This window comes from Streptomyces sp. NPDC006435, assembly GCF_040612315.1.
GTDB lineage: Bacteria > Actinomycetota > Actinomycetes > Streptomycetales > Streptomycetaceae > Streptomyces.
Genome location: NZ_JBEXPY010000021.1, coordinates 56812 through 111583 on the forward strand (window position 1 = coordinate 56812; position 54772 = coordinate 111583).

Genomic DNA, 54772 nt, shown 5'->3' on the forward strand with positions numbered 1-54772 from the left:
ACCCCGGTCGCGCGGCGCAGCGCGGGGACGAGCGGCTCGTCCGGCGCGCGCTCGGTGACCGCCCGCACGAGGCCCTGCTCGAACTCCTCGTCCCGCTCGAACACCAGGGCCTCTTTCGAGGCGAAGTGGGAGAAGAGCGTGGTGACGGCCACGTCGGCCTCGGCCGCCACGTCACGGATGCCCACCGCGTCGTACCCGCGTTCCAGGAAGAGCCGCAGGGCGGCGTCCGCGATCTTCTGGCGGGTCGCGGCCTTCTTGCGCTCACGGCGCCCGGTCGGGACGGTCATGCCATAACGCTATCAAATGCAAATCCGTAACAGCTCCAAAACACTAACCGTTAGTGTTACGGTCGTCGGCATGGAGACCACGAAGAGCACGAAGACCATGAAGAAAGTGAGCTTCGCCGAGTTCGGCGGTCCGGACGTCCTGCGGCTCGTGGATGCCGAGAAGCCCCACGCGGGCCCCGGCCGCATACGCATCGCCGTGCGGGCGGCGGGAGTGAACCCCGTCGACTGGAGACTCCGCGAGGGCCAGGTCCTGGGCGCCCATCCGGTCGAACTGCCCTCCGGGGTCGGGCTGGACGCGTCCGGGGTGGTGGACGAGGTCGGCGAGGGCGTCGAAGGGGTCGAGGTCGGCGACCGCGTGTTCGGTGAAGGGGCGAGCACCTACGCCGAGTTCGCCGTGCTGTCGGCCTGGGCCCGGATGCCCGAGGGGCTGTCGTTCGAGGAGGCGGCGGGGTACCCCTCCGTGGTGGAGACCGCGCTGCGCGTCATCCGCGAGGTCGGCGTGCGGCCCGGGCAGACGTTGCTGGTCAGCGGCGCGTCCGGAGGAGTCGGATCGGCGGTGCTGCAGATCGCCCGGGACCGCGGCATCACGGTGATCGGCACCGCCGGGGCCCCGAACCAGGACTACCTGCGCGGTCTGGGGGCCCTCGCCACGACGTACGGCGAGGGCTGGGCCGGACGGGTGCGGCGGCTCGGCCGGGTCGACGCGGCTCTCGACCTGGCGGGGTCGGGCGTGATCCGCGAACTCGTCGAACTGACCGGGGACCCGCGGAAGGTGGTCTCCATCGCCGATCCGAACGCGCCACAGCTCGGCGTCCGCTTCTCCGGCTCGGCCGGGAGCATGACGGAAGCGCTGGCCGAGGCCGTCGACCTCATCACCCGGGGAAGGCTCCACATCCCGGTCGAGAAGTCGTACCCGCTCGCCGAGGCCGCGGCGGCGCACATGGACAGCCGGGCCGGTCACACCCGCGGGCGCCGGGTCCTGCTCGTCTGAGAAGCCGGTCGGCGCCACCCGCCGACCCCGCCGCCTTGCCGGCCCCGAGTCGTCGGCCCCGGGCATGTCTGCCGATCGGCAGATACCCGACGGGACCCGTGATTGACAGCCTTGGGTGCAAGGACGACGAAGATCCACGAGGAGGCGGTCCGCCATGGCCGGCGCAGTGACCGAGGAGCGGGCGGCCCGCGGTGGCGGCCCGGCCACCGGCAAGGGGCCCGGTCCGTTCCGGCGCCTCTGGTCCCGGTGGCCGCTGTGGGCCACGCCCGCCGCGATCGCCTGGTCGGTGCTGTACGGGGCCGCGCACGTGTACTGGGCGCTCGGCGGAGCGGGCTTCCCGTTCGCCCGGGTCTCCGAGGACCGGGCCTCCTCCTCGGTGCTCGACCCGAGCCCGGTCGAGGTGGTCGCCCCGGTGTTCGCGACGCTCTGCGCCGTCGCGGCGGCCGTCGGAGCCATGATGCTGCGTCAGCAGCGCACGGGGCGCGCGGTGTCCCCGGGCAGCCGCAGGGCACTGCTCGTCTTCGGCTGGCTGACGGCCGGGCTGCTGGCCTTCGGGGTGCCGGACTACACGCTGATCGCCGTGGTCGCGTTCGCACCGGTGCTGGTGGTCTTCGCGTTCACCGGGATCCCGGGGCCGCAGGGCGGGCTGGAGGACATCCTGTACTGGCACCGGGACAACCTGATCATCGTCTTCCTGGGCGGGCTGTTGTGGGCCCTGGCCACCCTCGCCCACCAGCGCCGCACCGCCGGCCGGTGCACGAGCTGCGGGCGCGGCGAGCGGACCGCCGCCTCGTGGACCTCGCCGGAGCGGGCGCTGCGATGGGGTCGCAAGGCCGTGTGGGTCGCGGTGCTGGCGACGATCCCCTACGACCTCACCCGGATCGCCTGGTACTTCGGCCGGCCGTTGGGGATCACGGACGAGTTCCTGAAGGAGATGCAGGACACCAAGGGCATGCTGGAGATCGGCCTGGGCCTGGGGGTCATGTCCACACTGGGCAGCCTGCTCACCCACGGACTGGTCAGCCGGTGGGGCGAGGTGTGGCCGCGCTGGGTGTGGTTCAAGGCGGGCAGGCCGGTGAATCCCCTGACCGCGATCATCCCGGCGTCGATCGTCTCGCTGGCCCTGCTCCCCGGTTCGATGATGAACTTCCGCAGCGGCTTCGACCCCGAGATGTGGGGGACGAACGCACCCATGTTCTTCTGGGGGCTGTGGGGAATCGCGTTGGGCGCCGCGACGTACTCGTACCACCTGCGGCGGCGCGGCGAGTGCGACACCTGCGGCCGGGGCTGATCCCCCTCGTACGGGGACCGGCGCCGGGCACGGCCGTGCCCGGCGCACCGCGGCAGGACCGTGGCAGGACTTCGGCTGTTCGTCATCCCCCCGTCCCCCACCCGCCGCCCCGACAACCGGGCAGGCCCGTACCGTTCCGCCGTCCGAATCGAACAGGGTCCCCGTTCGGACCCCGCCGGGCACACCCGCCCACGCGGGATCCGGGCGGGCGGCCCCTGCTCCCGGAGGGGAACATGCGCAACCGCATACGCATCGCCTGCCGCATGGCGGCGGCGGCCGTCGCACTGGTGGCGACGGTGGGAACAGCCGCCCCGGCGGTGGCGGCGCCGACCGGCGTCGCCACCGCCGCAGCCGCGCCGGCACCGACCGGTCTGACGTACAGCTACGACGCGGCCACCGGGCGGATGACGGTCGCCTGGGACCCGAAGGACCCGGCCGACACGGTGACGACCGGCTACCGCGAGGCGTTCTGCAGCGGCCCCGCGGTCACCGACGGGCCGTGCTTCGTACGGGCGTCGGGACCGCTGCTGACCGACACCTCGTTCACGTTCCAACTGGCTGCGGGCCGCACGGTCCACTTCCGGCTGTACGCCGAGAACGCGGCGTACCAACGCACCGGATCGGCGATCCTCACCCTCACCACCTGATCCGGCCGGGCGCACTGCCGACCCCGGGACCGGAGCCGGGACCGGATGGTTGCGCCGACCGGCCACGTGGGCCGGTCGGTGCCGGCCTTCCCCACCGTGCAGGAGGTTCCATGTCCGATCCGGCCGAACGGCCCGTCGACAGCGTCGAGTCCGTCGGGTGCATCAGTGGTGCAGGCAGGGCCGATGCCGCCGCTCCCCTTCCGCGGCGCGCGGTACCGGCCGACCTGGAGCAGATCATCGCCGACATCGGCGACGGACCGGCCCCGCGCACCTGACGCGGGGCCCCGGGGTGCCGCCCGTGACGGCGCGGGCGGCACCCCGCCATGCCCCGGTATCGGCCCTGCGGCAGCCGGGAATGCCGGACGCCCTCCGAGGTCTCCGGGGCCTTCGGTGCCTCCGGGATCTCCAGGGCCTTCGGTGCCTCCGGGGTCTCCGGGCGCCGGTGCCGGGCACGGGTTCGCCCGGTGGCAAGACGGATCAGGACCGCTGCGGAAGCCGCAGAGACGGCCGCGTGATCCGCACCGCTCAGCTCCTGCGCCACCTCTCGGAAGGGATGGGAGATCGCCCCGGAAGACCTGGCGCACTTCTCGCCGTACCTGACCGAGCACATCAACCGGTCCGGCGAGTACAGCACCCACGAACTCGGCATCCAGCCCGACGCGTACGGCCCGAAGCCCAACGTCGGCTTCACACCGCTGCGCGAACAGGACCTGACCGCCGCCGGACTCGGTCGGGCCGCTTGACGACCGCGGGTCTCCTCGTGCGAGCACGGGGCCTGAAGTCGAAGCGGCGCCCGAAGCCACCTGCCCTCATGAATGGGGGCAGCGGTGCGTCGAGGCCGACACGGTGCGCCCGGAGGCTGCGGACGCGCCTGCCCCGATCACGCCGAGACCCCCTGCCGGCCTCGCGCCCCGGCCGTCAGGCGAGTCGTGCGAACTGCCGGGAGGGGCGCCTCATGACCACGATGCCGACGGCCAGTGCCCAGTAGACGACCAGAGCCGCGGTCATGGCGGTATTGCCCCAGCCGACGGCGCTGTAGAAGTCGGCCGCGGCCGTCCCGAAGAACAGCGATGGCACGAAGGCGAGGTTGACCGCCGAGACGGCGTAGGCCAAGCGCCCGGTCCAGCGCGGCAGCACCCCGCTGCGCAGGATCGCGTATCCGGCGGCCATCAGCAGGACCGCCGTCAGGAGCCGGGCCACCGACCCGTGCAGGAGCATGTTCGCGTGGGCCAGCGTGCCGTCGACGGTTGGATCCATGGTCCCGTCGGGGTGCTCCAGGACGGTCCCCGCCTCAATCGACGCGGCAACCAGGGTGACGGTGACATAGGCCAGGCCGGAGCCGAACACCAGGCTCGCCAGCCACTCGAACCCGGTGCCCGCGCCCCGGATCAGATGGCGCAGGCCCGTCAGGAAGACCAGGAGCGCGCCGCAGGTCAGGATGTTCAGCAGGATCCTGGCGAGCACGTTCGAGGCCGGCGGCGCCCCGGAGTACACGAAGTAGAGCGGGACGCCGACCGCAGCCAGTACCCCGGCGGTGATGCCGCACAGGCCCATCAGCTGTCGTATGCGGATGTCATCCATGACGTTCTTCCTTGTCCGGTGCGGGAAAGGGGTTGGAGCGGGCTCGGGCCTCGATGCCGTCGAGCAGGCGCTGCATGCCGTGGTGGACGATCGGCGTGACATCGCCGTCCTCCGCTTCGTCGAGTCCGCTTCCGCCTGCAAGCGAGCACAGGGTGGGGAACTGCTCCGGGTCCAGCCGCTCGGCCAGGACCTGGCCGTATGCGGCGGCGCCCGCGGGATCGAGTTCGGCGGCCACTCTCGCCAGGTCGCGTACAGCACTGGAGATGAAGGTGGCGAGCGGAATGAGGTCTCCGCGGTCGAGGCCGGCGCGGTGGAGCGGGCTCAGCAGCGCCTCGAACCACGCCAGTTCGTTCGGCCCGACCGGTGCGTTGAGCGTGGGTGCCCGCAGGATCCAGGGGTGGCGGAGGTAGAGGCCCCACAGCGCGTCCACCCATCCTTCGACCTCGGAGCGCCATGCTTCGGCCGCGGGTGGCGTCGGTGGGCTGCCAGTAGCGGCGTCGGTCATTGCCGCGAGGAGCTGGTTCTTGCTCGGGATGTGCCGATAGAGCGCCATCGCGGTACAGCCCAGCTCGGAGGCGATGCGTTGCATCGACAGTGCGTCCAGTCCCTCGGCATCGGCGAGGGCAATGGCTGTCCTCACGATCAGCTTGACGCCGAGCCGGGGGCGAGGTTCCTCGGCGTGGTCGGGATCGGCGCGCCACAGGAGGTCTGCGACGGCACTCAGGTCAATCGTGCGGTTGGTACGGCCGGTGCGATCTGCGGGCAGCATGAACCTCTCCCACCAGGTCAGTGTACGAGATACACAAGGTATACGTCATAAACACAGATTCTCGTACCCGGCCCGGTACTTGACGTCCCGTCAGGGTGTTGCCGCAGCAGATGCCGGATCTACTGCGGCAGTACCGGAGGGGCGGGACGGACGAGGTGCTGTGCCTCGACCCGGCCGGAACGCCGACGTTCGACGCGCGCCCGGAGACCGGCCGGGCCCGGCTCCCCTGCCGCCGCGCCGAGGAGATCTTCGAGGAGAACACCCGGCCGCCCCCTCGCCTCACCCGACGACATCGAGGACCTGGGACGGCTGGACGCTTCACCGGCTACGGCCCAGTGCCCTGACGCACGACGCGGAGGACGGGCCTCAACCCCGATACGACGGGCCAGGGCGGCGTCAGGACCTCAGCAATCGCGGGGCAGCCCGGGGCAAGCCCGCCAGTGCCGCAAGGGCCGCCGCACTCGCTGCGAACGCCAATGCGCCCGGAAGGGACCAGATCACGAGCGGTCCGGCAACGGCTGCACCCAGGGCGAACCCGGTGATCTTGAGGCTGGCACCCGTGGTGAAGATCTGGCTCCGCAGGTGTTCGGGGGACTCCCGGTGGCGAACGGCGAACAGGGCGGTCAGCTGGGGCCCCTCCCCGATCCCTGCCATGAGCACGGCCACGATGAGCGCAACCGGCCGACCCCATGCGGCAAGGGCCAACCCTGCGGCCTGAACGAGAGCACCGGCCCAGATGATCGTGTCGGGGGCGACTGCACGCGGAAACCGGGCGAGTACGGCGTTGGCCGCCAGGGCGGAGACCGCCGCGCAGGAGAGCAGCGCCGCACCGTGACCGGCCCCGCCCAGGACGCGTTCGCCCAGGAGCGGGATGCACGCCATCAGCATTCCCTGGGCGACGCAGGAGACGACGGAGGCGATGGTCGCCCGGGCCAATGCCGGTCTTCCGGCGATGACCCGCATTCCGTCGACGAGGTCGCCGGTCACCGAAGTCGTCCCGGTCCGCGGCGTCCGATCCGGGCGAGCGGGCAGCCGCCACGCGGCGGGCAGTGCCGAGGTGATGAGCACCGCGGAGACCACCACGGCCGTCGGGGCTCCCAGCGCCTCCGTCACGCCACCGGCGAGAGCCGGACCGACGAGACCCGCCACGCCGAACGTCATGGCGTCGAGCGCGTTCGCCCGCGGCAAGCGGTCGTCCGGCAGCACACGCGGGAGTTGGGCCGTCCAACCGCCCGAGAGCGCCGGTCCCAGCAGCCCTGTGAGCACCGCGATCAAGATCGTGACGGCGAACGGCAACCGGCCCAGTCCTGCAACGATCGCTCCCAGCCCGACCGCGTAGAGGACGAGGGCGCCGGCCAGCAGGCGTCCCGGCCGTCCCGCCCTGTCGAGGAGCGCCCCCAGCACCGGGCCACCGACCGCGGCGGAGACGGTGATGCCCGCAAGCAGCGACGACGCTTCGAGGGTCGATCCGGTCAGGGCGAATCCTGCCAGCATCAGCGCCGGTCCTGACATCTCGTCCCCGGCACGGGCTGTCGCCGTTCCCGCGAGATACAGGCGAAGCGAGTAACGCTTTCTCATGACCGGCACGTTATGGAGGTAACTCAAAACTGCACAAGATGCGTTACATTGCATCCGTGTCCCCCAACAGCGACGACTGGTCCACCCGGCACTCCGTACTGACAACGGCCCGGCGGGCCGCCGCCCTGGTCAACGTCCTGGCCGACGAGTGCCCCGACCCGGCCGATGTCGCCGACGTGCTCCGCGCGTACGGAGAGGCCGACCCCATCGACCTCGGCACCCACGACATTGCCGGGATGCGTGCGGCAGCCGCATTGCTGCGGCAGGTCTTCGCCGCCGAACACGCCGACGACGCCGCGGCCGCGCTCAACCGCCTCCTGAAGGACCACACCGGACCGCTCCGCCTGACATCGCACGGCGGCAGCGCTCCCTGGCATCCCCACCTCGACCACGACGACGACGCCCCCTGGGACGAGTGGTTCCTCGCCTCGTCCTGCATGTCCCTGGCCGTACTCGTCTGGGACCGCCAACGCCCGCCCGGCAGGATCTGCGCATCACCCGGCTGCCGGAACGCCTTCATCACCCAGGGCAGCGGCCCGGAACGCCGCTACTGCTCCCGCCGGTGCGCGACCCGCGAACGAGTGGCGGCCCATCGCCGGTCGCGCTCCGCCGGGCAGCCGGGCGAAACCCGATGAGGCGCACCGATCCGGCAACCGGGCGCGTCGTCGGCCGTGATCGCCTTCGCGGCCGACGACGCGCCCCGCAGGACGGGTTCAGAAGGGGCTGGGCACCACGTTGTCGTTCTCGTCGTAGAACGTGGTCCGTTCGAGCACGCCCGGTCTGGTGTGGATCAGGTACATCTCCCAGTCCGTGACGCCGGGTGCCCGCTCCCAGTCGATGGCGTACGGCGGGATCCTTCCGTCGGCGTCGAAGGGGAACCTCCGCTCGCCCCGGTCGTAGGCCTCGCCGCGGGCCAGCACGTTGGGGTAGTCCGTCTTGCTCATGTCCTTCAGCCAGACGTGGATCCGGTAGTTCGGTGAATCCAGCCGGCCGATGAGTTCCCGGCGCAGCTCGGAGATGTTCAGGTCCATGAGGTGTTCGTAGTCGTACCGTTCGGCGAACCTCTGGACCCGGCCGCTGAGCCCGAGCGCGAGATGGCGCTGCTCCTGGGGCATCTGCGGCTCGGACGGCGCGTCGACCGGTTGCACATCGGTGATGAGGACCTTCGTGCCGTCGACGACGGCGACGGCCCTGCCACCGTCGTCGACGACTTCGTCGAACGCCTTCTGCTCCGCCGTCGGCGGCTGCTCCGGGTTGCGGAGGTACACCGCGCGGTAGGTACCGTCGTCCTTCTTGATCAGCCCGTCGAAGACCCGCGTCGGCCGAAGCGCACCCAGCTTGTCGACGGACGCCTTGGACACGGTGTCGGGGGACAGCACGGCTTCGACCGGCCGACTGTCGATCTCGACGTCGTGGAGATCGGCGTACCGGTCGAGCGGCTCGTTCCTCACGGTGCCGGAGGCGCTGTCACCGCCGTCGGTCCGGGTCTCCGGAGTCGCGGGCCGGACCTGGTCGCCGCCGTGAACCTGCCCGGTGCTCGCGGGCGGCGGCGGGACGAGCAGGCTCGCGGCAGCGGTCGCCATCTGGAGGACCAGGTGCCGGCGATTCTCCTGCAGTGTGTCGAGTTTGGTCTCCAGCGCCTTCTTCCGGGCGTCCAGCTTCTTCTGGGCCGCCTTGATCGCATCGCCCCGGTCCGCGATCTTGTTGGCCTTCTTCTTGAGCCTCCGTTGTTCGGCGTTGAGTGCGGCGGCCTCGGCGTTGAGCGCGTCGGCGACGGCCGGTGGCGCACCGTTGGGGTACCGGGCGACGCGGGCGTTGTGTTTGCCGATCTTCCCGTCGTTGACATCGAGCGCGGCGAGAACCGCGTGCGACTCCTTGTTGTACGCGGCGGTCCGCCCGTCCAGCGCGGCCTGTTCGTCGTCGAAACTCTTCTGGCTGGGCAGATTCGCCAGCTGCCGGTTGAACGACGCGATCTGCGCGTTGAGCCCGGCGGGGTAGGCACCGCTCCGGGCCACCGGTTCGATCGCGGCCCGGCCCGCCGCGGGAGCACCGTCCTCGGCGTCGGCCGGTGCCACGGCGACGAGTACGACCAGAACCGCTGCCAGGGCCATCGCCCGGACGCGGCGCATCGAATTCCTCACTTCACCCGCCCCGCCATCCGGTCGGCGAGCGCCCGGGAGGCCGTCCGGCCGTCACCGGCCTGGCAGACCGCGGTCTGGAGGACGGTCGATGCCTTCAGCCGCGCCTCCCGGTAGCAGGCCCAGCCCTCGCCCCGGTCCTGGGTGGCCGTCCACGCCAGCGTGTCGTCCGTGGCGCTGTCGACCCGGTAGGTCCACCGCGACGCGCCTCCCCCGGGGGCGCTCCGCACCGCGCTCGTGCAGGCGTCGATGCCCTCGGCGAGGGCGCCGAAGACCTCGCCGGCCCGGGTGCCGGTGGCGTACCGGCCCACGACCTGGGTCACGGTGTGCTCCGCGGTGGTGTCGGAGTCCTGGTGGACCACCGAGAGGAAGGCCGTCCAGCCGCGTTGGTAGACGACGGTGGTCGCGGGGCCGACCGCCACCGAGCATCCGGGCGGATCGGCCCGCGTCGAGGGTGCCGGCTCGCTCATGCGGGTCTCGGTGTCCAAGGTCGTGCCGATGGCCTCACTGACTTCTTTGGAAGTGAGCACGGTCGCCTGGACCGTCCCCTCGACCACGCGCGGCCCGTCGTCCGCGGGCCACTTCCACCACACCACGCCGCCGATGAGCAGGACCAGGACGACCACGGCGAGGACAACCGGACGAAGTGGACGGAGTGGGCGAAGACGCCCCACCGGGGTGCTGGTCCGGGTGTCGGCCTGCGGTGGGAGCGGCGGTGGAACCGGCGATGGAACCGGCGGTGAGGCGGGCTGGGCGCCCTGGTCCCGGGTCCGGTCGGGTTCAGCCTCATGGGTCATTCGAACCTCCTGAACACCTTGGGTTCCGAAGTGCCCGGCGCGGCACCCGGAGCCGGGGTAAAGCCGGGTGCAGTTGGTTGTCACCCCCGGAGCAGGCGTTCAATCCTCACTTGGAGTTTCATCACAACTCCCTTGATTCTGTTCAGATTTGACACACATTCAGGGATTCGACCGTCGAACGTTCGGTTCGTCCTGCCCCGTCCTGCCCCGTCCCGCCCCGTCCAGCTGGACGGTGCTGCAGGCCGGCATCTCGTGCGTGATGAAGAAGTCGCTGTTGGCCAACCGCTCGTCGGTCATGGGCGACAGCTGGGCACCCGGCTCGAACTCCAGGTTGCCGTAGTCGATGTCGTTGAACGCCGCCCAGCGGGCCATGGCGGCGCCGAACCCCTCCTTCTTGTACGTCTCGTACGCCGTCAGCACGGCCTGCCCGGCCTCCGCCCGCTCCTCCTCGGTCAGGAACAGGAACTCGGATTCAGCAGCAGGGCCAGGTCGTCGGCGTGGGTCCGCGGGGTCAGCCGCGGCATCGGGTCGCCCGCGGGGCTGCGCGACATGCCGCGACGGTCGTAGGTCACCACCGTGCAGGAGTCCGTCAGGCGGTCGACGAGGCCGGGGATGCGCCCTGAACGGGTCCTCGCCCACGACGGCCCAGGTCCTGGGCTCGTACACGGCACGCGGCATCCGCTTCGCCTCGGTCCACCGCACCCGGCACAGGCCGCCGCGCCGCAGCCGGGCTCAACCGCCAGGTGATGGTCGCGAGTTGGAGCATGATCTCGCTGCGGGTGTGTCCGTCCGTGTCGGTCGCGCAGGATGCGTGGGCGAGTTGCAGGCAGGTTGCGGCACGCTCGGGTTCGTCGACCGCCATGGCTTGTTGTGCCGCCTCGCGCAGTACGGGTACGACCCAGCCGCGGTCAAAACCGTCGAGGTCGTCAAAGCCCCCGGATCCACCAGATCCACCGAACCCTCCGGAACCCCTGGAGCCCTCGGAGTCCCCAGTTCCCTGGGAGTCGTCGATCTTGCCGCAGCCCACGGCGCCCTTCACCAGCACGATGCCGGTGCCGCCCCGCCCGCAGGCGGTCAGCGCGTCGTCGAGCTGCGTCCGTTCGGTGTCTCGGCTCAGCAGCGTCATGACCAGCAGGCTATGTACGTTCCGGGCGGGTGGGGGCCGGGGAGCGGTGGCCACAACCTGCGGGGCAGCAAGTTCGCCCCGCGCCCCTCATGGCCGGGAAGAGCACTCCCCCGGCCGGAAAAGGCGCTCCTCTCACCCGGGAAGAACACGGAGGAACGCACCCCTCAGCCGGGGAGCACGACGCGCGGGACGGCACGGGGATGGCCCGGCGTACGCCACTCCCGGGGGGGGAAGCCGACCGACACCTCCTCGAAGCGCACGCCGTCGTACCAGCTGGTGCGGGGTATGTGCAGATGGCCGTGGACGACGGTCCGGGAGCGGAAGCGCAGGTGCCAGTCGGCGGTGCGTGCGGTGCCGCACCACTGGGCGAATTCGGGGTGGCGCAGGATCCTGGTCGGCTCGCGCACCAGCGGGAAATGGTTGACCAGTACGGTCGACAGCTCGGGGTCGACGGCCAGGAGCCGTCGCTCGGTGGCGGCGACCCGTTCGCGGCACCACGCCTCGCGGCTCGGGTACGGGTCGGGGTGCAGGAGGAATTCGTCCGAGCACACGACGCCGCTCCGGTACGCCCGGGCCGGCGACTCCTCCTTGTTCCGGGCCGTTCCGGTGCGGAAGGTGTAGTCGTACGGCAGGAACAGCGGGGCCACGAGCACCGGTCCGCCGGGGCCGTGCCACACGGGGTAGGGATCCTCCGGGGTGACGACGCCCGCGGCCCGGCAGAGCGACACCAGGTGCCGGTACCGTTCCTCGCCCCGCAGCTGCACCGGGTCGTCGGGCGGGGTCCACGGCTCGTGGTTCCCCGGGATCCACACCACTTCGGCGAAGCGTTCGCTCAGCAGCCGCACTGCCCGTTCGATGTCCGCCACCAGCTCGCCGATGTCACCGGCGACGATCAGCCAGTCCTGATCGGTGGTGCTCCACAGCCCTTCGACGAGGAGGCGGTTCTCGGGGTAACCGACGTGCAGGTCACCGATGGCCAACAGCTTCCGTGCGCCACGGGTTCAGTCAGTGGGTGGCGGGCCGGGCGAGCGAGGCCAGGTCCTGGGCTATCGCCGCGGTGACGGCGTCCTGTTGCGGGGTCAGGAAGAAGTGGCCGCCCGGGAAGCTGCGGAAGGTGAAGGGGCCGCCGGTGAACTTTCGCCGGGCCCTGGCCTGTTCCAGGGTGACGCGCGGGTCGGAGGCCCCGGTGAGCACGCTCGGCGGGCAGTCGAGGGCGGGCCCCTCCCCGTCCGGCCGGTAGCGGTAGGTTCGATCGCCTTGAAGTCGGCACGCACGGCGGGCAGGACCATGCGCAGGATCTCCTCGTCGGCGAGGCCCCGGGGTCGGTGCCCGAGAGGGTGCCCATCTCCGCGATCAGCGCCTCGTCCCCGCGGGTGTGCACGTTGTCCGCGGCGTGGATGTCGGGGGCGCGCCGCCCGGAGACGATGAGGCCGCTGGGCGGCCGGCCCTCGCGTTCCATCCTGCGGGCCAGTTCGAAACCGAGGATGCCGCCCATGCTGTGGCCGAAGAGGACCAGCGGGCGGTCGTGGTAGGGCATGAGCACCCGGTGGATCCGGTCCGCCAGGGCGCTCACCGTCGTCAACGACGGTCCGTGCCGCCGGTCCTGGCGCCCCGGGTACTGGATCGTGAGCACGTCCGCGGTCGCCGCGAGGATCTGCGAGTAACGGAAGAAGTAGGAGGCGGTACCACCGGCGTGCGGCAGACAGACGAGCCTGATCGGCTTCTCGGGAGCCGGGTGGAAGCGCCGGACCCACAGCTCTGCTTCGGTTTCCTGGATGCTCATGTACCGGGAAGCCAGCCCTTCCCGGTCAAGCGGGGCTTGTGCGCGCGGCCGGGACGTCGATCGTCATCGTCGCGGGCACCCGGTCCGGCACGACGAAGCCGCACCTGACCCGCACGCCGCCGGTCTCCACCGATCCTCGCCGGTACTCGCAGATCTCCACCGGTCTTCGCCGGTCTCCGTCGGCTGTCGTCGACGGAGTCGACCGCCGAACCGCCGGACTGCCGGACCGCTGTCCCTTCGGTCACCCCTGCTTGCGGGACCGGGCCTGCGGGGACAGATGGCGGGCCAGCACGTCCAGGGCCTCGGTGACCTCCTTGAGCCCCTCGGCGTCGTCGCCGAGCGCGTCGGCCAGCGCACCCTCGATGGAAGTCGCCCTGACCTGGGCCATCCGGTCGGAGGGGCGGGAGGACTGCCGGACCAGGAGACGGCGGCGGTCGGCGGGGTCGGGGTTGGTGACCACGGCGCCGGCCTCCTTCAGCCGGGCCACCGCGGTGGAGACCTGGCTCTGCGGAAGGCCGGTACGGGCCGCGATCTCGCCGACCGCGCTGTCGGGATGGGTGGCCAGATCGCTCACCACGATGAGGACCGAACGCACACCGCCCCCGTAGCGGGCGGCACCGCCCTCGGGCTCGGGCATCGCGCCTTCCCCGATCTTCATGAGGGTGCGTCCCAGCAGGAACAGCTCGACTCCATCCATGCCGCCACGTTACATCGCGTTCGATGCATCTTCCAGAGATGCATCCACCGCAGATACATCCACTGCAGATGCATCTGCGAGAGATACAACAACTTCGATACATCTATCTTGATGCATCAAAGAAGATGGGTTAGCTTCGAAGCAGACGCCGGGACACCGGCCATCGACGGACGAAGGAGACGGTCGTGCTCAAGTGGCGCGGGAACCCCTGGGCAGTCCTGATGACGCTCTCGCTCGGGTTCTTCATGCCCCTGCTGGACCTGACGATCGTGAACATCGCGATCCCCGACATGATCAACGGCCTGGGAGCCTCGCTCGACCAGACCCTGTGGGTGGTGAGCGCCTACGCGCTGGCGCTCTCCGTACTGCTGATCACCGCGAGCCGGCTCGGCGACATGCGCGGCCCGCGCAATCTGTTCGCCGCGGGCCTGGTCGTCTTCACCCTGGCGAGCATCGCCTGCGGATTCGCCCCGAACGCGGCGGCCCTGATTGCCGCCCGCGGAGTGCAGGGGCTGGGCGCCGCCCTCCTCGTACCGCAGACGATGACCCTGATCGTGTCCGTCTTCCCGGCTTCACGACGCGGCTCCGCACTGGGCATCTGGGGCACGGTCGCGGGCCTGGCCACCCTGTCCGGGCCGACCCTCGGGGGCATGCTGGTCTCGGCCGTGGGCTGGCGCTGGATCTTCCTGGTGAACGTGCCGATCGGGATCGCCGCGCTCGTCCTCACGTTCCTGGTCGTCCCCGACATCCGCCCCGCCCGTACCCACCGCTTCGACCTGGTGGGCGTCCTCCTCGCCACCGCCACCCTGTTCTGCCTGGCGTTCGGTCTCCAGGAGGGCGAGCGCTACCACTGGGGTCCGGGCATCTGGGCGCTGCTCGCCGCGGCCGCGGCCCTGGCCGTCGGGTTCCTGCTGCACCAGCGCGGTCGGCAGGACCGCGAGCCGCTCGTCCCCTTCGCACTCTTCGAGGACCGCAACTTCACCGTGATGACCGTGCTGGTCGGACTCGTCTCGATCGCCATGCTGGGGCTGGTGCTGCCCTTCAACCTCTACCTCCAGTCCGTCCTGCACATGAGCGCGATGAAGGCGGGCCTGGTGCTGGCCCCGTCCTCCCTGGTGTCGATGGCCCTCGGCCCGTTCGCCGGGCGAATGTCCGACCGGATCGGCGGCAAGTACCTGCTGATCACCGGCCTGGCCCTGTACGCGTCCGGCATCCTCGCCATCGCCCTGATCGCGGGCCCCGCGACCTCCTGGTACGCCTTCGTCCCCGCCACCCTGCTCACCGGGCTCGGCGTCGGATGCATCGTCGCCCCGATGTCCACCGAGGCCATGCGCAACGTGCCGCCCCGACTCGCCGGTGCCGCCTCCGGCGTCAACAACACCGTCCGCCAGATCGGTTCGGTCATCGGTGCCGCCGCGGTCGGCGCCCTCGTACAGGGACAGCTCTCCGCCGGGCTCTCGGTCGGCCAGAGCTACTCCACCGCCTTCCTCGCCACACTGCACAGCACGGTGGCCCTGCCCATCGCGGTCCTGGTGGCCGGTCTGCTCGTCTGCCTCCTGATCCGCAACCACACCAAGCCCCGCACACCCGCCACCGCCACCACCCCGGCCCCGGTCACGCCCACCGCTCACACCCCGGCCGTCGGCGCCGCGGCGGCAGCTGGGCCGGCCGACCGGAACACCCCCTGAACACTTTGGACGCTTTGGGTGCTTTGAAGGCTTTAGAGCGACCGCCGATCCTGCGCGCAGCGAAGCACCCCCTACTGCCAGGCCGAAGCACCGAGGACTTCCGAACAATCCGCACCTGCGCCGAAGGAGACGGCAGTCGTGGCCCTGCCTTCCTCATCCACGAGAAGGACCGCGTGCGCTACGTCGCGGACAGGAACTCCAAGGTGAAAGTACTTTCGGGCAACCGGTACGAGCACTTCGAGCCGACCGACGAGACCGTCGTCGAGGACGACCGGGAACTCCAGGTGTTCGCCCGGAGCGGCTGCACCTACGTCGCCGAGTGGACCGACGGAGAACGACCCACGAGGCAGCGGCCCGGCATCACGCCGGGCCGCTGCCTTTTCCGTGCCTGCCCCGCCCGCGCCTCTGTCTCTGTCTCTGTCTCTGTCTCTGCCTCAACCTCGGCCTCCGCTTCAGCCCCCATCTCCACCTCCGCTTCAGCCTCAGCACTGCCGCGGAAACGGCCCCGCTCAAGCCCCGGAAAGGTCCGCTATCGCGTCTCGCGCAGCTTGAGGATGTACGTCGCGGTGAGCGCGACGGCACGGTCCTCGTCGTGCGACAGATCCACGAGCGCACCTGCCGTCAGGTCCCCCGGGATGTCCGCGAGCGCCTGGGTCAGCCGTCGGCGTGCGGACGATCCCATGGTGTCGTGGGCGAGGCGGTCGAGGAGCCCGGTGGCGATCCGGTCCGCCACCGCGGGGTCACCCGCCAGCGCGCTCAGCACGTCGGCCGCGTCGACGTCGTTCCGCTCCTCGACGATCATGTCGATGAGCGTCGGCACCACGTCGGCCGCACCGCGCGCCCCGAGCGCCAGAGCCGCGTACCCGCGGACCACGGCGTCGGAGTTCGTGAGGGCGTCGCGCAGCAGCGCGGTCGTCCCGTCGTCCGGGAGTTCGGCGATGGACTGGACGGCACGCTTCCGCACCTCGGCCGAGGGCGAGCCGAGGCCCTCCGCCAGCAGCGCCGCCCCGTCCTCGCCCGATTGCGCCAGAGCCCAGCGGAGGGCTCCGGCGACGTTCGGGTCCGACTCGTCGAGCACGGCCTCGACCAGTGCTTCCACCGGTACGGGCACCTCATCGGCCGCGGACAAGGCCGCGCGCTGCCGCGCCCCCGCGCTCTTCGACCCCAGCGCCTGGAGGAGGGCCACGGTCTGGAGGACGTCCTCCCAGTCGGCGGGTTCCGCGGCGTCGATCCGGCGCAGTCGCGTGAGCAGTTCCGTCTCCGCCGCGAGCCGTTCCCGCGTCTGCCGGATGAGGCCGTCGACCAGTTCCGCGGGCGCGAATCCGGGGTCGTCGAGCGCGCGCCCGACCTCACGCAGCGACAAACCCAACGACCGCAGGCTCTCGATGTGGAAGATCCGCCGGATGTCCTCGCCGGAGTACTCCCGGTAGCCGGAATCGGTACGGCCCGTCGGCCGCACCAGGCCGAGCGATTCGTAATGCCTGAGCATGCGGGCGCTGACCCCGGCCCGTCGTGCGACGTCACCGATCAACACTGCCTACCGCTCCTCCTCCCGATCGCCCCCACCGAGGGCCACGACGCGCTTCGCCTCCTCGATCGCGAACTCGAATCCGGCATCCGGGTCGCGCCACAGCCGCTCCGTGGCCATCGCGTGCGCGCGCACGCGGGGTTCGGGGTCCTCGGTCGCCGCACCCAGGACCGGCAGCATCACCTCCCCGAGCGCGATCAGCGCCCGGCTGAGACTCAGCTGCGTCTCGCGTTCGCCGCGCCCGAGCTGCGTCGCCAACACTACGGCCAGCTCGTGCTCCTCACCTTCGGGTACGAGCACGACCGCCGCCCGCCAGGCGCTCCGGGCCACCTCGTCGTCGGCGTCGGCCAGCAGCGCCGGCGTGATCACCGGCCACGCCTGCCGGTCCCCGATCTTGGACAGCGTGTGCAACGCCTGGCTCCGTGCCTGCGCGCCCCCCGCCCGGACTTCGTCGAGGAGCACCGGGACCGTCATCGACGCCGCGTGACGGGTGAGTGCCCACGTCAGCATCTCGCGTACGTAGAACTCGGGCTCGATCGCGCATCGCTCGACGAGCTTGCCGATGAACCCCGGGTCCGGGTGCGTGCCGACCGCCAGCGCCGCCTTCAACCGGGTCGACGAGCTGTCGTTCTCCAGTGCCCGGAGCGCTCGCATCGTGTTCGTGTCCTCTTTCGGCATGATCATCGGGACCACCTCCTCGGCCACAGTGAAGACCTTGTCAACGTGTCAAGGTCAAGCCGAACCGGTCCGGAAGGAGGCCCTGTACGGGACGAGGCGGACGAACAGCACGAGCCGGGGGGCGGGTTCACAGCTCCGGAAGGGTGCGGTGGACGCGGACGACCGTGCAGTCCCGCGCGGAGCCCGCCGCGACGGCGGCGTGACCGGGGCCTGCCGGGAGGTCGGTGACGCACCAGCCGGGGAGGTCGCCCCGGACGTCGTCCGCCGCGATGTCACGGCCGAAACCCGTGCCCGGCCCCTTGAGGTACGCCTCCTTGCGGACCCACAGCCTGGCGAAGACCGTCGGGCGCCCCTCCAGGGGCACGGCCAGGTCCTCCGCGGGCTCCGCCGGATTGCAGCATCCCCGCGAGCCGCTCCGCCGCCGCGGCAGTGAGCACGGGACGCCCGTGCGGCCCGTCGCAGCAAGGACAGGGGTCACGGGCGAACTGGAGGGCGTGGGGGCCGTACCGGTCCGCGCGGACAAAATCGTACGGAGCGCCGTACGGGCGAAGGCGTAGCGCACGCGGTCCTCGTCTTGGGCGAAAGCGGCCATGCGCCGCCGCTCCTCCTCGTCCAGCACCGACGCATCGGTCGCGGAGGACTGCCCGGCAGCCGTCGCCACCGGAACCCGCAGCACCCACACCCGTACCCGCACCTCATCCGGACCCCCGCGTCGGTGCCCGTTCCCGAAGCCGTCGTCGTTCCCGTCGAAAATGCGTGGTCCCCTCGGCGTCCCGGCCCGACAACTTCCATTCAATCCAGCGCGCGTTCACCGTGCCGAGCACCTGCACAGGAAATCGTCACCTGTTTGACAGGTGACGCACGGAGTGCGAGGGTCGTTACGCACACGATCCGCCGCGACGCCGCGAACGGGGCCGGGCACGGGGATCGGGCACATGACACGCGTGCCCACCGCGCGACACGCGTCCCCGCGCCCCGCACCCCTTCCGCACCTCTCACACCTCTCACACCTCTCTCGACACGTAGCTCCGCGCACCGAAACGTCGCACCGAAACGTATGGAGAGCTTCACATGTTCGACAGGCGCACCTTCAGCAAGGCCCTGGGACTGGGCACCGGAGCAGCCGCCGTCTCCCTGACGGGCCCGCGGGGGCTCACGACGGCCTCCGCCGCGACACCGCCGACGGAGCCTTCGCCCTCCCCCGGCATCCACCCGTCCTTCACCAGGACGAAGCAGGTCAGGGCCGGTCTGCTGAACGTCGGCTACGCCGAGGTCGGCCCCGCCCACGGCCCCGTGGTCATCTGTCTGCACGGCTGGCCCTACGACATCCACAGCTTCGCCGACGTAGCACCCCTGCTGGCGACAAAGGGCTACCGAGTGATCGTTCCCCACCTCCGCGGCCACGGCACGACGCGCTTCCTGTCCGCACGGACGTCCCGCAACGCCCAGCAGTCGGCGATCGCCCTCGACGTCCTCGCCCTGATGGACGCCCTCAGGATCGAGAAGGCCGTGCTGGCCGGTTTCGACTGGGGGTCCCGCACCGCCGACATCGTCGCCGCCCTGTGGCCCGAACGCGTCAAGGCGCTGGTGTCGGTGAGCGGTTACCTCATCACCGACCGGGAGGCCCAGAAGCGGCCGCTGCCCGCGAAGGCCGAGCACGCCTGGTGGTACCAGTACTACTTCGCCACCGAACGCGGTCGCACCGCCATGGAGACCCCCGCCGACCGCCACGCCCTCACCCGCCTCGTCTGGGACACCGTCTCCCCCACCTGGGACTTCGACGACGCCACCTTCGAGCGCACGGCGCGGGCCTTCGAGAACCCCGACTACGCCGCCGTCGTGATCCACAACTACCGCTGGCGGCTGGGCCTCGCCGACGGTGAACGCCGCTACGACCATTACGAGAAGCAGCTCGCCGCGCGCCCGCCCATCGAGGTGCCCACCATCACCCTCGACGCCGAGCACGACCCCTTCACCGCGCCGGACGGCGACACGTCGTACCGGGACAGGTTCACGGGCGCCTACGACCACCGCGTCCTGAAGGGCATCGGCCACAACCTTCCGCAGGAGGCGCCGGCCGACTTCGTGCGGGCCACGATCGACGCGGACCACCTCTGAGGCCACCTCGCCCGTCACCGGCTTGACAGGTGACGCACGGAGTGCGAGCCTCGTACTCACAAGCAGACGGCGCGATCCGCCACCCACGGAGCGGAGGTTGACTGTGAACACCGACAGCACGACGACGGACCAGGCCGCGGCAGCCCGGCACGAGAGGTTCGGCAAGCTGCCCGAGCGCATCTCCTACGAGGACATGGTCGAGGTGAGGCCCGCTTCCCCGGAGAGGTCCACGAAGGACACGTACGACCCGGAGAGCTCGTGGATGTCCTTCTCCTGCTGGGCCGCGGACCTCGGTCTGTAGCCCCGCCCCGAAGACGCCGGCTGTCCGCCCCGTGGCGGGCAGCCGATCGCCGCGTTCAGTCCGAGTCGGCCCAGAGCAGCACTCCGGGGCCGTCCGGTGTGATCACCGGTACCCACGCCTCGTCGGCGTCGCGGAACCGGCTCCCGTCCGGCCCCAGGGTGTGCAGGCCCTCCGCGCGGCCGTCGGACGCCCAGTAGGGAATGCGCTCGACCGACCCCGCACAGCCCCCTGACAGCCCTCGTCACAGACTTCCGTGACAGACCCCCGTCACAGACGCCGTGACGGACCCCTGAATCCATGAGCCCACGAATCAGCAGCCCATAAATCAGGAGCCTCTCCGAAGCCCTGCTGTTAGGCTCGACAGGCGTTGGTCGTGCAATGTTCGCAACGCGTGCAACGAAGGAGAGCCGGACATGGTGGGTGAAGACGACATCTCGGGGTGATACCCCGACCCGACAGGCCATCGGCAGGTGCCCAGGAGCGCCGCCGTCGTGGCCCGTTTCGTCGTCCCCTCAGTCCGTTTCGGGTACCGGCCCATGAGCCGACCCGTTTCTTCACCCGAGGTCTCTCCATGTCCGACGCCTCCGTCATCTGCTCGAACCTCTCCTTCGCCTGGCCCGACGACACCCCGGTGTTCGAAGAGCTGTCCTTCACCCTGGGCAGCGGCCGCACCGGCCTGGTCGCGCCCAACGGCTCCGGGAAGAGCACCCTGCTCAAACTGATCGCCGGTGAGCTGCGGCCCGGCACCGGGTCCGTGTCCGTGGGCGGCACGCTCGGCTACCTCCCGCAGAACCTCCCCCTGACCGGCGACCTCACGGTGGCCGAGGTCCTGGGCATCGCCGCGGTGATCCGGGCCCTGGACGCCGTGGAGTCCGGCGACGTCGCCGAGGAACACTTCACGACCATCGGTGACGACTGGGACATCGAGGAGCGCACCCGCGCCCAGCTCGACCGGCTCGGTCTCGCCGGCCTCGCTCTGGACCGGAGCCTGAGCACGCTCAGCGGCGGTCAGATCGTCTCGCTCGGCCTGGCGGCCCAGCTGCTGAAGCGGCCCGACGTGCTGCTGCTCGACGAGCCGACGAACAACCTCGACCTCGACGCCCGCCACAAGCTCTACGACGTGCTGGAGGACTTCGGCGGCTGTCTCCTGCTGGTCAGCCACGACCGGGCCCTGCTCGACCGCATGGAACGCATCGCGGAGCTCGAACGCGGCGAACTCCGCTTCTACGGCGGCAACTTCACCGAGTACGAAGAGGCGGTACGGGCCGAGCAGGAGGTCGCCGAGAAGAACGTCCGCAACGCCGAGCAGGAGCTGAAGCGGGAGAAGCGGGAGATGCAGCAGGCCCGCGAACGCGCCGAGCGCCGGGCGAGCAACGCCGCCCGCAACCTCAAGAGCGCGGGGCTGCCGCGCATCTTCGCCGGAAACATGAAGCGCGGCGCCCAGGAGTCCGCGGGCCGGGCGGGTCAGATGCACGCCTCCCGGGTCGGCGAGGCCAAGGCCCGGCTGGACGAGGCGGGGCGGGCCCTGCGCGACGAGCAGCGCATCACCCTGGACCTGCCGGACACCGGGGTGCCCGCCGGACGCACGCTCGTCCTCGGCGAACAGATGCAGGTCAGCCATGGCGGACGGCCCCTGTTCGCCGCGGCGGGGGTGGACCTCACGATCCGGGGCCCCGAACGCATCGCGCTGACCGGACCCAACGGGGCCGGGAAGACCACGCTGCTGCGGCTACTCAACGGCGACCTCGACCTGGACGGCGGACAGATCAAGCGGGCCGACGGCCGGATCGCCTACCTCTCGCAACGGCTCGACCTGCTGGACCCCGACCGCACCGTCGCCGAGAACTTCACCGCGTTCGCCCCGAACAGGCCGGAGGCGGAGCGGATGAACCTGCTCGCCCGCTTCCTCTTCCGCGGCCCCCGGGCCCACCTCCCGGTGAGCGTGCTGTCCGGCGGCGAGCGGCTGCGCGCCACCCTGGCCTGCGTCCTGTGCGCCGAACCGGCCCCGCAGCTGCTGCTCCTCGACGAGCCGACGAACAACCTCGACCTGGTCAGCGCCGGTCAGCTGGAGGGTGCGCTCGGCTCCTACCAGGGGGCGTTCGTGGTGGTCAGCCACGACGAACGGTTCCTCTCCCGGATCGGGGTGAACCGGTGGCTCCGGCTGGCCGGCGGCGAACTGAAGGAGACGGGGGCGCCCGAGGTGTGACCCGCCGATGTGTCGACCGGGCCCGCGCCGAGGTGTGTCACCCCGCGGGCCGAACACCACATCACGTCAGGTGGAACCACCATGCCCCGACCCGCCCTGCTCGCCCATGACGTCATCCGCACCCTCGGCACCCGGCGAGTGCTCGACGGCGTCTCCCTCACCGCCTCCCCCGGCCACCGCATCGGACTGATCGGGGAGAACGGTGTCGGCAAGTCGACCCTGCTGCGGCTGCTCGCCGGAGTGGACGAACCCGATGCCGGAAGCATCACGCGCCCGGCCGACCTGGGCTTCCTTCACCAGGAGATGCCGTTCGACGCCACGTCGACGATCGCCGACGTGCTGGACGACGCCCTGCGCGAGGCCCGCGACGACCTGGCCGAGCTCGACCGCCTCACCGAACAGCTGGCCCGTGTCCCGCAGGACTCCCCCGACTGTGCCGAACTGTTCGACCTGTACGGCCGTCGGCTCGAACAGGCCCAGGAGCGGGAGTCCTGGGACGCCGACCGGCGTGCCGCGATCGTGCTCGACGGACTGGGCCTCGGTGCGTTCCGGCACGACCGGGCCCTCGGCTCCCTGTCCGGCGGGCAGCGCGGGCGCCTCGCACTGGCCGCCCTGCTGGTCCGCCGCCCGTCGGCGCTCCTGCTGGACGAGCCGACCAACCACCTCGACGACGGGGCTGCCGCGTTCCTGGAGGAGCAGGTGCGCGGCCTGCCCGGCGTCGTGGTGGTGGCCGCCCACGACCGGGCTTTCCTCGACGCCGTCTGCACGGATCTGATCGACCTCGACCCGGCCGTGGACGGTCCTGTTCGCTACGGCGGCAACTACAGCGCCTACCAGTCCGAGAAACGGGCGGAACGGGAGCGCTGGGAACGGCGGTACGCCGAGGAGCAGGAGGAGTTGGCGGCGCTGCGCCGCTCGGTCGGTGTGACTGCGCGCCGGGTCGCACCGGACCGGGGACGCACTGACAACGAGAAGATGGGGTACGGCCACCGGGGCGGCCGGGTGCAGAGCCAGATCTCGCGGCGGGTGCGCAACGCCTCCCGCAGGCTGGACGGGCTGGAGCACACGCAGGTGGGCGAGCCGCCGCAGCCACTGCGCTTCCACGTCACCGCGCTCGCCGAGGAGCGGGCACCGGAACCGGAGGCGTCCGGGACGTCCGAGGTGTCCAAGACGTCCGAGGCGTCCGAGGCGTCCGAGGCATCTGATGTGCCCGAGGTGTCCGACCCGCCCGAGGCGTCTGACGTGCCCGAGGTGTCTCATGCGTCCGAGGCCTCGATGGGCGACGCCCTCGTCTCCCTGCGCGGGGTGAACGTGCCGGGCAGGCTGTCCGTCGGGCGCCTGGACGTGCTCACCGCCGAACGCCTCCTCGTCACGGGAGGCAACGGCACGGGCAAGTCGACGCTCCTGTCGGTGCTCGCCGGGCGGCTCGCGGCCGAGGGCGACGTACGGCGACGGCAGGGAACGACCGTGGGGCTGCTGACCCAGGACACCGTGTTCGAGCGACCCGACCGGACCGTGCGCGACACCTACGAGCTCTCGCTCGGTGCGGAACGGGCGGAGGCCGTTCCGCTGAAATCGCTGGGGCTGATGCACGAGACGGACCTCGGCAAGCCGGTCGGCCTGCTGTCGGTGGGCCAGCGCCGTCGGCTCGCGCTGGCGCTCCTGGTGGCGCGCCCGCCGGAACTGCTGCTGCTCGACGAGCCCACGAACCATCTGTCCCCGCGGCTGTGCGACGAACTGGAGGACGCTCTGGGCCCCGGGCCCGGGGCGATCGTCCTGGCCAGTCACGACCGCTGGCTGCGCAGGCGCTGGCAGGGCCGCGAACTCCGGCTCTCCGCGGCCCCGGGCCGGGCGGACGAAGCCTTGCAGGCCCATTCGTCACCTGCCAAAATGGTGATGTGAACCTGGACCATGTCTTCGTATGCGGAAATCCGGCCCTCGACTTCGCCGCGACGCTCAGGGCGCGGCGCTCGACGCGGTTCGAGATGTTCGTGACGCCGGACAGGCTGGACGCATGGTATCTGGAGTCCGGCATCGTCGACGCGGTCTCCCCCTGCGGGGAGGCCGACGTCGAGCGCGCGAAGGCCGTGCGGGAGGCCGTCTACCAGCTGATCACGGCCCGTCGCCTCGGTGAGGAGTACGCGGACGAGGCGCTGGAGGTGCTGAACGGCGCGGCACGCAAGCCGACGGCCGCCCCGCAGCTCACCCCGTCGGGGCGCTGGACGGAGGCGACGCCGGACGAGGCCCTGGCCACCGTGGCCCGCCTGGCGGTCGAGGTCCTGAGCGGGGCGGACGTCCCCCTGCTCAAGGAGTGCGGCAATCCCGAGTGCACCCGTGTCTACATCGACCGTTCCCGGGGCATGCGGCGGCAGTGGTGCGGGATGGAGTCCTGCGGGAACAAGATCAAGGCCGCCGCCTACCGCGCCCGCAAGAAGACCGCGGCCACCCGCTGACCTGCCCGGGGACCCCTCTCCCGCCTCGTCCCCTCCGTCGCATGGACGCAGGACGGATCTCAGGAATCCTGTGTCGCCGGACGGCCCCGGGCGGTGTCCGGGACGCGGACGCCGCCTCCGGCGTCCGGGCGGCGGGTCACGGCGCGGACGTCGCTATGGCCTCGGAACCGCACTGGGAGCGGGGGGTTTTCGCCCCGGGCTTCTTCGGCGCGATGGTCCGGGGGTCCACGGCCTCCCCCGGCGCGCCCTCGCGGTAGAGCCCGTCGGGCAGGCTGTCGCGGTCGTGCGGCAGCAGGAAGAAGACCCGGCGCTTGTACAGGCCGCTGTCCGGGTCCGGGGACGCCTGGTCGTCGAGGAGTGCGTACCCCACCATGCGGCCGTCCCTGGCGTAGGGCGGCTTGGTGTTGCGACGCCTGGTCTTGTCCAGTGCCTGACGCACGTAGTCCAGCTCGTCGGGGTTCTCCAGCCACACCACCTCTGCCTCGTGGATGAGGTCGCTCTCGGTCAACAGCGAGCTCATGGCTGCAGCCCCTCCTTCGTCCGGGTGCCCCCTGGGGAGGGGGATGCGGCCCGGCATTGTGTGCGTGGTGCTCCGGCCCGCGCTTCGGGCAGTGGCGGACCGTCCTGTGGGAGCCGCCGTGTACGGGGCCCGGCATTCATCGTAGAACGCTTACCGGGAACGGTGTAGGCCGCGTGGTGGGGACGGTGGCGGTCCCGGCGGGGCCTCACGCGTGCTCCAGCAGCGCGATGCCCGGGTAGTACTTCCGCCCGTTGGACTTGATCATGTCGGCCGGCGAGGCCACACCGACCTCCTGGCGAACCCGGTTGGCGAAGGCCCGGGGCGTCGCGGGCCTGATCCCCTCGCCCGCGTGGCACCAGGAGCTGTACTCGGTGTACAGCAGTCCCTGTTCCACCCGCAGGTCTCGCGCACGGTCGCCGTCGCGCGTGCAGCACTCCGCGAGGAAGCGCCCGATGTGGTCCTCGGTGGTGGCGTAGGCGGTCGTGGCGATGCGTACCCGATCGGGGCCTTCGAGGGGGTCCCGGGTGGCGAGGTACCGCTGCGCCCCCTCGATCAGCCACTGCAGGATGCCCGGTCCCTCGTCCCGGACCAGTTCGAAGGCGAGGTTGTCGATCCTGCGTTCGGCGGGCACCGTCCGGGTGAAGGGCAGCAGGCGGATGCGACGCCAGAAGGCGAAGCCGCCCGTGGAGACCTCGGGGCGGTGGTTGCCCAGCAGCCACAGGTGGTGGGTGGGCGTGAAGGAGAAGTAGTCCTGCCGCATGCGGCGCGCCTTGATCTTGTCGCCGCCGGTCAGGAGGCGGACGCGGGCCTCGTCGAACTTGTCGTTCGGCTTCAGCTCGCTGCACACGATCAGGCGGCGGCCGTGCAGTTCGGTCAGCTCCGTGGAGTGTTCGGAGAAGGCGCCGCGGTCCATGAGGAAGCCCGGAGGGGCGGCGTCCGCGTAGTCGCCGAGGATCTGGATCATGATGTCGAGCAGGACGGACTTGCCGTTCTTGCCCTCGCCGTGCAGGAAGGGCAGCACCTGCGCGCCCACGTCGCCGGTGATGGAGTGGCCGAGCAGCAGGTGCAGGAAGTCGATCATCTCCCGGCCTTCGGCGTCGTCGCCGAAGGTGTCGGTGAGGAAGCGGTGCCAGCGGGGGGTCTCCATGCGCTGCGGGGCGACGCTGGTGGCCCGGGAGTGGAGGTCCAGGGTCGGATCGGCCTTGCGCAGGTGGCCGTTGTTCAGGTCGACCACGCCCGCGGGGGTGCACAGGGCGTAGGGGTCCCCGTCCAGGCAGTCCGGGTCCACGGAGAGGTCCGGCGACGCCTTGGCCTGGGTGAGGAGGGCCTTCATGCCGGTGGTGGACAGGGTGCGGCGCTTGTGCTGGGCGATCTCGCGGTTGCTGAACACACCGCGCGCGTCGGTGTCGGGCATGTCCTCGGCCATCTCGCCCGCGGCCCACAGCGCGGCCTTCTCCCCTCCGCCGCGCTTCCAGCGGTAGCCGTCCCAGACGAACCAGCCCAGTCCCTCCACGTGGCGGAACTGGTCGCGGTGCAGCTGCACGAAGAGCCGTGCGTTGCCCCGGTCCGACAGCGACGGGGGCAACGGGGTCCCGGCCGGGCCGGCTCCCGGTCCAGGGGCGGAAACGGGAGCCGGGGTGGGCTCCGGACCGGGGACGGGAGACGCGATCATGGCCGCGTACTGGGCGGGCAGCAGGGAGGGAGCAGACTGTTCGGTGCCCAGAAGGTCGAGCATCTGCTGAGCTGCGGCCTGCGGGTCGAAGCGCGGCGAGCTCTCGGCGCTGCTCATGAACGTCCCCTGAGATGGAGCGGGCGGGCGGACCCTACGGCGAGCGCGTCGTCGACGATCGTCTCGTTCCTGGCCTGCTGCCAGGGCCTGGCGTAGTGGGCGACCCGGACGAGCCGGTCCCGGACGTCGGGCAGTTCCAGGTGGCCCGCCGCGGCCAGACCACCGGCCGTGTAGGCGGCCCGGTTGAGCTTCTCGGAGAACGCGGTGCCCTCCGACGCGGCCGCGCATCCGGCGACCTCCGCGATCAACGGATCCAGGACGTGCTCGGCCGAAGCCGCTCGGCGGCCGTGTGCGGGCCGTTCTGTGCTTTTCCGGACCTCGGGGGCGGGCGGCAGGTCCTGGGGCTTCTGAGGCGTCACGACGTGCCCTGTACGGGCGAGTTCGTCCCTGAGCCAGTCGGGGAGGTCCGCAGGGGTCCTGGCGGTCCCCTCGGCCCGGTAGGAGCCCTGGGGGACGCGGGTGCTCGGGGCGACGATGTAACCGCCGTCGGCCCGTACGTCGACCTGCCAGGCCAGCGCGGCGTTCCGGCCCGAGCCCGTCGAGCACCGGAACCGGGTCGAGGGGTCGGGGTTCCGGTACCAGATGTGCAGCCCCCCGGAAGGCGTACGGACCCGGAGAGTGGTGGTGTCCTCGGCCGGATCGGGCGCGCCTCGGAGAGCAGCCAGCAGCGCCAGCGTGTCGAAGCCGGAGGCCAGCCCGTCGAGGCTCACCTGCTCGGGGATCGGGATGCCCGGCAGCAGTCGCGACCGGTCGGCGACCGGGGCCTGGTGGGCATCGATGTCGATCACGATCAGATCAGCGGGCCCACAGGCCACTCCGACCCCGGCCGCGGGGGTGTCGGACCACCATCTGTCGATGCGCCGGGGGTCGGTCGTCGCCGCGTGGAAGCCGTGGCAGGGCCGTCCTGCGGGCAGGCACGAGCAGGTGGACGGCTCATGCCGGTGGGCCCGGCAGTGGGGACAGTTGCCCGCGGGAGTCTTCCGTCCCGGCGCGAGGGGGTGGACGGGCCAGCCCCTCGCGGCGCACCAGCGCGCGACCGCATGCGGGAGCACGGACCTGCCTGGGGCTGCACGCTCCCGGTTTTCGCCTTCGCGCGGCACGCGGACCGTCCTCGTCACATCTCGGTTGCTCAATCGTTCCCGGGCCACCGGATGTCTGGTGACCCTCTGTCAGGGACCGAAGGGACTGTAGTGCAGAAGAGAGTCTAGGGCCCAGCATCCTGAAAACGGGGCCACCCCGGGCCGCGTGCCGTTTCTATCAGTTTCCTTGGTCCCTTGAGTCCCTGGGGCTTGGGATGTGCTTCTTCGGCCAGGCCCCGGAGACGGCAGGTCCTCCCCGCCCACGGCCGTTCCAGGGAAGAGCCCGACGGGAGACGACCCGAGGGGCCGGGGGCCCGCCGGCACGGCACCCTCAGCCTAGGGCCGCAGCCCAGGGACCAGCCGTATCAAGCGCGCCCGACACCAGGAGGCCTGCCCGGCGGCGCCCCGGAGGGACGGACAGGGTCCAGGGACCAGACGCCAGGGGCTGACGAAACTGCGTCCCTGAGCTCGGTCCCTGCATGTTTTCGCAGGTCAGAGCCTTTCACCCGACCAGAACAGGGACTCTAGGGACTCAACTCGGCAATTATGAGCTACACCTGATGTATGTGTGACACGCGCCCGCACGTATGAACCCCTATCTCTTGTCTACGTCATAATTGCGCTTTTTAGTCCCTACGGTCCCTGCCAGAACAAGCTAAACTGCTCTGACCTGCGAAAACATGCAGGGACCGAAGGTTTTTCACCGAGGGACTCCAGACACTTCAGTCCCCCACGTCTGGTCCCTGGCCCCTTTTGGTCCCTCGGAAGAACCTGGCCGGAGTGCCAGCAGGGCTGCACGAAGCGGAGGGACTGAACCTGGCAGGACTTTTTTTTGGAGACAGGGGCTGGACCTTGAGTCCCTGTCTTCCCGATGAGCTTCAGACCGCGTTCGAGATCTCGATCTGGGCGATGTGCGACTGGTCCGGTCGGGATCGAAACCCGGTTGCGCCATGGTGAAAGATGAGGGACATGGTCATCAAGGAACGCGCCGTGGAGCTGGTCGAGGCTCTGCTGTCGAGAGAGCGGCAGGAGTCGCCATGGATGGCACAGCTGCCCGAGCTCGCTGTTCTCGACGTGGAGGAACACGCCCTCGGGTGGCTGGTCTTCTGGCAGTCGGTGGAGTACATCCGCAGCCGTGATGCCGAAAAGATGCTGGTGGGCCATGGGCCCTATCTGGTGGATCGACAAGACGGGAGCATCCACCACATCCCTGTCACCACCTTCGTCGGCGAAGGCTGGGAGGAGCTCTACCTTCAGCAGGTCAAAGGTGTCCGACCTCCCGATCCGCTGATCACGGATGTCCTGGAACTCGTGCACTCTGACGGGACGATGGCCGCGATACGCCACCTCCGGAAGCAGGCTCCGTTGTTGGGACCACAGCAGGCGAAGGCTTATGTCACGGCTGTCCGGGACGGGAACGAACCTCCAGAGGAACTGGTGGGACTCACCCGGAAGCCGGAGGTGTGCCCTCCGTTGCCCATCAGTACGCTGGCGGGCCCGGCTCGGTAGCGGCCCGCTAAAAGGGGACGGGGCCCTGGCCGTGTTGCCCGGCCTTGTCGGGTGAGTCGGCGGCCCATTCGACAAGGCGGCCGGCGAAGCCCTGGTCGGCCCAGATCTTCTTGACGTTGGGGTGGTCGAGCCTGGTCCACAGCAACGGCCGTTTCGCACCGTCGCGGTCCTGAACGTTCGCCGCGACGACGCGGACAGCCAGGAGCAGGCCGAGAGTGTCGGTGACGATGAAACCTCTTTCGTCCCTTCACTTTCTTGCCCGCGTCGAAGCCCCTGGGGGCAGCAGAGATTGTGTCGGCGGTGCGAACTGACTGCGAGTCGATCAAGCCCGCGCTCGGCTCCACGTCGCGTCCGTCAGCTTCACGGACCTTGCCGCGCGGAGCGTCATGAATGCGCCCGACGGTGCCGTCGTCGTGCCACCACGTGAAGTACCAGTACACCGTCGGCCAGGGCGCGAAGTCCTTTGACAGCTGCCGCCAGGCACACTCGGTCCGAGCTACGTAGAAGATCGCGTCGACGATCCGCCGCCGCGGATGCATCTCCCGATGCCCGCCCTTGGGGCCTCCCCTCGCAGGCGGAGCAACGGCTCCACCAGCGCCCACTGCTCATCCGTCAGGTCCTGTCGGCGGCCGTGGCAGAGTCCAGGTGCGCGGCCAGTTGAGTCCCGGCTGATGGCCACCAGAATTCCAGCGGTCCGCTGCCTCGGGAGTACGGAGTTTCGGAGTGGTGTCCAGACCAGGGTCTGCTTCGCGAAGCGGAAGGTGTGTTCCAGATCGAAGCGGCGGAGAAACGCCTGCCAGAGACGGTCCACGTCGTCCGGGGTGGCGCTGGCCTTCGAGGACCATGACCACACCGGCGGGGCATCCCTGTCCTTCGACGGATGCTCGACCTTCAGCCGCATCAATGTCCCCTCGGCCAACGGCAGTTCACTGCCGTGGTCGAGCCAGGAGGAGCGGTGGGTGAGCCTTGGGTGGACCCGGTCCCATGCCTGGGTCTCGGCCTTGCCGTGGTTGGTCGTGTCCGTGACCGTGGTGATCGCGGGCTCGGGCCGGGTCTCCGGCTTGGTGAAGCGAAATTCCGGGCCGTGCTTGGGCGGCCGGCCGTTGACGCCGTGCATTCTCGGTGGCTTCGGCCGGCCGCATCACACGGTCGGAGCGGACCCGACCGACCGGCCCGACGGACAGGTCACGCAGGACCCAGGCCAGGCGGGTGACGTCGTAGCCGGCATCGCTGACGATCACGATATGCGGGCCCCGGCCTGCCACTGGCCCGCGGCGACGAGCCGCTCGACGACGCCCCTCAGCTGGGCGGCGGTGATCGCGGTCACGTCGTCCGCGGGGCCGAGCCGGACCGCGTCCAGGATCGCGGTCCAGGACGTGGCGCCCGGCTCCAGCACGGCCACGAAGGAGTAGGGCCAGCACCGCCCGCAGCCGACCGGCATCGAGCCGGCCATGGTTCAAGCCGCCGTACATCGCTCCGTGCCCACGACGCTGCTCAGGCAACAGCATCAGATCCACCGGAGACTTCACCGCACCGTCCGCACACAACACCGCGTCCACCAACCCGAACAACTCGTCACGCCGAGCGGTCAGACACTCATAGAACTCGCCCCGGAAGCGTGACGCCTCCGCGAACGCTTCCCTCCGGACAGCAACAGACAGCAGACTCACCCTCACGGCCTTCGCCTTGGTCATGTGCGCCTTGGTCGGAGCACATGTCAGATGAAGGCCGCCATCGTGTCCTCTGAACTGCGAAAACTCGCCTCAAGTTCGACGTCGGTCCGAAGCCGAGAGGCTGAACTCAGGATTCGCACGGTGGGAGATCTCGTGCGGTCAGCAAGCCTCGAACGGTACCGAGAGCGTTCTTCGGCGCATCGGTGAGCTGATCCACAATGACGCTGCAACCCATCCAGGTGGACCCGCATTCCTCGACCATGCTTCGGACAGCTGCAGCCTGGCTTCCGGTCTCAATCCAGTCGTCCACCAGCAACACGCGGTCTCCCTGCGCTCGACCTGGGCCTGAAGATAAAGAACAAGCTCAGTCCCTGCCCGAGAGGTGGTGCAGAGGACGTTGCCTGTCTTCCCGGGCTGCGGGAATCCACGGCCTCAACCTATTACGCCGTAATAGGTACGGCGGAGGTGGAGGCACCTCCGCCTGCCTGCTCGACCATCGCTCTGCGAGAGCTTGAGAGCTTGAGAGAAAGGCTGTCCAAGCAATCAGGTACGTAGCCCTCATACGTCTGTGCCCGGCATAGTGATCAACATGATCGGACGCCTGTTCTCTCTCGTCATCGACTGCCCCGACCCATCCGAGCTCGCGAGCTTCTACGAGAGCCTGCTGTCGTTGCCGAGAGTGGAGGAGACGACTGACTACGTAGTACTCAGAAGCACGACAGGTACAGAGGTCGTGGCCTTCCAACGCGTCGGCGATTTCCGCCCGCCCCAGTGGCGCAACCCGGACCGCCCTGCTCGGGCGCATATCGATGTGCTGGTCGACGACCTGGATCTCGCCGAGCCGAAGGTGCTTGCCCTCGGTGCCACGTTGCTCGAAGGGTCGGACAAGCCGATCGGCTATCGCGTGTACGCAGACCCCGTCGGGCACCCCTTCTGCCTCGTCACACGCGAAAGCGTGATGCTCGGCGAATAGAGCCCCAGCGCATGGTCTGCTCCCCTGCCCGGGCAGGTCCCTCAAACGCCGAAGGGCGAGCCACACCGATGGAGACCGCTGCCTGGCATACTCCCCGGATGGGGAAACCGGCTGCGGAAGCGGCGCGACGTTGGCTGGCTGAGCAGGGAATCAACCAGGTGCACGGCGGGTGGATGAGCGCTGCGGAGCCGGGCGAGCTGCTGACGGCCAACCAGGTTGCGCATTCCTGGGCCGGTGATGTGTTCGCCGAAGACCTGCCTCCGGCCGACCAGGTGCAGTTGGCCTTCGGGCTGCTGGACCTCCTCGACGAGTACTGGGTCACCTGCGAGATCCGTTTCGCGAACGAGAGTGCGGAGAACCCCTTGCCGGCCGATGCGCTGTGGGACGGCTATCGGCAACGGTTGGAGGCGGACCGGGACGTCGAAGCCGTCACGTACTCGTTGTGGGTGGACTGGTTCGAGGACCACACCACTTCCGCGACAGCCTTCACCGAAGTACTCGGTAACGACATCGACCGAGTGGTTGCCGATCGACCGGAAGCCCTGCTCCGTCGGGCCCGTCGGGTGCTGGAGTGCTCGGGACCGGTGCCCTGGTCGGTGAAGGAGCCGACATACCGCACCGCCGCGTGTCTTCCCACCCTGCACCCAGCTCTCTTCCACGGGCTCCGGGCGAGCTTCCACGACGTCTACGGAGACCTGGAACCGACCGCTGCACTGGCCCTCCTCGATCGACTGGATCTACCTGCGGACACCCGCCACCTTGCTGAGCTACGTCATGTGCTCGCGGCGGGGCACAAAAACCACTACCGCAGTCCCGGCGCCTGGGACGATGCGGTTCGCTCCTGCTCCTGAGCCGTGCAGGACGCGCCCGTCGGGTGGTGGCAGTGGTCGATCCGCCGAGGGACATACGTCTCACCCGTGAAGAAGTATGAGCTCCCGGTGTCAGGTCCGGAAGTCGTTCCGCAGGTCGACGAAAACGCCTTCCCCGTCGGCGCGGAACGTGACAGCTTCTGCGCCGACCCCGAGAGCACCGAGCAGGATGCCGAGGGCCGCTTCGATGTCGGTCTGAGTGCGGCTGATCCAGACGAGGACATCGGGGCAGGGGCTTCCCTCCAGTCGACTGAGCGCGAAGTCGATCTTCTGGATGCGGAACATCGCCACATCCACCGCGCCCAGCTCCTCCCAGCTCCGTTCGATGCTCAACCGCAACCGCGCGGCGAGGGCGTCCAAGGAGGGTGACAATCCGGCGACCAGTCGGAAGGAGCCCACTGCGTACTCCCACATGCTGGCCTGAAAGGCGGGGTTTCGCTTGCCGCCCTGGTATTCCAACGCTCGTTCCCAGTCCGGCTCCGGCCCAGGAACCTCAACCTCCGCCATGTGCCCTCCCCATCCTGCTGCTGAGCTGTGACGCCTCACCCCAGAAGCTCGGTTCCTGTTTCACGGATCACCAACCCGGTGCACGTATGCGGCTGCTCCTGGGTGGTGATGCCGGGAAGTTCCCGCCCTGCGTCGAGTTGGAGGCCGAGGTGGGTCCACGACACTCCCGGGCGCTCGTGCAGATCCTCACGCCGAGTTTCGTGAACGACGTCCAAGCCGTGGCACCGGGCGAGGCTGATGGTTTCCTCGGCGGAGACGGGGAACATGCGGCGGCCCGCCGGGACCGGGCCGTGCCGCAAGGAGAGGACCATCCGGCCCCCGCGCCCGAGCAGACCGACCAGCCGGGCCATGGACGAGGCGCGCTGTCGTGCGTCGAGATGCATCCAGACCGCGGTCAGCAGGATCAGATCGAAGCGGCGCGCCTGTGCGGTCAGCCCGGGAAGTTCGGGAAGGGCGTCGTCGACCCATTCGATTTCCTGGTCGGCATGGAGACGCCGGCCCAGCGCGCGCAGTTCGGCGGTGGGTTCGGCGGCGACGACCCGGTGTCCCTTGGCGGCCAACGCTGCCGCGTCGCGCCCGCTGCCCGCCCCGACGTCCAGTACGAAGCCCGGCCGGAAGGGGAACAGGTGAAGTACCTCGCGATGCACCTCGTCGAAGGTCACGCTCTCGTACTGCTCGGCAAGAGCCTCCGCTGCCTCACCGTATCCAGCGGTACTGGCCATGGCATGCAACTGGTCGCTGTCCGTCTCACTGCTCATGGCGAGGAACTCTACGTCTGTTGTCTGCTCCGGCAGGAGTGACAAGACGAGGTGCGGTGACCATCTCCAGCCCCACATGGGACGAGGCTCTGAGGCAAGGACCTATTACGGCGTAATAGGTCTGGTGACGTCGACACCCACACTCCGGCCCAGGCCTGCGGGCCCCTATGCAGTTCGTCAAGGTGGCGGGTCAACTTGCCGGCGATGTCGGCCCGGCGCCCGGCGAGGCAAAGCAGGGCCTGGGGGTGGTGTTTGACCTGCGCGGTTTTCTTGTCGTACCAGGTCCGGGACGCAGGATCGGCCGGGCCGGGAAGGTGTTGCCGTCGCCGCCCTCGGTCAGGATGCGGGCTCCGGTCCTGACGCCGATGCCCGGCATCGAGGTCAGGACCTTGGGAAGAGAGTGTGCCTCCAGCAGTTCCTCGATCCACGGCGAACAACAGTTTCCGCTGGTCGAGCACCGCTGCCGGCGAAATGACCAGACTCGGGACGATCAACGCGGCCGCCTCGGTCTCCGGGTCGCTTCCCCGCGAGGCTGTGATCGAAGCCGACGATCGTCTCCAGTTCGGCGATCCGCCGCATCGTGAATCCGGGCAGGTAGGCGACCGGGCAACCCATGTCGCGGACGACTGCCAAGGGAAGAGCCTCGATCGGGGTAGTGCTGGTCGACCACGACCAGCACTACCCCGTGGCGACCTGCGGCTTGGCGAACAGCTTGCGGAGTTCGGGTTCGGTGTTGGGCAGGCGTTTGTCGAAGGCCTTCTTCCTGGCCGGTGTGACGGCGGTGGCGTGGTGTTCGCCCTTGCCGACGTCCAGGCCGAGGGAGACGTCGATGTCGCCGGTGCCGATCACGTGCGGACTCCTCCATCACACTTCGTCCGCCCTGGCCCGGGATCCGGGCTCGACCTATTACGCCGTAATAGGTCGAGCCCGGAAAGAGCCCCGAGCGACGGCCCGCACGCTCACATGCTCTCGGTCTCGGGGCCCGTGGAGTAGGCCAGGGGCGGCGCGATCGCCCTTACGTCTGCCCGCTCCCCCACCCACAGTCCGATGTACAACGCGGCGGTTGCCTCCAGCAGTCCGGCTCGTCCCAGCCCTCCCCCGGCCACCGGCTCGCAGCCCGTGTCCCTGACCAGTTCGTACACCCGCGCAAGTGCTGCCTCATCGTCCCCGCACACCGGAACAGCCAGGGGCTGACCGTCGAAGACTGGTGGGGTCATCCGCCACACGTCCTCGTGGCAGAGGTTGAACGCCTTGACGACATGCGCGCCCGGCGCCGCCGAAGCGAGACGGAGGGCTGCTGAAGGACCGTCCTCCGTCAGCAGGCAGAAACCGGGCCCGACCGGATTGGCACAGTCGAGCAGGACTTTCCCCTCCAGCTCGGACCGAAGCTCCTCGACGACAACCGCCCCCACCCCGTACGGCAACGCGGCCAACACCACCTCGCCGAACTCGGCCGCCGCCCGCAGACTTCCGTGCCCCGTGCCGTTCGCCAAGCGCGTCGCGAGCCGGCGGGCCTTCTGCTCGTCCCTTCCTCCGACAAGCACTTCATGTCCGGCCCTCCCCCAGTGAGTGGCCAGCGCGTCCGCCATGTTCCCGGTACCCAGCACACCGATCTTCATCGATCCGTCCCTCTCCTCAGCTGCCTCAATCGCTTCCGGGACGACACTAGAAACCCCGTCAGGCACCATTTGGTAAGTGACGACCGACGCCTATCTCGCCGACTGCCGCGCCCGCCTCGCCTTCGACCTCCTCTCCAACACCTGGAACGCCGTACTGATCTGGGTCCTTCGGAACGGCCCCCGACGCCCGGGCGAGCTGCGCGAGCGCATCGGGGGCATCAGCCCCAAGGTTCTGACCGAGACGCTGCGGCGGCTGGAGTTCAACGGACTGGTCGCGCGCAATGCCTACGCCGAGGCACCGCCCCGCGTCGAGTACGAGCTGACCGCTCTGGGACGGACATTGCTCGGTCCGATCGACGCATTCGGCGCCTGGGCCTTCGAGTACGGCGACGAGGTCATGGCCGCCCAGGAACGTAACGAGCATGCTGCGGCCTTGAGCGAGCCGACCCGCGCACCCCGCACATCCCGTTCGTCCCGCCCGCCCCTCGGCTCTTCGGAGGCGGAGTAACTCGGTCCTCCTGGAGGCCGCTTCGCGGGAAGCTTCGGGGCGGACGAGTGTCCCCTTCATGCCCCCTCCCCACTCCCCCATCCCTGCTCTCCCAAGGGCTGTCCCCTGCACGGATCCGTGCACAGGCCTGTGCTGTCGAGAAGCTCTCGGATCGTTCCGGCCAGTTGATGCATTCAGTTCAGGACACGATTCACATTCTGTGAATCGATCTTCGGCAGGGCAGAATCCTCATATGGCAAAGCGCACACGGAGCTCGGCACTGCCCACAAAGCCCCTGGTCAAAGCACCTGTCCGGATCGGGCCCCTGGATGCCCCGGCCATCGTCGGCGAGCTCCGTCGGATGCATGAGGAAGCGGAAGATCCGTTGGTGGAACGCATGCCTGCCGATGAGGAACTCTTCGGTGCGCTGCTCTACGCGGAGAAGCAGGCACATGCTCTGCAGGCTCGGCCGCTCGACGTCCGGAAGGCCGCGGCAATGAAGCGGGTACAGCTGTGGGAGTTCCTCCGGGAGCAGGCGGAGGTCCACCAGTCACGAGCCGTCGAGGACGCGCGGAACGCGGGAGCCCAATGGGCACAGCTCGCCCCGGCCCTGGCCGTGGTGGCCCCGAGCGCCGCCTACAACAAGGCGAAGCGACTGAAGGCCATCGAACTCACCGATGAGACTCCTCAAGCCCGGCCGGTACGTCGTACTCCGGAGGCCGTTCTGAGAGCCGAGCGTCGGCTGATCCTGGAACAGGCTGCGGAACGCCGTGCTCAGGAGGCGGCGCAGAGGCGGCACCAACTGCTGGTGCCTGTCGCCGACCGGCTGCTGAACCAGCGCGACGGGCTGGTGCCGGACGAGGATGCGGAGTACTGGTTCGAGGAAATCGAGACGGTACTGCCCAACTGCCGTACGCCGCTCCAGATGGTGAGCCTGCATCGCTACCTCCAGGCAGCCGTACGGGCCCTGAGCAAGGTGGAGCAGCGAACGGCACGGCCCGTCTCGTTCACCGAAGGGGCACGTCTCGCACTGTCCGCCGCCACGGAGTTCCTGAACGAGGAACGGACGGACGAGGCCGGCTCCTCGCTCTTGTGACGGTCGGCGGTGCCTCTGGCGGGTGCCGATCTGGCGGCCTGGCACTCTGGAGGCCATGAAGATCGCGACCGCCCAGTTCACCTGTGTTCCTGCCGATGTGCCTGCGAATGTGTAGCAGATGGCGGCTTTGATCGCCGAGGCGCGTACGCAAGGTGCCGAGAGGCCGACGCCGACAGACCCATGGTGGCCATGGCCGAAGTCGGTTAGCGCGTGGCCGCAGCCCTGGGCTGCTTCGGCTTGTTCGCTGCCCGCTCCACGATGCTGCGAGCTTCGTGTCGCTCCTTGCCCGAAGCCCGAAGCCCGGAGTCCGAAGGCCGGCCGTCATGTGGTTCGCTGCGTTGGTGGGCGGAACCTATTACGCCGTAATAGGTTCCGCCCGTCTATTACGGCGTAATAGGTTCGACTCGACAGGGTCAGGGCCTGTTGGTACCGGCTCGGAGGAAAGCCGCTCCTGTGCCAGGCCCCATCCGAACGGGGGACCACGATGGAACGGTGGACTGAAGGGCCCGCTGCTGATCCGGAAGCAGCGAGGGAGCGGTACGACTCCGACATGCGGGCAACACGCAAGGCGTTGCGAGAAGTGTTCAGGACCGATCTGCCCGACGCGCACTTCGGCCTGGGCATCGTCATCGTCGCGAGTGTGGTTGTGGGCCTGCTCGTAGAACCTGCTGCGGGAGCCCTCGTGGCTGGGGCCTTCGCTCTCCTGTTCCTCGTCACTCTGGCGGTCATGTTTCTTCGGAACATTCGCGGCATGGACACGGCGCGCAGGGCCTACCTCTTCACTTTTGGATGGGCGGGCTGGGTCTAGGACCCGGCTGGGGAGGCTGCCGACACCCATGCTCTGCCCGGCTATTACGCCGTAATAGGGGAGGGGAGCCCGGCCGAGCTATTACGGCGTAATAGGGGAGCGGGCCCTGACGCCCCAACAAGTTGTGCAAACTAACGTGTCGGTGCAGCAAACGATCTAGCGCGTTAGTAAGGTAGCGCCATGAGTATGCCATCCACCTCGAGCGACCGAGTGAAAGTCGTCTCCAAGCTGCCGGGATGGCTCCGGCAGAACCTCAAGGTCAGAACCGCTCAGCTCGGTATCGAGATCCAGACCGCGGTCGAGCAGGGAATCGCCGCCTGGCTCGGGCTCGCGTCGGCGACGACTTCGGTCGACACCGCGGGAGCCGAGTCCTACTCCACCTTCCTTCCTCCGGCGCAGTGGGAGGAGTTCAGGGGCATCGCCGAGGACCGTCGGGTTTCCCTCATTCAGGGGCTCGCCCAGTCCGTTCAGCTCTGGCTCGACACCAACCCGGCTCCCGATGTGAAGCGGCCCGACATCACTCGCCGCATCGTGGTGTGCAACCAGAAGGGTGGCGTCGGCAAGACGGCCATCACGGCAGGGGTGGGGGAGGCCCTGGCCGAGGACTCCAACACCCTGCACCCTGTCCGTGTCGCCAAGGCCCTGGCCACCGCTCTGCGCGCCGGTGAGGCGGACGGTGACACGGCGGGAGCGGGCAGTGCCGACCCGCTCGACATCGAGAAGCTTCCCGGCCTCGGACTCCGCGTCCTCCTGGTGGACTTCGACCCCCAGTGCCACCTGACCAACCAGCTGGGGGCGGCTCCCCTGGCCATGAACGGTGACAGCCTCACCAACCACATGGCGGGCGACCCGAAGGGCGACCTGCGGGATCTGATCGTTTCCGTCGACGAGGAGCACTTCGGCGGTCGGCTGCACCTTCTGCCCGCCTGCCACGACGCCTTCCTCCTCGACGTCCGGCTGTCGGCGGTACGAGCCCGTGAGGCGGCTCTGGAGCGTGCCTTGCTGCCCCTGGAAGCCGATTACGACGTAATCCTCGTGGACTGCCCGCCCAGCCTCGGCCTCAGCATGGATGCCGCCGCGTACTACGGGCGACGCCGTGACGGTGAGCGGCCCGGCCAGTCCGGAGCCCTCATCGTCGTCCAGGCCGAGGACAGTTCCGCCGACGCCTACGACCTGCTCACCAACCAGATCGAGGACCTCCGCGGCGACCTGGGCCTCGACATCGACTACTTGGGCATCGTGGTCAATCTGTACGACGGTCGCCGGGGATACATCGCGACCTCGTCGCTCCAGGGCTGGATCGACATAAAGGATCCACGGGTCGTCGGCCTCATCAACGACCTCAAGGAACAGAAGGAAGCCGTGCGGATGAAGCAGCCGCTGCTGAGTTACGCGCCGACTTCGCAGCAGGCCGTAGGCATGCGTGCGCTCACCCGGGAGATCTCATGAGCAAGGCGGATCAGCTCGGAGCGGGGCGTTTCGGAGGCGGTGCCCGGCCGGTCAGCGCGCGCCGTGCCGCCATCGGTGCCGCCACCGGTGTACCGACCGAACGGGTCGCCCCGCCGACCCGGCTTCCGGTCACCCGGATCAACTCCAACCCCGACAACCCGCGCACCACGCTCGGAGACCTGGCCGAACTTGCGGGCAGCCTCGCGGAGCACGGTCAGAAGCAGGCCATCACGGTCATGAACCGCGATGCCTACATCAGGGCCAACCCCGAGCGCGAACGCGATCTGGATCCCGACACGACCCATGTCGTGGTGGACGGCAGCAGCCGCCTGGCCGCTGCCCGCGAAGCCGGTCTCACCCATCTGAACGTGATGGTCGACGACGAGCAGGGGAGTGACGGCGACGCCATCCTGGAGTCCGCACTCGTCGCGAACGTCCACCGCAACGACCTGGACCCGCTGGACGAGGCACGGGCCCTGCAGCGGCTGCTGGCCATTCACGGATCGCAGGTCAAGCTCGCCAAGCGCCTTCGTAAGTCGCAGGGTTGGGTGTCGCAGCGGCTCGCTCTGCTCAATCTGACTCCCGAGCTTCAGGCCGTCGTGGGTGAAGAGCCCGTCGAACTGCTGCGTACCGTCGCCAAGCAGCCGCACGATCGTCAGGAAGCCGCACTCGAGGAACTGAAGGCGGAACGGGCCCGTAAGGAAGAGGAGCGGGCAGCGGCCGCCACGGTCCCGGCCCCCGCACCGGCCCCGGTCCTGCCCCCGGAAGAAGCTCCGGAACTCGCGACTTCGGAACTCCCGACTCCAGAACCTGCGACTCCAGTGTCGGCATCGGCAGCAGCGGCGGTGCCGGAATCGGCTCCCGCCCCGTCTCCGGTTCCAGTACCGGCCCCCGCGCCGGCAGCCTCCCCGGTCGTTCCGGCCTCCACCCCCTCGGCTCCGATTCCGGTTCCGGCTTCGGTTCCGGCTTCAGCTTCAGCTTCGGCCAAGTCCGAAGCGGGGGAGGGGCTTCGCGCTCCACAGACCGAGAACGTGTTGGAGCGGGGGGAGTCCTCCGTACCGGAGCCACGGTCCGACAGCACGTCCGCCACCGAAGCGGGCTCGGGCGAGTCCACGTCCTCCGCGTCCCGGCCGCTGCCGTACGACGACGGGGCCTTCATCGCCCGGCATCTGATTCACAAGATGGGCGAGGCAGAGTTCGACCGGATGTTGGACATCCTCAACACCCACAGGCGCGAGCGGACGACCTCGTAACGGAAGAGGTGTCCGGTGGGCCTCGGCCGGCCCTGAACGTCCTGCGGGGCGTATCTCGTCGACGTGATGTGCGCGAGGTACACCCCGTGGGACGTTTTTCATGCTTCATTCGAACAGTTCGATTCTTCGCTCAGAACGATTCTCCGGAGAAAGGGCGATTGGAGGCGGCGGGCTCTTCTCGGGAAAAAGAGGCTCCTGGGGCGTCGATCGAGAGGCTTCGGCCCCGGTTCCGCCCTCTCGGTCGATTGGCACCCCTCAGCGGCATCACTGGTTTGAACGGTGACGGATTGCGTTATCATGAATGCATCACTGTTTTAAGAGGTGACATGCTGAATGCTCGCGTGGACGCGGAGCGATGCGGGCAGGAGCGGTTTTCCTGTCCGCGTCCCTCGTGCGAGTCTGTGGGAACGACGATGAAGGGTGATGTGTGATGAGCGGGACCGAGGAAAGGGCGCTGCTGGCCGGCGGCTGCTTCTGGGGCATGCAGGAGCTGATCCGGACGTTCCCGGGCGTCCTGACCACGCGAGTGGGCTACAGCGGCGGTGACGTGGAGAACCCGACGTACCGCAACCACGGCACCCACGCCGAGTCGATCGAGATCACCTTCGACCCGACCCGGACCGACTACCGGACCATGCTGGAGTACTTCTTCCAGATCCACGACCCGACCACGAAGAACCGGCAGGGCAACGACATGGGGCTCAGCTACCGGTCCGCCATCTTCTATCTCGACGACGAGCAGAAGCGTGTGGCGGAGGAGACCATCGCGGACGTCGACGCGTCCGGGCTGTGGCCGGGCACCGTGGTGACCGAGGTCGTTCCGGCAGGAACCTTCTGGGACGCCGAGCCCGAGCACCAGGACTACCTCCAGCGCTACCCGGACGGCTACACCTGCCACTTCGTGCGCCCCGACTGGCGGCTGCCCAGGCGCGCGCAGTCCTGAGCCGGAGCATGGCCTTCTGAAATGAGGTCGGGCCTCCCGCCCCGGGAGGCCCGACCGGGCTCAGTCCTCCGAGTCCACGAATCCCATCCTGCGGTTCATGGCTATCGCGTTCGCGTTCGCCGGATGGTGGAAAGTCCGCATCCTGCCCGCTCCGGACCTCCTGGCGAAGCCCATTCCGAAGGTCTTCATGGCGATCGAGATGCCGCGGCCCCGGTGACCGGCCCGTACGCCGGTCATCTCGTTGAAGACGAAATCCCCGTGGTCCGACGTTGCCGCCATGCCGATCCAGGTGTCACCGTCCATGGCGATCACGATGCCCCGCGGGTCGTACGAGGCAGCCTCGAAGCGCAGCTCGACGTACTTCTCGAACGAGTAGAACTCCCCGCGCTCCGGGATGTCGGCGGAGCATTCCTTGTTCAGTTCGTACAGCGCGCGACGGTGTTCCGGAGTGTCTCCCAGTTCGTCGAAGGTGGCCAACCGGATGCCTTCCGCGCGGCACCGGGTCACATACTCCTCGAAGCGGGCCGCATCGAACGAGCCGATGTCCAGTTCCAGCTTCACCCAGTGATCGGCCATGCCGTCTCCCTTCCCGTGCACGACAAGCGCTGTGCAGCAAGCGTTGTATGGCAACTGCTGTGCGACAAGCTCTGCACGGCAAACTCTGTACGCCGGCCGCGCCCGCCCCCGTCCTGCTGGCCGACCGGTGCAAAAGGAAGATCACCTGGGTCGGTCGCGGAGCGCCCGCCGCGAGGTCAGGCAGAGTCCGACGAGCAGTTGGAGAGCGGCGAGCACGAGCAGGACGACGAGCGGCACGGTCCAGGCCCCGGTGACCGAACGCACCAGGCCGATGCCGAAGGGGCCGGCCGAGGCCAGCAGGTAGCCGGTGCTCTGGGAGAAGGTCGAGAGCGCCGCTGTCTCCTGCGGGCTGCGGCCACTGGTGCCGATGACGGCCAGGACCAGGGGGAAGGCCCCCAGCCCGAGGCCGGTCAGCACGGCCCAGAGCACGGGCAGGGCCAGGGGCGCGCTCAACAGGCCCAGATACCCGGCCATCAGCGAGACGCTGACCACGCAGAAGGCCAGGCGCAGGCGCGGCGCGGTCCGGGTGAGCGGCATCAGGGCGAACGTGGAGGGCACTCCGACGAGCAGGGCCAGGCCCAGCATGGCACCGGCCCGGTCGGGGCTCATGCCGTGGTCGGTCAGGACGGTCGGAAGCCATCCCATGACCGCGTAGCTGCTGAGCGACTGCAGGGCGAAGAACGCGGTCACGAGCAGCCCGAACCGGGTGCGCCCGACGGCCAGGGCCGAGACCGGGGCCGCGCCGCTGTCGGCGCGCCGTGCCGAGCTCCGCCAGGAACCCGGCCGCAGCGCCCACACCGCGAGGGCCGACAGGGCGGGCAGGGTCCAGGCGGCCAGCCCCAGGGAGGGCTGCCCCGCGAAGTCCGCGACCGGCACCGCCACCGCTGCGGCGAGGGCCGAACCGAGCGCCATCGTGGTCGTGTACACCCCGGTCAGCAGTGCGACGCGGCCGGGGAAGTGCGTCTTGACCACTGCGGGCAGCAGGACGTTGCACAGGGCCAGTCCGGCCGAGCCCAGCAGCGTACCGGCCAGGAGTGCCCACGTCTGGGGGACGGCGCGGACGGCGAGTCCGGCGCAGAGCGCCGCCAGGGCCAGGAGAACGGCCGGTTCGGTGCCCATCCGGCGGGCCAGCACGGCGCCGGTCGCGCCCACGGCCGCGAAGCACAGGGTCGGCAGGGTCGGTACGAGGGATGTGACGAGCGGGCCGAAGCCCAGCTGGTCCCGGAGCTGTTCCAGCAGCGCGGAGGAACTGCTGATGGCCTGGCGCAGGTTGAAGGCGATCAGCACGATTCCGGCGGCGGTCAGCCAGGCGGCCCGGGAGCGGGAGACGACGGGGCGGACAGCGGTGGTGGGGGAGTGGGAGCGGGAGGGAAGGCGGGGGCGACGAGTCGACAGCATGCCAGAAAACATAAAACGTCTGACCTTTGACGTCCAATCTTTAGCGGTAGGATCGGTGGTGAACGCCCGCGTCCGTCTCCCGCGCTGCCGGGCTCGTACTTGCGCTCGTACTTGCCGGCCCCGTGCACGCCGCCCGTCAGGAAGGACTTCCGTGGCTCTCGCCTCCGCCCGTCGCTCGGTACTGGTCGACGACGTCATCCAGCGGTTGCGCGCCGAGATCACCTCCGGGAGGTGGCCGGTGGGGCACCGTATCCCGACCGAGACGGCGCTCATCGAACAGCTCGGCATCGCCCGCGGCACCCTGCGCGAGGCGACCCGTGCCCTCATCCACGCCGGGCTCCTCCAGGCACGGCAGGGCGACGGCACCTATGTGCGGGCCACCAACGAGCTGTCCGGTGCCATCCAGCGCCTCGACAGCGAACTGGGCGACGTGCTCGAAGTCCGCCAGGCCCTGGACGCGCAGGCCGCCCGGCTGGCCGCCGCCCGCATCGGCCCCGACGAACTCGCCCGCCTCGGCGAACTGCTCGCCCGACGGGCCGCCGCCTGGCAGGACCGCGACCGCGACGCCTGGGTCGAGGCCGATTACGCCTTCCATCAGGGCGTCGCCACCGGCAGCGGGAACACCCTGCTGGACAACCTCTACACCGCTCTCGGCCCGGCCCTGCGCCGCTCGGCCGCCGCCCACTGGGACGCGGACGGATTCGACGGCGCGGACCACCGGGGACACGAGGAGCTCCTCGCCGCCCTGCGCGCGGGCGACACCACCGGGGCGGCCCGCAGCGCCACCGCCAACATCGACGCCACCGAGGACTGGCGCGGGACCGTGCCCACGCCTCCGGCCGAGGGCTGAGGCTGCGTCCGTCGCGGTCACGACCACGGCGTCACGGATACTCGCCGAGCGGGACGCACCCGCCGTCCGGCAAACCCACCCGAAGGAGCGATGGCATGCGCGCACGGGGCATCAACTACGACACCGGGTTCCTCCCGGGCCAGGACCTCTCCCGCAAGGTCTTCGACCCCGGGACGGTCCGGCGCGACATGGCTGTGATCTCCGACGAGCTGCACTGCGATGCCGTACGCATATCCGGCCGCGACCCCGAACGGCTCGACGTCGCCGCCCGCTGCGCGGCGGACCTCGGCCTGGAGGTGTGGTTCGCCCCGTTCCCCGTGGACCTCCCCGCCGACCGGCTGCTGCCGTTCTTCGCCGACTGCGCCCGCCGGGCCGAGGACCTGCGGCTGAGCGGTGCCGAAGTGGTGTTCGTCGCGGGCTGCGAGATGAGCGCGTTCTGCGGCGGTTTCATCCCGGGGGACACCTACGGCGACCGCCTGCGGGCCATGGCCGAGGCCGACATGGAGTGGTGGAGCGGCCTCGGACCGGTGCAGGAACGGCTCAACGACTTCCTCGTCCGGGTCGCCGAGACGGTGCGTGCCCGTTTCGGCGGGCGCGTCACGTATGCCGCGGCCCCCTGGGAGTTCGTCGACTGGAGCCCGTTCGACCTCGTCGGCATCGACGCCTACCGTTCCACCCACAACGCCGACACCTTCCGGTCCGAGCTGCGGGGACACCTCGCCCACGGCAAGCCCGTCGCGGTGACCGAGTACGGGACCTGTGCCTACCGGGGCGCGGGCGAGCGCGGTGGCGCGGCCTGGCAGGTCCCGCAGGACGCGGTACCGGACGAGGACGAGCAGGTCCGCCACCTCACCGAGATGCTGGACATCTTCGAGGAGGAGGGCGTGGACACCGCGCTCTGGTTCACCTTCGCCGGTTACAGCAGGCCGGGCGACGCGGATCTCGGTTCCTACGGCGTGGTCCGCATGCTCGACGGGACCCGCTGGGAGCCGAAGAAGGTGTTCCACGCGATGGCGGCCAGGTACCGCCGCGGCTGAGGGGCGGGTATCACCTCGGCTGAAGGCCGGGAACTGCCACGGCTGAAGGCCGGTGGAACGGCCCCTCCCGTTCCACCGGCACCTCCCCGTACATCAGCCGCATCAGCCATGTCGGCCAGATCAGCCGGATCGGCCACATCAGCCACGTCGGTCGGTTGCCATCGAGGACAGCCGGTCGGCGTGGTGCAGGGCGGTGAGCAGACTGGTGTGGTCGGCCTTCCCCGTCCCCGCGATGTCGAAGGCCGTGCCGTGGTCGACACCGGTGCGGACGAAGGGCAGTCCGATGGTGATGTTGACGCCGTGTTCCAGCCCCAGGTACTTGACGGGGATGAGGCCCTGGTCGTGGTACTGGGCGACCACGGCGTCGAACTCCCCGGCGCGGGCCCTCATGAAGACGGTGTCGGCGGGCCAGGGCCCGCTCGCCAGGATTCCCTCGTCCCGCGCGGCCCGGATCGCCGGAGCGATGACGTCCAGGTCCTCACGGCCGAACAGGCCGTTCTCCCCGGCGTGCGGGTTGAGGCCCGCGACCGCGATGCGAGGGGCGAGCAGACCGTCGCGGCGGAGCGTGCGGTGGGTGAGCCGGATGACGCCGAGTTCGCGGTCGGTGTCGATCGCGTCGAGCGCCGTGCGCAGGGACTGGTGGACGGTCACCAGGACGACGCGCAGCTCGTCGTCGGCCATCATCATCGCGTAGTCGGTGGTGCCCGACAGATCGGCCAGCATCTCGGTGTGCCCGGGGTGGGGGACCCCGGCCAGGCGCAGGGCCTCCTTGTTGACCGGCGCGGTCACCAGCGCACGTACGTCGCCGTTCAGGGCGAGCCGGATGCCGTGGCGCACGTACTGGAAGGCCGCCGCGCCCGCGCGGGCGTCGAGCGTCCCCCGGGGCAGGTCGTCGGGCAGGTCGCTCCCGGCGATGACGTCCACCGTGCCGGGGGTGTGCTCCGCCCGGTCGACGGACGTGATCGGGCGGAGCGTCAGCCGGGTGCCGACGACCTCGTCGGCACGGGCGAGGACGCGTGGATCGCCGATGACGACGACGGGCACGGTGCGCCGCGGGTCGGCGCAGGCCCTGAGCGTGATCTCCGGGCCGATTCCGCAGGGATCGCCCATGGTGACGGCCAACGGGGTCATGCGCGGCCCCCTCGGGCGAGGGGCTGCCGGACGAGGTCGCACAGGCGCAGGAGCAGACCGTCGTCGCCGAAGCCGCCCGCCTTGATCAGTACGGGGACGCGGGGGTGTCCGAGCGGGGTGCCGCGGGCGACGCCGGGCTCGGGTTCGTCGAGCAGGTCGACGCCGGTCACGCCGAGGGACCGGAGCACGGTCGCGGCCGTCTCCCCTCCGGTGACCACGAGCGCGTCGACGAGGCCCTCCCCGGTCAGGGTCCGTACGACCGTGGCCAGGGACCGGGCGAGCGCCCGCGCCGTCGTCGGCGTACGGCGTTCATCGGGCGTCCGCAGGGTGAGGACCGGGGCCGTCAGGTCGCGCAGAGCTTGTGCCGTGGCGTCCGGGTCGTCGCCGACGGTGACCCCCTGGACGTCCGCCCGGTCGTGGAGCGCGGCCAGCTGCCGCCGGGTCGCCGGGTTGGCGCTGCCGACGACGACGAGCGGCCTGCGGGCCGGGGCGGGCGCGGGAACGGCGGCCCCGGCCCCGGGCAGGCGGGCGCACCTGCGGGCCAGGGCCGCCGCCAGCCCGGGGGAGCCGACCCACAGCGCGTCGTCGAGGTGCGGCACCGCCGCCACCAGACGGTCGAGATCGGCGTCCGAGGCGGCGGAGCAGACGATCAGGCCGCCGTCACCGACCCGTACGGGCAGCTCGGCCACCCGGTCCGGGTCGACCACGACGGCCTCCGGGAACACCGCCGTCAGGTCCGAACACCGCACCGGGTGCACGGGGTCGCGGGCGAAGTCGCTCTCGTGGACCGGCACTCCCCGCACGTACTGGACCGCGTCCACCGTCACCCGGCCCTCCGCGGGAAAGGCCGGGGCGACGATGACGGCCCGCCGCCCCGAACCCGCCCACGCGGCCCGGACCTCCGCCGCGACATGGCCGCGCAGGGTGGAGTCCACCGTCTTGAGGAGCAGAGCGGCATCGGCGGACAGGCGCGCGGCCCGTTCCGTGCACGCGGCGGCCGCCTCCTCGTCCAGCAGACGGCTGCCGAGGTCGATCGCCCGCACGCCCAAGGCGGGGATCGTTCGTCCGCCCGGGGCGGACCGGGACGCCTCCGCCGGGGCGGAGAGCAGGATCCGCGCCTCGTGGCCGGTGCGGCGGAACGGCGCGGCACCGTCCCCGGCGCTGGTCAGGTCATCCGCCAGGATGACGATGTCCGGCCCGGTGCCATTGCGGGATGCCATGCCCCACCTCTCCGTCGATCGGCTCTGCCGAGTCCGGCCGCCCCGTGGACCCGGCCGACCAGGTCGACCCTGTGGACCCTGTGGGCCCGTCAGTTCCATCCGTGACCGGATCAATGGTCGTGCAGCCGAAAGGGCAGGACAAACGATTCGTTCTCACATCTCGTGTGAGTAAAATTCACAGATGCGGTGGTCGGCCCTTCCTCCTCTCAACACCCTGCTGCCCTTCGAGGCGACCGTCCGGCACGCGAGCATGACCGCGGCGGCGCGGGAGCTGCACGTGACGCACGGCGCGGTGAGCCGGCAGATCCAGAACCTGGAACGGGCCCTCGGGTCATCGCTGTTCGAACGGCGGTCACGCGCCCTGCACCCCACCCAGGAGGCGCGCCAGCTGGCAGCCGTCGTCAGGGACGCGCTCGACCAGATCGACGCGGCGGCCCGGCAGGTCTCCCGGCGCGCCCCCGCCGGGCCGCTCACCCTCTCGTGCGAGCCCACGCTCCTGATGCAGTGGCTCATTCCCCGGCTGCCCGACCTGAACGCGAGCGTGCCGGGCGTCACCGTCCACCTGTCCGCCGGGGGCGGCCCCGTCTCCTTCGAACGGGACGGCATCGACCTCGCGATCCGCCGGGACGACTTCCCCTTCCCCGAGGAGGCCACCGGCACCCGCCTGTTCGCCGAGCGGATCGGACCGGTCTGCCGGCCCGACCTCGCGGCCCGTCTCGCGGGGGCCGGTGGTGTGACGGCGGCGGTCCTCCTGCATGCGGGCACCCGGCCGCGGGCCTGGGACGACTGGCGGCGCATCACCGGCCTGGCGGCGGAGCCGGCCGCGCAGCAGACCCTGGAGCACTTCTATCTGACCCTCCAGGCCGCCGCGGCCGGCGTCGGGGTCGCGATCGCCCCGTACGCCGTCGTCCGCGACGACCTGGAGCGGGGGCGGCTCGCCGCCCCCTTCGGGTTCGTCCCCGACGGCACCGGCTACCACCTGCTCAGCCGCCGACCGCCCGGACAGGACGCCCGCGTCCGCGATCTGACCTCATGGCTGCGGACGCGAACGGCCCCGCTGGAAGCCGGTCCCGATCGGCCGTGACCCCGGCCCTCCCACGCGGTGGGAGGGCCGGGGTCGTTCCCGGTGAGAAGCCGTGCTCCTTCCTCACCGGTCCTTGGCCAGGGCTAGGAGTTCCGCGAACAGGCCGCCCGCACCGGCCAGTTCCTCGTACCCGCCCTGCTCGATCACACGGCCGTCGCGCATGACGACGATCCGGTCGGCCAGACGCGTGTTCTCCAGCTGGTGCGTGACGACGACGGTCATGCGCTCGGCGGCGATGCGCCTGATCTCCAGGAAGATCCGGTGCTCCCCGCGGGGGTCCATCTGCGAGGTCGGTTCGTCGAGGATCAGCAGCGGCGTCCGCCGGTACAGCGCCCGGCCGCACACCAGCCGCTGCCACTGGCCGCCGGACAGCTCGACCCCGCCGAACAGTTCGCGTGCCAGGAGCGTGTCGAGCCGGTGGGGCAGCTTCTCGATCGCGTCGCGCATCCCGACGGCGTCCACGGCCTCCCACACCGGCACGTCGTCGAACGTCCGGGGCTGGCCGAGGGTGATGTTCTCCCTGGCGCGCAGGGGCCAGCAGGCGAAGTTCTGCGGGACGAGCGCGGTGCGCTTCCACACGGACTCGGGATCGGCCTCGGCGAGGTCGGTGCCGTCCCACAGGATGCGCCCCTTGTCGGCGAGCAGAATGCCGGTGAGGAGCCTGGCCAGGGTGGACTTGCCCGAGCCGTTCTCGCCGACGACGGCCAGGATCTCGCCGCGGCGCAGGGTGAGCGAGACGCCGTCGACGGCGGGTTCCTCCTTGCCGGGGTACCGGTACACGACCTCGTCGAGCCGGATCTCGTCGACGCGGTCGGGGACGGTGAGTCCGCCGCGCTTCGGGGCGCGCTCGGCGGCCAGGTCGAGGAAGGACCGCATGTCGGCGAGGTACAGCGAGGTGTGGAACATCGCCGCGCCGTGCAGGACGAACTGCGAGAGGGCGGCCAGTGTCGTCTGGACGGCGATCACCGCGGTGGCGGCCACCGGAAGGGCGACGCGGCCGGTGCCGGCCAGCCACGCGAGGGTGGCCCAGGTGCCCAGCAGGAACACGCCGCCCAGGGCGCTGCTCGCCAGGACGATGCGGAGCATCCGGGGCGCGGCGGTGAGGGTCCGCCGGTCGATGCGGTCGGACAGGGAGCGGTACCAGTGGACGAGGTAGCCGGTCATCCCGTTGGCACGGACCTCGTCGCCGTGCCGGGAGTGGGTGGCCCACCAGCGCATCATGCCGCGGACGCTGCGGTCGCCCACGTTGGCGTAGTGGATCTCGTAGTCGACCCGTGCGCAGAGCACGGCACCGATGCCGGCCGGTACGACGGCGAGCAGGAGCAGCGGGAGCAGCGTCCAGTGCAGTGCGGTGACGACTCCGCTCGCGGCGACCATCCGGATCAGCGCGGCCATGAACCGCTGGGCGTCCTGCACCATCGTCCGGGTGCGGATGACGCCGACCTCGGCGGCCTCCTGACGGTCGGCGAACCCGTCCTCGCCGTACGCGGAGGCCTCGACGCGGCAGACCGCGGAGACCAGCGCGACGTCCGCCTCCGTCAGCAGCAGCGGTGCGATGCGCCCGTCGGCGTACGAGGCCAGGGCACCGCTGGTCCGGCCGGCGGCAGCCGCGGCCGTCACCACGATCAGGGCGGGCAGCGCGGCGTGCAGGCGTTCGGACACGGTGCCGGTGCCGAGGACGTGCGTCATGGCCCGTGCAGTGAACGTGAGGACGACGGCTGCGGCGACACCGGTGAGGAGCTGGCAGGCCAGGAGCAGGACGACGCCGGTCCTGTCGACGGCCCAGGCCATGCGGGCGGTGCTCCCGAGCACGGAGGGCAGTCGACTGCACATGGCCCCGAAACTCACGTCCGCCAGCGGGTTCTTGCCCTGTTTGCCCCCGTAGGTGATGGCGGCGGGCGGCGGCGGGGGAGGGGTCTTCGCATTTTCGGTCGAGGTGTCGGTCACGGTCACCCGCATCCCTCCAAGGGGTCGATGCCGCACCTGGATGGTCCGGCAGTGCACGGCTCAACGACGCGACGGAGGAATCGAACGCGCTCGATTTCGGACTCGTCGGAGCCCTTGAATCCCATGGGCTCGAACGCACAATCGCCGTACTGGAGCCGTCGTACGACACCATCGAGTGGCCGAAACGCCGAACGTGAGACGCATGTGACGTACGGGGTTGGCGTACGGGCTTGGGGCACCGGCTCCGGATCACCGGGTCGGCATGCGGTGCCGATGTGCAGCGCCGGCGTACGGCCTCGGCGTCCGGGGTTCCGGAGTCGGGGCGATCGGAGCGACTGAAGCGACCGAAGCGACTCTGGAACCGGAATACCGGAAGCCGGATCGCGATCGGTGCCGCCGATCGCGATCCGGCTTCCGGGGCCTCTCGTCGGCCCGGCCGCGGGACTCCGCGACTCTCAGCCGAAGGCGATGGCCGCCCCGGTCTCGACGGAGAGCTTCGCGGCTTCGAGGAGTCGCAGGCAGTCATGGGATTCGACGCCGTAACGCCGCCATCCCTCGGCGTCCGGATCCTCGGCGTCGGCGGCGTCGACGACCTCTTCGGAGTCCGGATCGATGTCCTCGGGAAGGCCGAGGGCCTCCGCGATCCGACGGACTTCCGCCAGCAGCCGCACCGAGGAACCGAGGTGGCCGCCCGGTGCCTTCTCGTCGACGATGACGCGGGCGAAGTCCACGGGAACGTAGTAGCCCTCGCAGTCCGAATGATGGATCAGGTGGTCGAACGGTCCGGGGGGATCACCGGGGACCGACCGGTAGACCTCGGTCAGGAGCGGATCGTCGGTCGCGCGTCGGCCCTCGTCCAGCGGCTCGGGCAGGCGCCCGTCCGCCGCGAGATGCACGGCGAGACGACGCACGGCGTGCAGCCCCGAGTAGCCCCACATCTCGAAATCCACGCTCCGCACCTCGGCCGGACCGGGCCCGGTCCACTGTTGTGCTCCCGCCCGCTCCAGCAGCTCCGCGATCACGGCGAGGTCGGCGCGGGCCGTCCCGGTGCGGCCGTCCTCGGCGTGGGCGGGCACACCGACGATCATGTTCAAACCCATGCCCCCGATTCTGCCAGCACCATTCGAACGGTCTTCCGGAGATGAAGGCCGGTCCAGGTCCTACTGCTCATGACGGCGACGCGCGAGATGGACGGTGATGTCGCCGTTCATCCCGACCACCTCGGGCAGCACTTGCCCGATCCGGCTGAACAGCTCTGCCCGATCCGGAGGGGGCAGTACGAGATAGGCCGAGACGGTGGAGAGGTGGCCGAGGTAGTCGCTCGCGGTCATCGCACAGCACCGTTCGACGACCGACTGCCGCACTTCGGTGAACCACGGGGACTGCTGGAGCTCCGTCCCCGGCCACTGCATGGCGTGCTCCGGGGGCGTTCCGTCGGGAGACGGGATCTCGTCGCTTTCCAGGAACGGGGCCCGCACCGCGCGCACGGCCTCCTCGACAGCCGGATCGGACAGCCGCAGAGGCCCGCCGAACGACGCGAAGACACCACCGGGCTCCGACAACGCGGCCATGCGTGACCATCGGCCCTCCGGCTCCGTCCAGTGCAGCGAGGCCGCAGCGTAGACGAGTCCGTACCGCTCGCCCGGCCGCAGGTCCTCGAACGCGGCCCGCTCCGTCCGGACGTCCGTCGGCACGTGCTTGCGCAATTCGGCGAGCATGGCCGCGTCGGGGTCGGTGGCGGTGACCGCGATCCCCCGCCGGGCGAACAGACGGGTCGCCTTGCCCGTTCCGGCACCGATCTCCAGGGCAGTCCGAACCGGGCCACCCGCGTAGGCCATCACCATGTCGATGAGCTCCGGGGGATACCCCGGCCGGAAACGCTCGTACGCTGCTGCCGTTGCTCCGAAACTCAATGCGCGATCGGACATGCCGGACAGCCTGACATCGGCCCCCCTTCGGCGCCCGCGATTTTCGAGCGCCCCTGCGACGCCCGCCGCGAGCGGGTCCTCGCGGCGGGCGTACCGCTGTTCCCCGTGGCCGTCACACGTCGGTCACTTGCCCAACTCCGCGGCCAGGGCGGCGCGCCGGGCGAACACCGCTTCCTTGGCCCCGGCCATCTCGCGGAGGGCGGTTCTCCGTTCCCGTGCGGCGAGCCGGTCCAGGTAGAGGTGGCCGTGGAGGTGGTCCGTCTCGTGCTGGAGGCACCGGGCGAAGTAGCCCCGGCCCTCGATCACCAGCGGGTTGCCGTCCTTGTCCCGGCCCCGGACGACGGCGCGGTCGAGGCGGGGCACCACACGGTGGGGGCCGGGGACGGACAGGCACCCCTCGGACTCCTCGACCAGTTCGCGGTCCTCGGCCGCCACCTCGTCCAGGACGGGGTTGGCGATGTGCCCGACGTGCCGCACACCCCACTCGTCCGTGATGTCCCAGACGAACAACTGCAGGTCCACGTCGATCTGGTTGGCGGCGAGCCCCGCGCCCTCCGCCGCTTGGTTCGTGGCGAACATGTCGTCGACCAGCCGGGACAGCTCGGGCGTGCCGAACCCGGTGACCTCCTGGCACCGGCGGCCGAGGACCTCCTCGCCGACGACGGTGATGCGGCGCACCGCGCCCCGTTCCACCTCCGGTGCGAGCCGCGGATACGAATCGACGGGTTCGCCCTGCACACGCACCCGACGGTCCTGCGGGGTGTCACCGAACCGAACAGCCATGGAGCATCAACGCCTTCCGTACACACCCGGGCCGACCGGGGAAGCACCGTGGTCGGCCGCGGTGCAGCTTGACCAAACGCTTTGCAAAGTAGCACTCTTTGCAAAATGAGCGATGAGAACCGTCGAACAGTGGCCACGGGCCGGTCCCCGCAGCACTCCCGGAAAGAGCTCCCGGACCATCCGGTGCGCATCGCCCTGCTTGACCTGCTCGCCGAGGTCGGCACCGTCACGTCCACACAGGCCGCCGCCCGCCTCGGCCTCAGCTCGGGGCTCTGCTCCTTCCACCTGCGCCAGCTCGCCCGGCACGGGCTGATCGAGGAGGTACCGCACAAGGACGGGCGGACACGGCCCTGGCGGCTGCGCTGGGAGTCCTCCCAGCCCTCCGAGGGGGAGACCCAGGAGGAGTTCGACGTACTCGCGCGCGGGCTGGAGGACGAGAGCTACCGGCACTGGCTGGCCCACCGGGACCGGGCGCCGGCCGAGTGGCGGCACGACGAGTCCTTCAGCGCCGTGGTCCACCTCACCCCGGAGGAGACGGCCGAACTCGCCGCCTCCATCCGCCTCCTGCTGGCCGACTACCGCGAACGGGACCGCCGCCGCGCCGCCCGGCCGCCCGGCGCGGTGGCCGTGGCCGCGGTCACCCGGTTGTTCCCCCTGCTGAACGAGCGGGGGGAACAACCGGACGCCATCAGCGGCGAAGCGGGCGATTCATGAGCGGGGGCGGACACGTTCGCCCCCGGGCCGCCGCGAGCGCCCGGTCGCCGTCCGGCTCGTTCTGATCGCCCGCACGGACGGCGACCACCACCTCGGCGCCGTCGACAGGACGGGC

56 protein-coding genes and 4 pseudogenes (1 of these 60 cut by a window edge) are annotated in these 54772 nt (G+C 70.2%); 26 read left to right on the top strand and 34 right to left on the bottom strand.

Annotation, left to right across the window (positions count from 1 at the left end):
- Positions 1 to 287, bottom strand: the start of a protein-coding gene (locus tag ABZZ04_RS21095) for a helix-turn-helix domain-containing protein (RefSeq protein ID WP_356933733.1). The gene continues 316 nt to the left of window position 1, outside the view; 287 of the gene's 603 nt are visible here — the first part of the coding sequence; the start codon lies at positions 285 to 287; its stop codon lies beyond the left edge, outside the window.
- Positions 288 to 384: 97 nt separating this feature from the next.
- On the opposite strand from ABZZ04_RS21095, the gene ABZZ04_RS21100 reads away from it, so the two are divergent.
- From ABZZ04_RS21100 to ABZZ04_RS21115, 4 genes are all read left to right on the top strand, one after another.
- Positions 385 to 1278, top strand: coding sequence for an NADP-dependent oxidoreductase (locus ABZZ04_RS21100; protein ID WP_356933817.1), 894 nt, complete (start codon positions 385 to 387; stop codon positions 1276 to 1278).
- Between the two features lie 154 nt (positions 1279 to 1432).
- Positions 1433 to 2569: an NYN domain-containing protein gene (locus ABZZ04_RS21105; protein WP_356933734.1), complete on the top strand. Its 1137-nt coding sequence runs from the start codon at positions 1433 to 1435 to the stop codon at positions 2567 to 2569.
- Between the two features lie 233 nt (positions 2570 to 2802).
- A complete protein-coding gene (locus ABZZ04_RS21110; RefSeq protein ID WP_356933735.1) occupies positions 2803 to 3216 on the top strand; it encodes a hypothetical protein in 414 nt (137 codons plus the stop codon).
- Positions 3217 to 3326: 110 nt separating this feature from the next.
- Positions 3327 to 3491 carry a hypothetical protein gene (locus ABZZ04_RS21115; protein ID WP_356933736.1) on the top strand — a complete coding sequence of 55 codons (165 nt, stop codon included), beginning with the start codon at positions 3327 to 3329 and terminating at the stop codon, positions 3489 to 3491.
- Positions 3492 to 4134: 643 nt separating this feature from the next.
- Here the strand turns inward: ABZZ04_RS21115 and ABZZ04_RS21120 are convergent.
- Positions 4135 to 4797, bottom strand: coding sequence for a hypothetical protein (locus ABZZ04_RS21120; RefSeq protein ID WP_356933737.1), 663 nt, complete (start codon positions 4795 to 4797; stop codon positions 4135 to 4137).
- Complete coding sequence (locus tag ABZZ04_RS21125) at positions 4790 to 5566, bottom strand: TetR/AcrR family transcriptional regulator (protein WP_356933738.1); 777 nt, start codon at positions 5564 to 5566, stop codon at positions 4790 to 4792. Before ABZZ04_RS21125 ends, ABZZ04_RS21120 begins: the two co-directional genes overlap by 8 nt.
- 110 nt (positions 5567 to 5676) lie before the next feature.
- Here ABZZ04_RS21125 and ABZZ04_RS21130 point away from each other — a divergent pair, with 110 nt between their 5' ends.
- On the top strand, positions 5677 to 5910 hold the full coding sequence (locus ABZZ04_RS21130; RefSeq protein WP_356933739.1) for a hypothetical protein: 234 nt from the start codon (positions 5677 to 5679) through the stop codon (positions 5908 to 5910).
- 52 nt (positions 5911 to 5962) lie between these two features.
- Here ABZZ04_RS21130 and ABZZ04_RS21135 read toward each other — a convergent pair whose 3' ends face one another.
- Entirely contained in the window at positions 5963 to 7144 is a 1182-nt protein-coding gene (locus ABZZ04_RS21135) for an MFS transporter (RefSeq protein WP_356933740.1), read from the bottom strand.
- 38 nt (positions 7145 to 7182) lie between these two features.
- On the opposite strand from ABZZ04_RS21135, the gene ABZZ04_RS21140 reads away from it, so the two are divergent.
- The gene (locus ABZZ04_RS21140) at positions 7183 to 7779 is read left to right on the top strand and encodes a CGNR zinc finger domain-containing protein (RefSeq protein ID WP_356933741.1); all 597 of its coding nucleotides are present in this window, start codon (positions 7183 to 7185) and stop codon (positions 7777 to 7779) included.
- 78 nt (positions 7780 to 7857) lie between these two features.
- On the opposite strand, the gene ABZZ04_RS21145 is transcribed toward ABZZ04_RS21140, so the two are convergent.
- The 8 genes and pseudogenes from ABZZ04_RS21145 to ABZZ04_RS21180 form a co-directional block, all read right to left on the bottom strand.
- Positions 7858 to 9273 (bottom strand): hypothetical protein, encoded by a 1416-nt coding sequence (locus ABZZ04_RS21145; RefSeq protein ID WP_356933742.1) that lies wholly within the window; start codon positions 9271 to 9273, stop codon positions 7858 to 7860.
- Positions 9274 to 9281: 8 nt separating this feature from the next.
- The gene (locus ABZZ04_RS21150) at positions 9282 to 9908 is read right to left on the bottom strand and encodes a sensor domain-containing protein (protein WP_356933743.1); all 627 of its coding nucleotides are present in this window, start codon (positions 9906 to 9908) and stop codon (positions 9282 to 9284) included.
- Between the two features lie 330 nt (positions 9909 to 10238).
- A complete protein-coding gene (locus ABZZ04_RS21155; protein WP_356933744.1) occupies positions 10239 to 10499 on the bottom strand; it encodes a hypothetical protein in 261 nt (86 codons plus the stop codon).
- A gap of 169 nt (positions 10500 to 10668) precedes the next feature.
- The gene (locus ABZZ04_RS21160; protein ID WP_356933745.1) at positions 10669 to 11205 is read right to left on the bottom strand and encodes a hypothetical protein; all 537 of its coding nucleotides are present in this window, start codon (positions 11203 to 11205) and stop codon (positions 10669 to 10671) included.
- Between the two features lie 164 nt (positions 11206 to 11369).
- Positions 11370 to 12185, bottom strand: coding sequence for a metallophosphoesterase (locus ABZZ04_RS21165; protein ID WP_356933746.1), 816 nt, complete (start codon positions 12183 to 12185; stop codon positions 11370 to 11372).
- 25 nt (positions 12186 to 12210) lie between these two features.
- Positions 12211 to 12399: a hypothetical protein gene (locus tag ABZZ04_RS21170; RefSeq protein ID WP_356933823.1), complete on the bottom strand. Its 189-nt coding sequence runs from the start codon at positions 12397 to 12399 to the stop codon at positions 12211 to 12213.
- 175 nt (positions 12400 to 12574) lie between these two features.
- Positions 12575 to 12988, bottom strand: a pseudogene (locus ABZZ04_RS21175) (alpha/beta fold hydrolase); the annotation flags it as partial.
- 241 nt (positions 12989 to 13229) lie between these two features.
- Entirely contained in the window at positions 13230 to 13685 is a 456-nt protein-coding gene (locus ABZZ04_RS21180) for a MarR family transcriptional regulator (RefSeq protein ID WP_283856462.1), read from the bottom strand.
- Between the two features lie 185 nt (positions 13686 to 13870).
- Between ABZZ04_RS21180 and ABZZ04_RS21185 the strand changes: the two genes are divergently transcribed.
- Both ABZZ04_RS21185 and ABZZ04_RS21190 read left to right on the top strand, forming a co-directional pair.
- On the top strand, positions 13871 to 15373 hold the full coding sequence (locus tag ABZZ04_RS21185; RefSeq protein ID WP_356933747.1) for a DHA2 family efflux MFS transporter permease subunit: 1503 nt from the start codon (positions 13871 to 13873) through the stop codon (positions 15371 to 15373).
- Positions 15374 to 15396: 23 nt separating this feature from the next.
- A pseudogene (locus tag ABZZ04_RS21190) lies at positions 15397 to 15681 on the top strand (DUF5988 family protein); the annotation flags it as partial.
- A gap of 221 nt (positions 15682 to 15902) precedes the next feature.
- Here ABZZ04_RS21190 and ABZZ04_RS21195 read toward each other — a convergent pair.
- From ABZZ04_RS21195 to ABZZ04_RS21205, 3 genes are all read right to left on the bottom strand, one after another.
- Complete coding sequence (locus ABZZ04_RS21195; protein ID WP_356933748.1) at positions 15903 to 16907, bottom strand: MerR family transcriptional regulator; 1005 nt, start codon at positions 16905 to 16907, stop codon at positions 15903 to 15905.
- Between the two features lie 3 nt (positions 16908 to 16910).
- Positions 16911 to 17585, bottom strand: a complete 675-nt coding sequence (locus tag ABZZ04_RS21200) for a HEAT repeat domain-containing protein (RefSeq protein WP_356933749.1) — start codon at positions 17583 to 17585, stop codon at positions 16911 to 16913.
- A 121-nt stretch (positions 17586 to 17706) separates the two neighbouring features.
- A complete protein-coding gene (locus ABZZ04_RS21205) occupies positions 17707 to 17943 on the bottom strand; it encodes a hypothetical protein (protein ID WP_356933750.1) in 237 nt (78 codons plus the stop codon).
- A 707-nt stretch (positions 17944 to 18650) separates the two neighbouring features.
- Between ABZZ04_RS21205 and ABZZ04_RS21210 the strand changes: the two genes are divergently transcribed.
- Together ABZZ04_RS21210 and ABZZ04_RS21215 are read left to right on the top strand one after the other, a co-directional pair.
- Positions 18651 to 19697, top strand: a complete 1047-nt coding sequence (locus ABZZ04_RS21210; RefSeq protein ID WP_356933751.1) for an alpha/beta hydrolase — start codon at positions 18651 to 18653, stop codon at positions 19695 to 19697.
- Between the two features lie 103 nt (positions 19698 to 19800).
- Complete coding sequence (locus tag ABZZ04_RS21215; RefSeq protein WP_356933818.1) at positions 19801 to 19998, top strand: hypothetical protein; 198 nt, start codon at positions 19801 to 19803, stop codon at positions 19996 to 19998.
- A gap of 55 nt (positions 19999 to 20053) precedes the next feature.
- On the opposite strand, the gene ABZZ04_RS21220 is transcribed toward ABZZ04_RS21215, so the two are convergent.
- Positions 20054 to 20233 (bottom strand): DUF6210 family protein, encoded by a 180-nt coding sequence (locus tag ABZZ04_RS21220; RefSeq protein ID WP_356933819.1) that lies wholly within the window; start codon positions 20231 to 20233, stop codon positions 20054 to 20056.
- 336 nt (positions 20234 to 20569) lie between these two features.
- On the opposite strand from ABZZ04_RS21220, the gene abc-f reads away from it, so the two are divergent.
- The 3 genes from abc-f to ABZZ04_RS21235 all read left to right on the top strand — a co-directional run bounded on the left by abc-f (position 20570) and on the right by ABZZ04_RS21235 (position 24657).
- Complete coding sequence (gene abc-f / locus ABZZ04_RS21225) at positions 20570 to 22204, top strand: ribosomal protection-like ABC-F family protein (protein WP_356933752.1); 1635 nt, start codon at positions 20570 to 20572, stop codon at positions 22202 to 22204.
- 81 nt (positions 22205 to 22285) lie between these two features.
- Positions 22286 to 24106, top strand: coding sequence for an ABC-F family ATP-binding cassette domain-containing protein (locus ABZZ04_RS21230; RefSeq protein WP_356933753.1), 1821 nt, complete (start codon positions 22286 to 22288; stop codon positions 24104 to 24106).
- Positions 24103 to 24657 carry a CGNR zinc finger domain-containing protein gene (locus ABZZ04_RS21235; protein ID WP_356933754.1) on the top strand — a complete coding sequence of 185 codons (555 nt, stop codon included), beginning with the start codon at positions 24103 to 24105 and terminating at the stop codon, positions 24655 to 24657. The genes ABZZ04_RS21230 and ABZZ04_RS21235 overlap by 4 nt, the downstream gene beginning before the upstream one ends.
- A 136-nt stretch (positions 24658 to 24793) precedes the next feature.
- On the opposite strand, the gene ABZZ04_RS21240 is transcribed toward ABZZ04_RS21235, so the two are convergent.
- From ABZZ04_RS21240 to ABZZ04_RS21250, 3 genes are all read right to left on the bottom strand, one after another.
- Positions 24794 to 25177, bottom strand: coding sequence for a DUF6009 family protein (locus ABZZ04_RS21240; protein WP_356933755.1), 384 nt, complete (start codon positions 25175 to 25177; stop codon positions 24794 to 24796).
- A gap of 205 nt (positions 25178 to 25382) precedes the next feature.
- On the bottom strand, positions 25383 to 26966 hold the full coding sequence (locus tag ABZZ04_RS21245; RefSeq protein ID WP_356933756.1) for a phage/plasmid primase, P4 family: 1584 nt from the start codon (positions 26964 to 26966) through the stop codon (positions 25383 to 25385).
- Complete coding sequence (locus ABZZ04_RS21250; protein WP_356933757.1) at positions 26963 to 28018, bottom strand: bifunctional DNA primase/polymerase; 1056 nt, start codon at positions 28016 to 28018, stop codon at positions 26963 to 26965. Before ABZZ04_RS21250 ends, ABZZ04_RS21245 begins: the two co-directional genes overlap by 4 nt.
- Before the next feature lie 996 nt (positions 28019 to 29014).
- Between ABZZ04_RS21250 and ABZZ04_RS21255 the strand changes: the two genes are divergently transcribed.
- A complete protein-coding gene (locus tag ABZZ04_RS21255) occupies positions 29015 to 29554 on the top strand; it encodes a YrhB domain-containing protein (RefSeq protein ID WP_356933758.1) in 540 nt (179 codons plus the stop codon).
- Between the two features lie 7 nt (positions 29555 to 29561).
- Here the strand turns inward: ABZZ04_RS21255 and ABZZ04_RS21260 are convergent, their stop codons facing one another.
- The 3 genes and pseudogenes from ABZZ04_RS21260 to ABZZ04_RS21270 form a co-directional block, all read right to left on the bottom strand.
- Positions 29562 to 29783 carry a transposase gene (locus tag ABZZ04_RS21260; protein WP_356933820.1) on the bottom strand — a complete coding sequence of 74 codons (222 nt, stop codon included), beginning with the start codon at positions 29781 to 29783 and terminating at the stop codon, positions 29562 to 29564.
- Between the two features lie 217 nt (positions 29784 to 30000).
- A pseudogene (locus ABZZ04_RS21265) lies at positions 30001 to 30093 on the bottom strand (transposase); the annotation flags it as partial.
- A gap of 147 nt (positions 30094 to 30240) precedes the next feature.
- Positions 30241 to 31224, bottom strand: a pseudogene (locus ABZZ04_RS21270) (transposase); the annotation flags it as partial.
- A 592-nt stretch (positions 31225 to 31816) separates the two neighbouring features.
- On the opposite strand from ABZZ04_RS21270, the gene ABZZ04_RS21275 reads away from it, so the two are divergent.
- Together ABZZ04_RS21275 and ABZZ04_RS21280 are read left to right on the top strand one after the other, a co-directional pair.
- Entirely contained in the window at positions 31817 to 32200 is a 384-nt protein-coding gene (locus tag ABZZ04_RS21275; RefSeq protein ID WP_356933759.1) for a VOC family protein, read from the top strand.
- 98 nt (positions 32201 to 32298) lie between these two features.
- A complete protein-coding gene (locus ABZZ04_RS21280; RefSeq protein WP_356933760.1) occupies positions 32299 to 33051 on the top strand; it encodes a hypothetical protein in 753 nt (250 codons plus the stop codon).
- Between the two features lie 90 nt (positions 33052 to 33141).
- Here ABZZ04_RS21280 and ABZZ04_RS21285 read toward each other — a convergent pair whose 3' ends face one another.
- The 4 genes from ABZZ04_RS21285 to ABZZ04_RS21300 all read right to left on the bottom strand — a co-directional run bounded on the left by ABZZ04_RS21285 (position 33142) and on the right by ABZZ04_RS21300 (position 35953).
- Positions 33142 to 33576: a hypothetical protein gene (locus tag ABZZ04_RS21285; protein WP_356933761.1), complete on the bottom strand. Its 435-nt coding sequence runs from the start codon at positions 33574 to 33576 to the stop codon at positions 33142 to 33144.
- Between the two features lie 35 nt (positions 33577 to 33611).
- The gene (locus tag ABZZ04_RS21290) at positions 33612 to 34334 is read right to left on the bottom strand and encodes a class I SAM-dependent methyltransferase (RefSeq protein WP_356933762.1); all 723 of its coding nucleotides are present in this window, start codon (positions 34332 to 34334) and stop codon (positions 33612 to 33614) included.
- A gap of 678 nt (positions 34335 to 35012) precedes the next feature.
- Complete coding sequence (locus tag ABZZ04_RS21295; protein ID WP_356933763.1) at positions 35013 to 35183, bottom strand: transposase; 171 nt, start codon at positions 35181 to 35183, stop codon at positions 35013 to 35015.
- A 110-nt stretch (positions 35184 to 35293) separates the two neighbouring features.
- Complete coding sequence (locus ABZZ04_RS21300; protein ID WP_356933821.1) at positions 35294 to 35953, bottom strand: NAD(P)-binding domain-containing protein; 660 nt, start codon at positions 35951 to 35953, stop codon at positions 35294 to 35296.
- A gap of 76 nt (positions 35954 to 36029) precedes the next feature.
- On the opposite strand from ABZZ04_RS21300, the gene ABZZ04_RS21305 reads away from it, so the two are divergent.
- From ABZZ04_RS21305 to msrA, 6 genes are all read left to right on the top strand, one after another.
- On the top strand, positions 36030 to 36461 hold the full coding sequence (locus ABZZ04_RS21305) for a helix-turn-helix domain-containing protein (RefSeq protein ID WP_356933764.1): 432 nt from the start codon (positions 36030 to 36032) through the stop codon (positions 36459 to 36461).
- A gap of 376 nt (positions 36462 to 36837) precedes the next feature.
- Positions 36838 to 37536: a hypothetical protein gene (locus tag ABZZ04_RS21310; protein ID WP_356933765.1), complete on the top strand. Its 699-nt coding sequence runs from the start codon at positions 36838 to 36840 to the stop codon at positions 37534 to 37536.
- A 550-nt stretch (positions 37537 to 38086) separates the two neighbouring features.
- The gene (locus ABZZ04_RS21315) at positions 38087 to 38344 is read left to right on the top strand and encodes a hypothetical protein (protein ID WP_356933766.1); all 258 of its coding nucleotides are present in this window, start codon (positions 38087 to 38089) and stop codon (positions 38342 to 38344) included.
- A gap of 180 nt (positions 38345 to 38524) precedes the next feature.
- Entirely contained in the window at positions 38525 to 39793 is a 1269-nt protein-coding gene (locus tag ABZZ04_RS21320) for a ParA family protein (RefSeq protein ID WP_356933767.1), read from the top strand.
- The gene (locus ABZZ04_RS21325; RefSeq protein ID WP_356933768.1) at positions 39790 to 41046 is read left to right on the top strand and encodes a ParB/RepB/Spo0J family partition protein; all 1257 of its coding nucleotides are present in this window, start codon (positions 39790 to 39792) and stop codon (positions 41044 to 41046) included. Before ABZZ04_RS21320 ends, ABZZ04_RS21325 begins: the two co-directional genes overlap by 4 nt.
- Positions 41047 to 41476: 430 nt before the next feature.
- Positions 41477 to 41989 carry a peptide-methionine (S)-S-oxide reductase MsrA gene (gene msrA, locus ABZZ04_RS21330; RefSeq protein WP_356933769.1) on the top strand — a complete coding sequence of 171 codons (513 nt, stop codon included), beginning with the start codon at positions 41477 to 41479 and terminating at the stop codon, positions 41987 to 41989.
- A gap of 60 nt (positions 41990 to 42049) precedes the next feature.
- Here the strand turns inward: msrA and ABZZ04_RS21335 are convergent, their stop codons facing one another.
- Positions 42050 to 42565 carry a GNAT family N-acetyltransferase gene (locus ABZZ04_RS21335; RefSeq protein ID WP_356933770.1) on the bottom strand — a complete coding sequence of 172 codons (516 nt, stop codon included), beginning with the start codon at positions 42563 to 42565 and terminating at the stop codon, positions 42050 to 42052.
- A 141-nt stretch (positions 42566 to 42706) separates the two neighbouring features.
- Positions 42707 to 43963: an MFS transporter gene (locus tag ABZZ04_RS21340; RefSeq protein ID WP_356933771.1), complete on the bottom strand. Its 1257-nt coding sequence runs from the start codon at positions 43961 to 43963 to the stop codon at positions 42707 to 42709.
- 151 nt (positions 43964 to 44114) lie between these two features.
- Here ABZZ04_RS21340 and ABZZ04_RS21345 point away from each other — a divergent pair, with 151 nt between their 5' ends.
- Positions 44115 to 44813: an FCD domain-containing protein gene (locus ABZZ04_RS21345; RefSeq protein ID WP_356933772.1), complete on the top strand. Its 699-nt coding sequence runs from the start codon at positions 44115 to 44117 to the stop codon at positions 44811 to 44813.
- Between the two features lie 95 nt (positions 44814 to 44908).
- Positions 44909 to 45850 (top strand): hypothetical protein, encoded by a 942-nt coding sequence (locus ABZZ04_RS21350; protein ID WP_356933773.1) that lies wholly within the window; start codon positions 44909 to 44911, stop codon positions 45848 to 45850.
- Positions 45851 to 45988: 138 nt separating this feature from the next.
- Here ABZZ04_RS21350 and pdxA read toward each other — a convergent pair whose 3' ends face one another.
- On the bottom strand, positions 45989 to 46981 hold the full coding sequence (gene pdxA / locus ABZZ04_RS21355) for a 4-hydroxythreonine-4-phosphate dehydrogenase PdxA (protein ID WP_356933774.1): 993 nt from the start codon (positions 46979 to 46981) through the stop codon (positions 45989 to 45991).
- Positions 46978 to 48201, bottom strand: a complete 1224-nt coding sequence (locus ABZZ04_RS21360) for a four-carbon acid sugar kinase family protein (RefSeq protein WP_356933775.1) — start codon at positions 48199 to 48201, stop codon at positions 46978 to 46980. The genes pdxA and ABZZ04_RS21360 overlap by 4 nt, the downstream gene beginning before the upstream one ends.
- Before the next feature lie 181 nt (positions 48202 to 48382).
- On the opposite strand from ABZZ04_RS21360, the gene ABZZ04_RS21365 reads away from it, so the two are divergent.
- Positions 48383 to 49285 carry a LysR substrate-binding domain-containing protein gene (locus ABZZ04_RS21365; RefSeq protein WP_356933776.1) on the top strand — a complete coding sequence of 301 codons (903 nt, stop codon included), beginning with the start codon at positions 48383 to 48385 and terminating at the stop codon, positions 49283 to 49285.
- A 63-nt stretch (positions 49286 to 49348) separates the two neighbouring features.
- Here the strand turns inward: ABZZ04_RS21365 and ABZZ04_RS21370 are convergent, their stop codons facing one another.
- From ABZZ04_RS21370 to def, 4 genes are all read right to left on the bottom strand, one after another.
- Positions 49349 to 51244 (bottom strand): ATP-binding cassette domain-containing protein, encoded by a 1896-nt coding sequence (locus tag ABZZ04_RS21370; protein WP_356933777.1) that lies wholly within the window; start codon positions 51242 to 51244, stop codon positions 49349 to 49351.
- A 443-nt stretch (positions 51245 to 51687) separates the two neighbouring features.
- The gene (locus tag ABZZ04_RS21375; protein ID WP_356933778.1) at positions 51688 to 52332 is read right to left on the bottom strand and encodes a hypothetical protein; all 645 of its coding nucleotides are present in this window, start codon (positions 52330 to 52332) and stop codon (positions 51688 to 51690) included.
- 60 nt (positions 52333 to 52392) lie between these two features.
- Entirely contained in the window at positions 52393 to 53160 is a 768-nt protein-coding gene (locus ABZZ04_RS21380) for a class I SAM-dependent methyltransferase (RefSeq protein ID WP_356933779.1), read from the bottom strand.
- A gap of 123 nt (positions 53161 to 53283) precedes the next feature.
- Positions 53284 to 53943 (bottom strand): peptide deformylase, encoded by a 660-nt coding sequence (gene def, locus ABZZ04_RS21385; protein ID WP_356933780.1) that lies wholly within the window; start codon positions 53941 to 53943, stop codon positions 53284 to 53286.
- Between the two features lie 105 nt (positions 53944 to 54048).
- Between def and ABZZ04_RS21390 the strand changes: the two genes are divergently transcribed.
- Positions 54049 to 54657, top strand: coding sequence for a winged helix-turn-helix domain-containing protein (locus ABZZ04_RS21390; RefSeq protein ID WP_356933781.1), 609 nt, complete (start codon positions 54049 to 54051; stop codon positions 54655 to 54657).
- The last annotated feature ends 115 nt before the right edge of the window (positions 54658 to 54772 follow it).

What these genes read in the sequence shown, in the direction of transcription:
- ABZZ04_RS21100 (WP_356933817.1), top strand. Translation starts at nt 385, where the DNA reads ATGAAGAAAGTGAGCTTCGCCGAGTTCGGCGGTCCGGACGTCCTGCGG.
- ABZZ04_RS21105 (WP_356933734.1), top strand. Translation starts at nt 1,433, where the DNA reads ATGGCCGGCGCAGTGACCGAGGAGCGGGCGGCCCGCGGTGGCGGCCCG.
- ABZZ04_RS21110 (WP_356933735.1), top strand. Translation starts at nt 2,803, where the DNA reads ATGCGCAACCGCATACGCATCGCCTGCCGCATGGCGGCGGCGGCCGTC.
- ABZZ04_RS21115 (WP_356933736.1), top strand. Translation starts at nt 3,327, where the DNA reads ATGTCCGATCCGGCCGAACGGCCCGTCGACAGCGTCGAGTCCGTCGGG.
- ABZZ04_RS21120 (WP_356933737.1), bottom strand. Translation starts at nt 4,797, where the DNA reads ATGGATGACATCCGCATACGACAGCTGATGGGCCTGTGCGGCATCACC.
- ABZZ04_RS21125 (WP_356933738.1), bottom strand. Translation starts at nt 5,566, where the DNA reads ATGCTGCCCGCAGATCGCACCGGCCGTACCAACCGCACGATTGACCTG.
- ABZZ04_RS21130 (WP_356933739.1), top strand. Translation starts at nt 5,677, where the DNA reads ATGCCGGATCTACTGCGGCAGTACCGGAGGGGCGGGACGGACGAGGTG.
- ABZZ04_RS21135 (WP_356933740.1), bottom strand. Translation starts at nt 7,144, where the DNA reads ATGAGAAAGCGTTACTCGCTTCGCCTGTATCTCGCGGGAACGGCGACA.
- ABZZ04_RS21140 (WP_356933741.1), top strand. Translation starts at nt 7,183, where the DNA reads ATGCGTTACATTGCATCCGTGTCCCCCAACAGCGACGACTGGTCCACC.
- ABZZ04_RS21145 (WP_356933742.1), bottom strand. Translation starts at nt 9,273, where the DNA reads ATGCGCCGCGTCCGGGCGATGGCCCTGGCAGCGGTTCTGGTCGTACTC.
- ABZZ04_RS21160 (WP_356933745.1), bottom strand. Translation starts at nt 11,205, where the DNA reads ATGACGCTGCTGAGCCGAGACACCGAACGGACGCAGCTCGACGACGCG.
- ABZZ04_RS21180 (WP_283856462.1), bottom strand. Translation starts at nt 13,685, where the DNA reads ATGGATGGAGTCGAGCTGTTCCTGCTGGGACGCACCCTCATGAAGATC.
- ABZZ04_RS21200 (WP_356933749.1), bottom strand. Translation starts at nt 17,585, where the DNA reads ATGATCATGCCGAAAGAGGACACGAACACGATGCGAGCGCTCCGGGCA.
- ABZZ04_RS21210 (WP_356933751.1), top strand. Translation starts at nt 18,651, where the DNA reads ATGTTCGACAGGCGCACCTTCAGCAAGGCCCTGGGACTGGGCACCGGA.
- abc-f (WP_356933752.1), top strand. Translation starts at nt 20,570, where the DNA reads ATGTCCGACGCCTCCGTCATCTGCTCGAACCTCTCCTTCGCCTGGCCC.
- ABZZ04_RS21230 (WP_356933753.1), top strand. Translation starts at nt 22,286, where the DNA reads ATGCCCCGACCCGCCCTGCTCGCCCATGACGTCATCCGCACCCTCGGC.
- ABZZ04_RS21240 (WP_356933755.1), bottom strand. Translation starts at nt 25,177, where the DNA reads ATGAGCTCGCTGTTGACCGAGAGCGACCTCATCCACGAGGCAGAGGTG.
- ABZZ04_RS21245 (WP_356933756.1), bottom strand. Translation starts at nt 26,966, where the DNA reads ATGAGCAGCGCCGAGAGCTCGCCGCGCTTCGACCCGCAGGCCGCAGCT.
- ABZZ04_RS21255 (WP_356933758.1), top strand. Translation starts at nt 29,015, where the DNA reads ATGGTCATCAAGGAACGCGCCGTGGAGCTGGTCGAGGCTCTGCTGTCG.
- ABZZ04_RS21275 (WP_356933759.1), top strand. Translation starts at nt 31,817, where the DNA reads ATGATCGGACGCCTGTTCTCTCTCGTCATCGACTGCCCCGACCCATCC.
- ABZZ04_RS21280 (WP_356933760.1), top strand. Translation starts at nt 32,299, where the DNA reads ATGGGGAAACCGGCTGCGGAAGCGGCGCGACGTTGGCTGGCTGAGCAG.
- ABZZ04_RS21285 (WP_356933761.1), bottom strand. Translation starts at nt 33,576, where the DNA reads ATGGCGGAGGTTGAGGTTCCTGGGCCGGAGCCGGACTGGGAACGAGCG.
- ABZZ04_RS21290 (WP_356933762.1), bottom strand. Translation starts at nt 34,334, where the DNA reads ATGAGCAGTGAGACGGACAGCGACCAGTTGCATGCCATGGCCAGTACC.
- ABZZ04_RS21300 (WP_356933821.1), bottom strand. Translation starts at nt 35,953, where the DNA reads ATGAAGATCGGTGTGCTGGGTACCGGGAACATGGCGGACGCGCTGGCC.
- ABZZ04_RS21310 (WP_356933765.1), top strand. Translation starts at nt 36,838, where the DNA reads ATGCCTGCCGATGAGGAACTCTTCGGTGCGCTGCTCTACGCGGAGAAG.
- ABZZ04_RS21315 (WP_356933766.1), top strand. Translation starts at nt 38,087, where the DNA reads ATGCGGGCAACACGCAAGGCGTTGCGAGAAGTGTTCAGGACCGATCTG.
- ABZZ04_RS21320 (WP_356933767.1), top strand. Translation starts at nt 38,525, where the DNA reads ATGAGTATGCCATCCACCTCGAGCGACCGAGTGAAAGTCGTCTCCAAG.
- ABZZ04_RS21325 (WP_356933768.1), top strand. Translation starts at nt 39,790, where the DNA reads ATGAGCAAGGCGGATCAGCTCGGAGCGGGGCGTTTCGGAGGCGGTGCC.
- msrA (WP_356933769.1), top strand. Translation starts at nt 41,477, where the DNA reads ATGAGCGGGACCGAGGAAAGGGCGCTGCTGGCCGGCGGCTGCTTCTGG.
- ABZZ04_RS21335 (WP_356933770.1), bottom strand. Translation starts at nt 42,565, where the DNA reads ATGGCCGATCACTGGGTGAAGCTGGAACTGGACATCGGCTCGTTCGAT.
- ABZZ04_RS21340 (WP_356933771.1), bottom strand. Translation starts at nt 43,963, where the DNA reads ATGCTGTCGACTCGTCGCCCCCGCCTTCCCTCCCGCTCCCACTCCCCC.
- ABZZ04_RS21350 (WP_356933773.1), top strand. Translation starts at nt 44,909, where the DNA reads ATGCGCGCACGGGGCATCAACTACGACACCGGGTTCCTCCCGGGCCAG.
- pdxA (WP_356933774.1), bottom strand. Translation starts at nt 46,981, where the DNA reads ATGACCCCGTTGGCCGTCACCATGGGCGATCCCTGCGGAATCGGCCCG.
- ABZZ04_RS21360 (WP_356933775.1), bottom strand. Translation starts at nt 48,201, where the DNA reads ATGGCATCCCGCAATGGCACCGGGCCGGACATCGTCATCCTGGCGGAT.
- ABZZ04_RS21365 (WP_356933776.1), top strand. Translation starts at nt 48,383, where the DNA reads ATGCGGTGGTCGGCCCTTCCTCCTCTCAACACCCTGCTGCCCTTCGAG.
- ABZZ04_RS21370 (WP_356933777.1), bottom strand. Translation starts at nt 51,244, where the DNA reads ATGCGGGTGACCGTGACCGACACCTCGACCGAAAATGCGAAGACCCCT.
- ABZZ04_RS21375 (WP_356933778.1), bottom strand. Translation starts at nt 52,332, where the DNA reads ATGGGTTTGAACATGATCGTCGGTGTGCCCGCCCACGCCGAGGACGGC.
- ABZZ04_RS21380 (WP_356933779.1), bottom strand. Translation starts at nt 53,160, where the DNA reads ATGTCCGATCGCGCATTGAGTTTCGGAGCAACGGCAGCAGCGTACGAG.
- def (WP_356933780.1), bottom strand. Translation starts at nt 53,943, where the DNA reads ATGGCTGTTCGGTTCGGTGACACCCCGCAGGACCGTCGGGTGCGTGTG.
- ABZZ04_RS21390 (WP_356933781.1), top strand. Translation starts at nt 54,049, where the DNA reads ATGAGCGATGAGAACCGTCGAACAGTGGCCACGGGCCGGTCCCCGCAG.